The organism is Mannheimia haemolytica, assembly GCA_900638155.1.
GTDB lineage: Bacteria > Pseudomonadota > Gammaproteobacteria > Enterobacterales > Pasteurellaceae > Mannheimia > Mannheimia glucosida.
On sequence record LR134495.1, the window covers coordinates 1,903,162 to 1,960,832 of the forward strand.

Sequence of the window (57,671 nt, forward strand, 5' to 3'; positions counted from 1 at the left end):
TTAAATTTGAGGAGCGTGCTTCAAACGTTCGTCAAGAAGTAATTGCAGGTTTAACTACATTCCTCGCAATGGTGTATTCGGTTATTGTTGTGCCAGGAATGTTAAGCCAAGCCGGTTTCCCTGCCGAATCGGTGTTCATTGCCACCTGCTTAGTTTCAGGTTTAGGTTCAATCTTAATCGGCTTATGGGCAAATGCACCAATGGCTATCGGTTGTGCGATTTCCTTAACTGCTTTTACAGCCTTTAGCTTAGTGTTAGGTCAACAAGTTTCTATTCCTGTCGCACTTGGGGCGATTTTCTTAATGGGGGTGGTGTTTACCTTAATTTCTGCCACCGGTATCCGCACTTGGATTTTGCGTAACTTACCAAGCAGCATTGCTCACGGTGCAGGTATTGGGATCGGTTTATTCTTACTGATTATTGCCGCGACTAACGTTAAATTAGTCATTAACAGTGGTATGGATATTCCGGTTAAATTAGGCGACTTTACCTCATTTCCGGTATTAATGTCATTAATCGGTTTAGCCGCTATTATCGGCTTAGAAAAACTGAAAGTAAAAGGCAGCATTTTATGGGTGATTATTGCGATTACCATCGTAGGCTTAATTTTTGACCCTAACGTAAAATACGCAGGCTTTTTCAAAATGCCGAGTTTTGGTGAAAATTCGCAATTCCTAAATCTTGATATTATGGGAGCATTAAATACCGCCATTTTACCTGTCGTATTTGCGTTAGTAATGACCGCTATTTTTGATGCAACAGGTACTATCCGTGCGGTTGCAGGGCAAGCCGGTTTATTAGATAAAGACGGACAAATTATCAATGGCGATAAAGCCCTAACTTCTGACTCATTCGGCTCAATTTTATCGGGCTTATTTGGTACAGCACCAGCGGCAGTGTATATTGAATCGGCAGCAGGTACAGCCGTTGGTGGTAAAACCGGTTTAACCGCTGTAGTGGTTGGTATCGGTTTCTTATTTATGCTGCTCTTCCAACCTCTTGCATTCTTAGTGCCAAGCTATGCTACCGCACCGGCATTAATGTATGTGGGCTTATTAATGCTAAGTAATGTCTCTAAATTAGATTTCAGCGATTTTGTAGGTGCAATGGCAGGCTTAGTATGTGCGGTATTTATCGTATTAACCGCTAACATCGTAACCGGTATTATGCTAGGCTTCGCAACACTGGTGATTGGTCGCTTAATTTCAGGTGAAGCCAATAAATTAAACCTAGGCACAGTGATTATTGCGATTATGTTAGTTACCTTCTACGCTTTTGGCTTAGCGATTTAATTTGCAAAACATAAGAGAAAAAATACCGCTTGTAATGTTCAATTACAAGCGGTTATTTTTGCTCTAAAATTTGCAATCAACTTAAAATAGATAAAAACACATTCACACCTAAAATCCCCAACGCTACGCTTAAAAAGGTATTTTTCAGCCAAACATAGCTACCTAATACGCCTATTAAAGCCAGAATTTGTGCCAATATTAAGTTAAAGCCTTCCCCGTTTTTAGGAAAGTTTAGGCTCGTTAAAAGCAATAAAAGCATAATCACAAGCGGTAACATTTTGTTTAATTTTTGCAAAATGGGCGAAGATAACACCTTTTTCGGTAAAAATTCCGGCAAAAAACGACAAATTTGCGAGCCGAGCACTAATGCTGCAAACATTATCAAAATATCATTTGTGCTCATTTTCTACTCCTTTCTCTAGTTTGATTGAAGAAGATTGAGGTAATAAAGCCACAATAACAATCGCTACTAAAATTGCCACCAATAACACGCTGGTTTCGGTAATCTGACGAGCAAGTAAAAATCCGATTAACGCAATCACAATCGGTTTCCATTGTTTTTGGTTTTTGTATTGCTCATAGGCTAAAATTGCAAACAAACAAGGCAGAGCAAAATCCAAATGCGGAATATAGTTCGCCACTGAATCGCCTAACAACACACCGACAATCGTGGAAAATGTCCAATAAGCCACACATAGCACAGCGATTTTAAAGAATAATGCTTGCTTTTGCTCTTTCGGTAATGAAGATAACACCGCAAAGCCTTCATCGGTTAAACCGGCAATAGCAACCAGACTTTTCGCTTTGGATATCGGCTTATGCTCCATCATATTTAAGGTATAAAAACTAAAACGTAGGCTCATTAACAGCGTACTCAAAAAAACCGACACTGCCCCAACACCGGAGACAAAAAACGGAATCGCTGCATATTGTGCCGTCCCCGATACCACGGTAAAACTCATTACAATCGTAAACCACGCAGGCATTCCGGCATTAGTGGCAAGCATTCCGTAAGCTACACCTGCGGCAAAATAGCCCATAAAAATCGGCATGGTTAATTTAAGAGCATATTTCCAACTATTTTCCATAACTAAAATTTAACATTAGACTAAAGGCATTTATTATTCTGAATTTTGACAAAATAGCAAGAGCTACTACAAGCGGTTATTTTTTGCTAAAACTTGCAAATAGTTGGTAAATATTAAAGTAATAGGCACAATTGCCCTACTTCATTGCAATTAACTATTTTCAACCAGCGCTTTGAAATGCTAGACTTCACTACCTTTTATTTTATGTTTTCAGGAAAGTGATGAACGTACTCAAATTAATCTCATTAAAATCGATCTTAATCGCCTCTGGCATTTTCTTATCGGCTCAAACAGCACAAGCAGAAGGCCGTTTAACTGTTTATTGCTCGGTACAAAATAATGTTTGTGAAGAAATGACCAAGCAATTTTCACACAAATATAATGTCGAAACTAAATTCATTCACGGCGGAACCGGTACAATTTTCGGAAAAGTAAAAGCGGAAGCATCGAACCCTCAGGCAGATATTTGGTATGGCGGCACGATTGAACCTCACTTTCAAGCAGGCGAATTAGGCTTACTGGAAGCCTACCGTTCACCAAAACAAGCTGAAATTCTGCCACAATTTAAATTCTTAGTTGAAAGTGAACAAGGTAAATTTACCTCTATCGTTTATATGCTTGTATTAGGGTTAGGCGTGAATACCGAAAAACTCGCCAAACTAGGCATTGAGGCACCGAAAAAATGGGAAGATTTATTAGATCCTCGCTTAAAAGGTGAAGTACAACTACCTGACCCTCGTAGCTCCGGCACGACTTATACGTTTATGACCACTCTTTCAACCTTATGGGGCGAAGAGAAAACCTTTGATTATCTGAAAAAACTCAACAATAACGTCTCACAATATGTGAAAAGCACCCTAGTCACCAGCAATCTTGCCCGTGGTGAAAGCGCAGTTACAGTAGGCTTTGTACATAGTTATGCCACTGAAAAAGAAAAAGGTGCGCCTATTGAAGCCATTATTCCGGAAGGTAAAGTGGGCTATGCGTTAGGCGGTGTCAGCATTATCAAAAATGCCCGTAATTTAGATAACGCCAAACTCTTTATGGATTGGGTGCTTTCAAAAGAAGCACAGGAAATTCCTTGGAAAAAACACGGTGTTTACCAAACCCCAACAAACATCAATGCCGAAGTTGCTCCACAATCAACCAAAGCCGATGCGTTAGACTTTGTGGAAATTGATTACCAAAAAGCAGGTTCCAGCGAAGAGGGCAAACGCTTAATTGATAAATGGTTGGCGGAAATTAAATTAGCAAACTAGGCGTGAGTATTTGCAAAAATAGGCAAGAAAATAACCGCTTGTTATTTTGCCATAAAAAATCCGCATCATTTGATGCGGATTTTTGTTTAATGTAGTTTCATTGTTGGTCTCAAGAAACGGTTAATTTGCCCTACCAACACAATCAAGCCGGTTTTGACACAGCCGTGTAATGCCACTTGGTGCATTCGATAAAGCGAGAGGTAAGCCAAGCGGGCAATTTTACCTTCAATAAACATATCACCGCTCACTAAATTCCCCATTAGGCTGCCCACCGTGCCGAATTTTGAGAAGGAAAGCAGTGAGCCTTTATCGTTAAATCGAAACGGCTTCATCTCTTTTCCTTCTATCAATGCCACAATATTTTTACCACATCGGGTTGCCATTTGGTGGGCTGCTTGTGCTCTGGGTGGAATTGGCTTGCCATCTTGAATTAATGATGCACAATCGCCAATGACAAACACCGACTCATCAACGGTCGTTTGTAGCGTGTCTTTAATCTCAATTTGGTTCAAGCGGTTAGTTTCAAAACCAAATTCACGGGTAATTTCAGGGGCTTTCACGCCAGCCGCCCAAACCATAATATCCGCCTCAATTTTCTCACCTAAACGGGTCATTAGCCCATCTGGACGAGCTTCGGTAATCATCGTACCTAAACGCACCGAAACACCGGCTTTTTTCAATTCGTGGAAAGCAGAAACCGACACTTTCTCCGGTAATGCCGGAATTAAACGAGGGCCAGCCTCAATTAAAGTCACTTTCAAGCTGGCTCGATTTAATTTACCAAAACCGTAAGAATTTAAATTCTTCACAACGTGGTAAAGCTCGGCTGAAAGCTCAATACCTGTTGCTCCACCGCCCACAATCGCAATTTTTACATCTTTATTTTCACTATGTGAAAAACGTAAAAACAGCTCCATCATGCGTTTTTGGAAATCTTTTGCCTGCTCTGAGCCATCTAAGAAAATGCAATTCTCTGCAACCCCTTTAGTGCCAAAATCGTTAGATTTACTGCCGATCGCGATCACTAATTTGTCATAACTGATATGGCGTTCTTTAACGAGAAGTTGGTTTTGATCATTATAAATCGGAGCGAGTGAAACCGTTTTCTTCTCTCTATCTACCGCCACCAGCGTACCTTGCTGAAATTCAAAACTATGATTTTTAGCGTGAGCCCGATAGCTTAACGCATCAGTTCCCTCATCAATAGTACCAGTTGCCACCTCGTGCAACAGTGGTTTCCATAAATGCGTTGCATTGCGGTCAATCAGCACCACTTTTGCCTTTTGCTTACGCCCTAATTTGTTGCCCAGATAGGTTGCAAGCTCCAAACCGCCTGCACCGCCACCTACAATTACAATTGTTTCCATAAATACTCCGGAAATAAAATTAAAAATAAAAACTACGGCAAATTGTAGGCGTTTAAATGGGAATGTCTAGCTAAATCATAACATTCTCTTAACTTTTATCCACCTTAACTGTTCTCTACAAAGTGGAGCGGGGTTTTACATAAGCGGCAAATATAGCTTTTTTTATCTCGCATCACGGCATTATGTCGGCGAATGGAAAGCTGGTGAGTCTGGCAGGCACATTGGTAACTAAATTGCTGCTGCACACTTTGGGTATCAAAACAATGGTAAATTTCCGCCGGTACACCCAGTACAGTTTCCATCATCATTTTCCACTCTTTACCGTGAGATTGTACCCGCCCAAAGTGTTGATAAACCAAGATATGAGCCAATTCGTGCGGCACAACTTGGCGGATAAATGCCTGTTCATTCTCTTGCAATAACACAGGGTTAAACCGCACTTCGTTGCGTTCAAGATAAGCAACACCGGCTTTTACACCACGCATCGCATAGCTAATGGTTGGTGGCGTAAAAGTGGTATTAAAATAGTGATTTGCACGTTCAAGATCACGCTTTAATTGGCGTTGAACCTGCATTTTCAGTTGGCGAAGATCTGCCATTAACGTGGGCAGTCCATCGGTTGAAATGCCTTATCATAGCAAATATACAGCTCATCTTTGCCGCCACCTAAATAGATGTTTTGCAAATGAGGGTTATTCGCTCGCATCCAGTTAAAAAGTGCTAATTTAGACATTTCGGTATCCGGTAATTTGAGCTGATTAAATAGCTCTTTTTGTTTGGCGAAGTAATCATTCGCTTGGTTAAAGGCACAAGCACCGTGTTTTTCCCATTCGCCTTGCAACAAAGTTGCCCCCGGCGATTCAGCTAAATATTGCTTAATCGTCTGCTCTGCCACCATCGGCAAATCGCCTTGGCAATAACGAGGGTGTTCATCAACACTTCTTGCCTTGCCACTTTGCGGCCATAAGCCATGAATAACCCAACCAAAATCTGCTGAGCCACCACATTGATATTCCAAATGAGACGGAATTTTACCGTGATTATTTCGCTTTTGTTTTTGGCAAAACGCAGGCGACCACGACAACGCTAAGGTGTAATAATCGGTATCTACAATATGCTGTTTCAAACGGTCGTTTTTCATCTGCACATCATAGTTACCCAATGATGAAGTTGAAACTTGATGAGTCTGGCTACTTCGGGTAGATTTTTCCTGTGCTTTTGAAGGCTCTTTTTTATCAAAAAAGCTAAAAATTTGAGAAATGATTGCCAACACAACAATGACAATCAAAGAAACTAATTTTTTCTGGTTCATAAATATAAAATCTTAAAGTATAGAAATATTAGGTCAAACGCCCCTAACAAGCGGGCATATTTTAGCGTTTTTTTGCAAAATTTTCCGGTATTATGTAGCAGTTGCACAAAACCCGAGATTTAATCTTAACCGCAGTAAAGTTTCTGATGTCCTTAGCTCCCAAAATAGAGTTAAGGGCATTTCTTTTATCTCATTTTAGCTGATTTCTCCACGTATTACATAAAATTTCCTTACCGCAGACGAAGCCAATCCGCTCAACCTTATCAAAGGTAAGCTGATTTCCCTGCACTTAACTTTCAGTTAGTTTTGCAGTTAAAAAACTAAGCAGCCAACAGTTCTTGCTCGTATCTCATTCGTTCGTTGAGGTTTTTAAAGTAAGCTTGGGAAATTTCTTCGGGACTGAAAGCTGTCATTCCAATTAGCTCTTGCGAGCGATGATTACCTTGCCAATAGCCCACCCATTCCCTTAATGGCAATACCCATAAGCAACGTTTGAGAATGTCACTGAATAGGTCGCCATTAGATTTTTGGCGGTTATCTGACATGAACGCTGCTTGATTGGCGTAATGTAAGGCATACTTGTTATCGCATTTGTGATGTACACCACGATGTAAATCACGGAAACGAGCGTTAAAGGACTCTGCTAAATTGTTGTTGATGCCTTTTGCACTGTAACATTCTTTATGATTCACACTCCAGCGAGTGTAATGGAAATCCAAACCTTCATAGGCTGCATTTTCATCACACATAATATCGCTGCCTTGTTTCACGAATTGATGATTTAACGCCAAAACGGTCTTGGCATTTTCAGTGTAGTCCATTGCCACGATGGTTCTATTTGAACCCCATAGATTTTCATCATTAGAAGCACGTTGATTTAAGCTAATGATACAACGTTTAGTCGGTCTGAATTTTGGAAATTTCCGTCCTTTTTTATCGGCTTTTTGTTTCTGTTTATGGGCGTTTTTAGCGAAGTTAGTTGGACGTAATTTGAAATTAATCCACGCACCGTCTTCGTGAATTTCCCCTTGCAATGGCGTTAAATCACGAGTTTTGAATAGGGCTTCACGCAGTTTATGACAAAGTACGAAAGCAGTTTTATAGTTGATGTTTAAATGTCTGCTAAGGCTGATAGCTGAAATGCCTTTGACTTCATTCGCAAAGAGTAGAATTGCCGCTAGAATATCAACAAACGGTAATTTATGAAAAGCAAATGCTGTATTAGTCGTAATATAGAAGTGGCGTTGGCAATGTTTGCAACACCAACGTTTGCGAGATTGAAGAAAATAAGCATTGTGGCGGATTCCGCAATGTGGACATACTACGTCCGTAATATCGTTAGAATTTCCCCAGCGGTTGGTTTTTAAAAGTTGAAAGGCTTCGTCTTCGCTTAAACGAAAGATTTGTTTGAGATTTAAATTTTTAGATTTGCTTGAAAGCAGATAATGCTGCGCCATAAGTATTCCTTGTGTGTACAAGGTACTCAAAGCTAAACACTAGACATAAAAAATTGCCCACCTGAATTTCAGGTCGGCTCAAAGCGTTTTTTTAATTGCTTCGAATACCGTACTACACGCCACAGGAATGGCGCTATTAATAACCTTAATAATCAATATCAGGCACAGTGTGACTTTAATAAGCCACTATGCTGTGTAATTACAGCAAATATGCTACTTAAAGGAGCATACAGATAAACAAATGGTGTTCTAGCAAATTATTTATCTTCAAGATAAAAGAAGATTTGGTAATCGTAGAATAAATTGGGTGCAAGAAAAAAGCAACCTATTTAGGTTGCCTTTGTGAGGACAAGTTATTTCTAATTTATTTAATCAATACTAACCTGATTTCCTCTAATACTAACAATGTAGTTATGAGTAATATATTCGGCATTACCTGAGAATTTATTACCAACAGAATTTGCCATAACTCTACATTGTTTTATACCATTTTGATCGGAAATTTCTTTTGATTCAAAAGATGAAAATGCGATGAAGTTACTTCCTCTAGTGGTTTCTTCTGCGACCTCACCTAATCCTTCAAGCCCTCTCATAAGACCGTCCCAAAGAGGATTTGAACGGTCAATACCATTTGAAGCACGGTCAAGTAAGTTCTGAGCTAAATAATTAACCTGAACATTTTTCCTTCTTACGCCATCATTGATAAATCGGCGAACAGTTTCCTCTACAAGATAATCATCACATTCAATACTTTTTTGAAAAGTTGGAATGGTTTGTAAAGGAGAAATGGACGGGACTAATACATCAATACTAAACGCTGTTGCGATAACAGGGAAAATATATTTTCCAAATCGATGAAAAGCCATCATTATTCTCCTTGCTGTTCAGTTTTTTCAGGTTCTTTTTTTCTTGCATTAGACCACGAGCTAAATAATTCTTTAGGATAAATCAATGCTATTTTTATATATGTTTTTAGGAACTCACCTGAGTTTGCATCAAGATGTTCTGTTCTACGGTGAGCAATATAGCAGCCGACGATAAGATAGAAATAGATAAACTCTTTCATTTTATTCCTTACTTAATAAGTATTTAATTTATGCGGTTTCAATTTAATTTGGATAGAGTTAAAAATTCATAGAGTCAAGAATTTTACAAGGTGATTTTCTTGTAATAATGATTGGGTTAGGAACATTACCTGTCCCTAAATGCCCTGAATTCACAATATGTAGTTTTTTCCCATTGAGTACGAATTCATAGGTTGAAACAACAAGAAGCCCATTATTGTGCGTCGAGGATTCACATTTTTTATATTCTTGATTTTGTTTGAGTTTTATATTGTGAGCTTTTAGTTCTTTTTCTAAGATTTCCATTGAGCCATCATGGGTGATTTCATTAGATTGTATTAACGCATTAGCGCTAAGTGTCTTAAAGGTCATTTCATTAGAAGTGTTTAGCTTAATAGGAGAGTTAGTATTTTTCCCTTGAGATAAATTCACTAAACTGTCATAGAAAGATGAGCCTGTCGCATGGTTATTATTTCCAATTCTATTCTTAAGAAAAACACCTTGTGAAATATCTCTAAGCCCATTCGCAACTTCAGCACAAGAGGTTAAACTTAATCCAAGCATGACCGTTGTCAGTAATTTTTTCATTTAAATCGTCCTCATTTACATTGCACATTGAGCAATGGATTGTTTAAAGCTATAACCATTTTCCGTGATGAAATCGGAAACTAAACATTGGTTATCCTTGCATTCAAATGAATATTTGAGCGTTACCTTTGTGCTTTTATCATTTTTCATTCGGAATGCTGCCATCTGTACTTTATCAGCAGCGACTTTAAATTTAGGTTGGCTAGGATTCCAATCTTGTCCTGCGCCATAAATCGTATATCCTCCTAAGCACAGTGAATCAAAATCCTCTTCTGATTTATCATGCTTTTTAGCCTTTGCAATAACCTTTTTGAAATCTGGTGTAACGTATTTTTCTAAATGACCGTAAGGGTTATTGATACCACTCTTATGATAAATTTTAGTAAGAGTATCAAGTTTGGCTTGATCCAAATTAGATTCAGCAAGCACGTTTGTTGCAATCGTCATTGCCACTAAGGGAAATAATAGCTTTTTCATCACGCTCAAATCCTTTAATTACATTAAAATTCAGAACTAGGGAAACGTATTCCTAATTTAGGGAAATTTACCTTCAATTTAGGGAAAATTTCTGCTGATATAGGGAAAATTTGTATGCACTTATGGTATAGTATGTGGGAAAATTGATGTAGTAACTAACAATGTGCATCAATCTACACTAGTTGTGGGTATGCTAATCAATGAGTGGGTAAACAATGAATATCAATGAAAAAATTCGGAAGATACGTGAAACTAAAGCGTGGTCACAAGAGCAAATGGCAGAAAAGTTGAATATGTCATTAAATGGCTATGCCAAGATTGAACGTGGCGAAACAAAGTTATACTTGGATAAACTAGAACAGATCGCACAGATTTTAGATATTGATATTGTTGAGTTAATTCAATCAGGTGAGAAAAATATCTGCTTTCAGATTGAATCACCATTAGGTTCTGTGTATCAAGGTGTAGGAGAATCTTCGCTATTGATCGAGATTGAGCGATTGAAGTTGGCTCTTTCCCATGCTAATGAGAAAGAGAAACTATTGAATAAGCTTTTTGAACAGAAGGATAATGAAATTAAGGCATTGAAAGATTTAATACATTCCTTAAAAAAGTAAGTTAATAACTTATTTTATAGGAATAAATATTATTCATATTAAAAAACAACTAATTATATTTAAAGGAATTAAAACATGACAGTTAGAACTTGGGATAGTGATTATCCACAAGATTTGGAGTTACCACCGCAAGATGCTATAGAGTTCAACAAAGAAGCCTATCGAATGGTAAGTAAAGAAACCCCAGATATGAGTGATTTTTTAGCAAGTTTTAAAGACTCAAAACAGAAAAACTATACGCATTGCAAAGGAAGACCTGAATTTTATGCTACTTCTTTTTTTAATTCTCTTGATAAAGCTAAAGAGATGTTAGTTTTAAGACCCAATGCTTTTAGAGGAAAATTTATTGCTGTCGGAACTATTAGACCTGAGCATGGAAAAGGAATTGAGAATCATATGAGTGGGCATATTTCTATGTGGTTTTATCAGGGGGTTTATCCTGAAGGATTTGTAAGAGCATGAAAAAAATATTATTTTTAGAAACAGACTTCGGTAAGTTATTTTACCATAATGTATATGCATTTTATGGTGAACCTGTTGTTTTTACAGCATTTAATGAATATAGACAGTTTTTCTTTTGTTATAGTCTGGGTTTAGATGATGAACAAGAAAATGATCTATGGCTAATCATGCCTATATCCGAAGATAAAAAGAATCGTTTAGAACAAAAAGATATACCAGTTATCGCAATGATGAAAGGGGATGGGTGTGAACATATTAAATTAATTAAATTAAATTTGGAAACAGGAATAAAAGAAGAAAGTTGGATTTCAACTAGAAATTATCCTTATTTAATGCCTAGTGATAATGTTTATATTACTGAAAATATTAACTGGGATGATACTCGCCCTTATACTCATAAGATAAGAATTGATGCTAGAAACCTTACAAGCAATAAACTTAATGAAATAACAATGCTTTTTAGCAATGTTATTAAGTCTATTTTTTCTAAGAATAATGTAAGAGTTAATCTTTTCCCACAAGATGCAATTCACGGTTCTTTTGTTTTTAGAGTAAAAACAAAATATGAAGGAAACGCAAGACAAGAAGACAGAGATAATTCCTATTCTGATTTATTAGATTTTAATGATATTAATAGATTTGAGGAAATTCTAGATAATAAATCTCTTGATATAAAGTCAACTTGGAAATTATTACACCTGATTAAATCTTATAATGGAGTAATTCAATTTATTGATGAAAATACTACAAAAAAATTATTAGATATAAACTCTGAACTTGCAGGGAATCTATTAAATTTAGTTGATTCAAAATTAGATAGTTATCTTGATAGTACAATGGTTCCACAAGCTAATGATCTTGATAGAATTAAAAAATATTTAGACATACTGAAATCGGATAATGTTGTAACTGAAGATAGACTAGGCGTTTCTGAAAGACAAATTAATTATTATCGTGATGCTTGTTACTTATTAGGGTTAATTAATGAAAAATATAATTATTTAACTCCAATAGGTAATAGAATAACAGAGATAACAGATCAGAATGAATACTTAAAGATATTAAAAAGACAGTTCGAAAATTCAGAATGTGGTTACTTATGGATGAAGAATCAGCAAGTTGCGACTATCTTAGACATAGATCCCGATTCCGCTGAGCAGTTTTTATTAGATAATGCAAGTGGATTAAGTAATACCACTTCTAGAAGAAGAGCATCAACTTTAAAAATCTGGGTTACTAAGTTTAAAACTATTCAATAAAATAAATAGCATAGTAAATATATTTTTACTATGCTATTTACTAAGCTTGTAAATTGTTTATTCTGTCTATAGCTAATTTTACTGCTTCTAAAGAAATATCATTTCCCTTGAATTTTCTATTTAAATACGTTGCTGCAATACCAACAAACCCAGAACCACAAAATGGATCTATGACTATATCATTTTCTATTGTACTTTGTTCAATGAGAATCTTTGCTAAATTAACAGGCTTTTCAGTCGGATATCCTTTAACTATTCTTTTTTCAACTAGAATATCTGGAATAGATAAATTGTTTAACTTTCTTTTTCCTTTTTCAAAAAATAAGATAAATTCATATCTAGCTCTATAATGGTAACCCATGCCTATAGCAACTTTATCCCATATAATAGGTTTCCAAAATTTAAAGCCAACTTTTTCAGCTATAGGTTTTATTATAAACATAGTTTCCTGATCACAAAATAGATAAAAATGGCTATTCTTTTTCAAAACTCGATATATTTCAGTAAATAATTCTTCGAACCGTTGATTGGGGAAAATCTCAAACCATTGGTTACTTGAGGATTTACTTTGCTTTAAACGAGTAGTTGTCCCTACTTTTCTATGTTTTTCTAGTGATTCATAAGGTGGATCTGTAATAACTAGATCGATAGACGATGCATCCAGAGTTTTTAACCAATCTATAGCATCTTGGTTATTAATTTCATTGTTATATTTCATTGTTACTTAATTCGCTCAAAATAATTTTTGAAGTTTTCTTCAAAATACGTTTTCCTAATTCATTTACAGAACGATAGTGATCAAGTAATTCCGATTCATCTTCATCCAAATCAATTTTATTTTCTTCTAAATACATTTTACCTTTACTTAATAATAACCAATTTAAATTGATGTTAAATTTATCAGCAATTTTTGATAGAAATTCTGAACTTGGTTCACGCTCACCACTAAGATAGTTATGTAGAGTTCTTAAAGGTATATCTACTAGTTCTGCAAATGCTTTAATTGAAATGCCTTGTATCTCAATCACAATCCGTAATCGTTCTCTAATGCTCATTTTGGCACTCCTTATTGACAAAAAATGCAATTTATGGCATCATCAAAATATAAAAATGCCCAATATGGCATTATAACTATTTTTCAAGCAAACTGTAAATCTGTTATGACCCAGCACTTCCTTTTAACCAGCAAAGCTCGAACGCTTTCGCCTATCAAGATAGCTTGTCTATCTGATGCGGAAGCGTTTTCAATGCTATGCGATATTCGTTGGGGAAGTGAAAAGCATGTCGTATGCCCTAAATGCGGTGTACGACATCAAGCCTACTTTATCTCTACTCGCAAGCAGTGGCGATGCAAACATTGTAAGCATACCTTTAGTATTACCTCAGGGACGATTTTTGCGAATCATAAGCTGCCGCTTCAAACCTATCTATTTGCTATCGCCTTATTTGTAAATGCGGTAAAAGGGATTTCCGCTTGCCAGCTCTCTCGTGATTTGAATGTACAGTACAAGACAGCATTTACGCTGGCTCATAAGATTCGTGAAAGCCTGATTGTACAACGAGAGCTATTCCCCCTAGTAGGCGAGGTACATATTGATGGAACGTATGTTCATTCCGCCCCTCGCCCAAAGAATAAAAAGGCGGAACGTGTGGATAGACGATTAAAAGAAAATACCAATCCAAACAAGCGTGCGGTATTAGTGATGCGTGAGCGTTATTCAGAACAGGAAACATCTTCTAATCCGCAATTAGTGGGTGCAAAGAAAACCATCACTTTCCCTATTCTCTCAGAGAACACAGAAGCGGTGAAGAAGTTAGCTCAAGCGTACATTGAGCCAAACAGCCGTATTTATGCGGACGAAAACGCAGCCTACGATGAATTGATGGTGAATTACGACCTACAACGAGTAAACCATCAACGTGAATATCGTAGTGATGAAGGCGTTACTAATAACCTTGCGGAAAGTTACTTTGCACGTTTCAAACGTATGTACTATGGACAAGTTCACAAAATGAGTAACGTTTATCTTGATAATTATGCCAATGAAGTTGCCTATCGTGAAGATACTCGTAAACTAGATAATTTAACCATTTTCAATGATATCACCAGTAAATGCCTCAGTACGTCATCAGATAATGCTTGGAAAGGCTATTGGCAAGGCAATCATAGACAAGTAGAAAGGCTGGTAATGTAATGGCAAAGAAAATCTATTTAAGTCAAATTCAAGCAAAAATTGACCGCTTGCAGCGTGAGCGAAAACAAGTGCTAGAACACCTTACGTTAGTGGAAGATAAACTCAATAAGCTACAAGCTGCTATTGAGATTATGCAAGAAGAAGCGCTAACTGATGAATACAATACGGAGCTTTATACTTATCAAACTCATAAACGCCATTTCAAAGGCAAGTTACGCCAAATGGTACTGGCAGAGATGAAGGCTCAACCAAACCATGATTTTACCGTTAATGAATTGATTAAGCTCATTCTTATTCGAGATGGACAAGAACCAATCATTCAACCGCAGCATACTGTTTCTGTTCGTGGTGCATTGAAACACTGGCTTAATAAAGGTGTCGTCGAACGATTAGCATTAAAAGCAAATAATGTACGGTGGAGATTGAAAGCGTAACTGTTAATTAGTTTTCAAGGTTTTTAACCGCCAATGAAACCCTGCACGCTCAATTAATCCTTTTTTCTCCAACCGCAACAACATTCTTTTGACTGCTTTATAATGGTTATCGCCAACATCGACAAATTGTAGCTACCCCACTAATCGTAATGCCTGTTCTGCTATATCTCCACATACCAACCACGTCCCCTGATTTTCCTTTAATACTTGTGCGATTAAACGAGTAGTAATCACAGACTGACTTTTCGGTGTTTTTGGCATAAATGGAACTGCCAACTCGCTAATCTCTTGCGTTAAAAGTTGCATTTGCACCGTTAATAAATCTTGTTTTTCTTTCAGTTGAAGCAACCGTTCGACTAACTCGTGTTTGAGTAACTTTTGTGTCATAATAAAAAATCCCTATTGAGTGAAAATTTCAATAGGGATGTTAATGTTTTCAAGCGGTTAAATCTTTGTGCAACTGCTACATAATACCGAAATTTTCGCTAAATTACACCGCTTGTAAGCCTAGCCGAATCCATTTGACCAGTTCATCGGCTTCTTCAATCGCTAATTCCGGAATGCTCCAGTAGTGCATTTTTTGCACTTTTCCTTTAGCAAAATAGTGAAATTGTTCGGCATTTTCAGCTAAGAATAACGGCAAGGTTTGCGGATTAGCTTTGACAAAAATGCGATAATCTTTGCTGATAATAGCGACAATTTTATTATCAAAAAACAAGCAATATTCACCAAACATTTTTTTCGAACGCAAACCGGAAATCGGGCTTAGTTGATCTAACAGGAAATCCATAAATTCTGTATCAGCCATTGTGATTTCTCCTCGCAAGATAATTCGGGTTATAATACACAAATTACAGGGAGAATGATATGAAAGTTGGATTAGTGCTGGAAGGCGGTGGTTTACGTGGTATTTTTACCGCCGGTGTGTTAGATGTGTTTTTAGATGAAAATATTCATATAGACGGGGCAATCGGCGTTTCCGCCGGGGCGTTATTTGGCGTGAACCTGCCTTCAAAACAAAAAGGCAGAGCGTTGCGATATAACAAAAAATACGCTAAAGATAAGCGTTATATGGGGTTACACAGTTTGCTCACCACCGGCAATATCGTTAATCGAGATTTTGCCTACTATGAACTTCCTTCTAGGCTCGATCCGTTTGACCAACAGGCATTTGAGGCTTCCGGTATGGACTTTTGGGTCACCGTGACGAATGTCGAAACAGGCAAACCCGAATATATCAAAATTGACAATGTGTTCGAGCAAATGGAAGCCTTTCGAGCCACGTCATCAATGCCGATTGTATCCAAAATAGTGGAAATTGAGGGTAAAAAATATTTAGACGGTGGGGTGTCAGACAGTATTCCGGTGCAGAAATTTATTGAAATGGGATATGACAAAATTATCGTGGTGCTTACTCGCCCACTTGAATACCGTAAGAAACCAAGCTCGATGTGGCTGTTTAAACGTTTTTATAAAAAATATCCGAAATTAGTGCAACGCTGGGAAAACCGCTATGCGGAATATAATCAAGCTGTTGAGCAGATTATTCAACTCAATGAAAAACAACAGATTTTTGTGATTCGTCCAAGCAGAACAGTCAAAATCAGCCGTTTGGAAAAAGATGTAGACAAAATCCAAGGAATGTACGATTTAGGGGTAGAAGATGCCCGAAATGCGTTGGCTGGCTTGAGAGCATATTTAGCCAAATAAGCAAATTCTATTTGCCTAAAACGTTCAAAAAATATATTATAGACGTCTAGACGGAAACACTTCCAAACAGAATTCATACAAGCGGTGCATATTTGTAAAATATTTGCAAAAAATGACCGCTTGTTATTATTTAAATCTAATATTTAAGATAGAGAGGAATACAAATGGCAATTAATTTATTCACTTCTGAATCGGTTTCAGAAGGGCATCCGGATAAAATCGCAGACCAAATTTCAGATGCAGTATTAGATGAAATTTTAAAACAAGACCCTAAAGCACGCGTTGCCTGTGAAACTTACGTGAAAACCGGTATGGCATTAGTAGGGGGAGAAATTACTACCTCTGCTTGGGTGGATATTGAAAACTTAACCCGCCAAGTGATTTGTGACATCGGCTATACTCACTCTGATATGGGCTTTGATGCTCACTCTTGTGCGGTATTAAATGCGATTGGTAAACAATCTCCAGACATCAATCAAGGTGTTGACCGTGCCGATCCGTTAGAACAAGGTGCAGGCGACCAAGGCATTATGTTTGGCTACGCCACCAATGAAACTGAGGTGTTAATGCCTGCATCAATTACTTACGCACACCGCTTAATGGAACAACAAGCGAAAGTGCGTAAATCGGGCAAGCTCGACTGGTTACGCCCTGATGCGAAAAGCCAATTAACCTTTGCTTATGAGAACAATAAAATCATCGGCATTGATGCCGTGGTGCTTTCCACACAACACGCAGAGCATATTTCGCAAAAAGAGTTAATTGAAGGGGTGATGGAAGAGATCATCAAACCGGTACTACCAAGCGAATGGCTCAGCCAAAATACCAAATACTTCATCAACCCAACCGGTCGTTTTGTGATTGGCGGCCCAATGGGTGACTGTGGTTTAACCGGGCGTAAAATCATTGTAGATACCTACGGTGGTGCGGCTCGCCACGGTGGTGGTGCATTCTCTGGTAAAGACCCGTCAAAAGTGGATCGCTCTGCCGCTTATGCTGCTCGTTATGTCGCAAAAAATATCGTTGCCGCAGGCTTAGCCGATCGCTGTGAGATCCAACTTTCTTATGCTATCGGGGTGGCTGACCCAACATCAATTATGGTCGAAACCTTCGGCACAGGTAAAGTGAGCAACGAAATACTTGTGAAATTAATCTACCAAAACTTTGACTTACGCCCGTATGGCTTAATCAAAATGTTAGATTTAATCAAACCAATCTACCGTGAAACCGCTGCCTACGGACACTTCGGTCGTGAACATTTCCCTTGGGAAAAAACTGACAAAGCCGAAGCATTAAGAGCCGGAGCAGGTCTGTAACCTAAAAAGTAAGGCATAGAAATCTATGCCTTATTTATCTTCAATTACCAGCCTTTTATCATCGCCCCTTTAAACTCTTCATTCGCTTTGTTATACACCTCTTCTGTTTGGTAGGCTTTCACCAAATCTTTTACGGCTTCAGAATGTTGGTTATTTTCACGGGCAACAATTAAATTCACATAAGGCGAATCCTTGTCTTCAACGAATATTCCATCTTTGGTTGGTGTTAAACCGCTTTGCCCTGCGTAGGTAGTATTAATAATCGAAAAGGCAACATCATCCAATGTTCGAGGTAATAATGGAGCTTCAATTTCTTGGATCACCAATTTACGAGGGTTTTCAATAATATCCACACCGGTTGCTTTTAAGCCTGCATCTGCTCGCAGCTTAATTAAACCTTGTTTTTCCAATAAAATTAAGGCTCGTGCTAAGTTAGTCGGATCATTGGGAACAGCAATAGTATCGCCATCTTTCAATTCTGCCAGCGATTTAATTTTCTTTGAATAAGCTGCAATCGGATAAACAAAGGTATTACCGACTGGCACTAATTTATAGCCTTTTTCCTGAATTTGGTTATCTAAATAAGGTTTGTGCTGAAAAGCATTTAAATCCAGATCGCCCTTATCTAAAGCAGCATTTGGCGTAGCATAATCGGTAAATACGACTAATTCAACATTACGGTTATATTTTTCCTTTGCAATTTTCGCCGCTACTTCCATTACCTTATGTTCAGGGCCGGAAATCACCCCCACTTTCAGCGTCTCGGCTTTATCATTACAAGCGGTCAAAAAAAGCGAAAAAATTGCAACTGCACCGGCTAATTTCATTATTTTCATTATCTGTTTCTCCTTTTAAGAAAAGGACGGCAGAATATGCCGTCCAACTGATTACCAACCTTTCACTACGCCACCGTTAAATAATTTTAACGCTTCTTGGAATACTTCTTCGGTTTGGAATGACTTCACGAAAGTTTGTAAGCGTGGATCATCTTTGTTATCTTCACGGCTTACCACTAAATTCACATACGGTGAATCTTTAGATTCCACAATAATACCGTCTTTATCCGGACTTAACCCAGCTTGACCTGCGTAAGTGTTGTTGATTACCGCAAGTTCTACATCATCTAACATACGGGTTAAAAGTGAGGTATCCGCCTGTACGATTTTGATATTTTTCGGGTTTTCGATAATATCGTTTTCGGTAGCAAACACATTTTTCGGATCTTTTAATTTCAATAAACCGTGAGCTTGAAGCAATAATAACGCACGAGCAGTATTACTTGCATTGTTTGGAATCGCAACAGTCGCTCCGTCTTTTAACTCGGAAATGTTTTTAATTTTTTTAGAATAAGCCGCGATTGGCCATACTAGCGTATTGCCGATAATCGCTAATTTATAACCACGATCTTTCACTTCTTGCTCTAAGTAAGGCACCGTTTGGAACGCGTTAGCATCTAAATCTTTAGAATGAAGTGCGGCATTTGGTTGAGTGTATTCCGTAAACTGTACTAACTCTACATCTAAGCCATATTTCTCTTTGGCGATTTTTACCGCCACTTCGGTCATTTGGGCTTCAGGACCGGTCATCACACCCACTTTTAATGGGACTTGTTTTTCAACTTTAGCCGGTGATACAGACTGTGCTTTTTCATCTTTACATGCAGTAAGCGCTAATGCAGAGACTAACGCCACGCCTAATAATTTTTTAAAGTTCATTGTTTGCTCCTTCCTATATTTTAAAGATGAAAATGGCGATTAACCTAGCGCTTAATCGCCATTTAAGTAAAAATCAGCTAAATTACCAACCTTTTACTACACCATCTTTAAAGTGTTTTTGTGCTTCTTGGTACACTTCTTCGGTTTGGTAAGATTTAATAAAGTTTTGTACATTAGCTGCATCTTTATTGTCTTGGCGAGCCACAATAATATTCACATACGGTGAATCTTTAGACTCAACAAATACACCGTGATCTTGGGTATTTAAGCCTACCTGCCCGGCATAAGTGTTATTTACCACCGCTAAATCTACGTCATCTAACGCTTTTGCGGCAATTGAAGTATCCACTTCTTTAATTTTTAAGTTTTTCGGATTTTCGATAATATCCACTGAAGTTGAGAATAAATTGGTATTATCTTTTAATTTAATTAACCCCTGTTTTTCTAATAAAATCAAAGCACGAGCTAAGTTTGAAGGATCATTTGGTACTGCAATTACCGCACCTTCTGCTAACTCAGACACATTTTTCACTTTTTTAGAGTAGCCCGCTAACGGATAAACAAAGGTGTTACCCACAATCACTAAGTTGTTTAAACCTTTTGATTGGCTGTCTTTATCTAAATATGGTTTGTGTTGGAATGCGTTTGCATCTAAATCACCTTTACTTACTGCAGTATTCGGTAAAGCGTAGTCGTTAAATAAAACGAACTCAACTTCTAAACCATATTTTTCTTTTGCAATCTGTGCTGCACGTTCTGCAACGGTATGCTCAGGGCCTGACATTACCCCTACTTTGATTTTAGCCGGAGCTTGAGCTGCCGGAGCAGCGGTAGATTCTGCCTTTTTCTCTTCTTTACAAGCAGTTAATGCTAATGCAGAAACCAATGCAACACCTAAAATTTTCTTGAAACTCATAGAAACCTCTTTTAAATAAAATTAACGATGATCGTAACGTTTTGCTAAATAATCACCCAATTTTTGGCTGATCATCACAATTGCAACAATAATAATGGTAGCAATCCATTTCACATACACCATATTACGGTGTTCTCCATAGCTGATGGCTAAATTGCCTAAACCGCCGCCACCAACAGCCCCCGCCATTGCTGAGTAGCCAATTAAAGCAACCAGCGTTAGCGTAATGCCATTAATCAAAATCGGTAATGACTCCGGTAAATAAAATTTCGTTACTACCTGCCAATTTGTTGCTCCCATTGATTTTGCCGCTTCTGTTAAACCGGACGGAATTTCAAGCAACGCATTAGAAGTTAAACGGGCAAAAAACGGAATGGCAGACACGCTTAAAGGAACAATAGCCGCCGTTGTGCCTAATGTTGTGCCTACAATTAAACGTGTAAACGGCAACAAAATAATCAATAAAATAATGAACGGAATCGAACGCCCGATGTTAATAACGACATCTAACACTTGATGTAATCTCGGATTTTCTAAAATTTCACCTTTACCGGTTAAAAAAGCCAAGAAACCAATCGGTAAACCGATGACTACCGCCAATGCCGTTGCCACAAAGCCCATATAAACGGTTTCAAAAGTAGATTCCCATACTAAGCCCCACATCTGTGGCGTCATCTCACGTAAAAAATCAGCCCACATAGCCTAACACCTCTACTTTTACATTGTTATCAATTAAATAAAATTTTGCTTCTGCAATAGAATCCGGATTACCACTTACTTCTGCGATCACAAACCCAAATTTTACCCCACCAGCATAATCGATTTGTGACATCAAAATACTAAAATCAATGCCGAATTTTTTCGATGCCATTGAAAGCAAAGGAGCATCAACCGAACGTCCGGTAAACTCAAACTTTATAATCGGCTTACTATGCTCAGTCGGCGAACTTAAAAGCTGCTCGGTATATTCTTGCGGCAATTCAAAATGGAAAGTCGATTGAATAAATTTCTGAGCCAACTCGGTTTTCGGATTAGAGAAAATTTCACTTACCGAGCCAGATTCAATCAACTGCCCCTTATCAATCACAGCCACTCGGTCACAAATGCGTTTTACCACTTCCATTTCGTGAGTGATTAATAAAATCGTCAAACCAAGACGTTTATTAATATCTTTTAATAACTGCAAAATGGATTGTGTAGTCGCCGGATCTAACGCACTGGTCGCTTCATCACACAATAAAACGTGCGGATCGCTGGCTAACGCACGAGCAATCGCCACACGCTGTTTTTGTCCCCCTGAAAGATTTGCCGGGTAAACGTCTTTACGATCTGTTAAGCCCACTAAATCCAACAGTTCATTAACTTTCTTCTCAACTTGCTCTTTTGGCGTATTACTTAAACGCAACGATAACGCCACGTTTTCAAACACAGTTTGTGATGAAAGCAAATTAAAATGTTGGAAAATCATTGCAATATTACGGCGAGCATGAATCAACTCTTTATCCGACATTGCCGTTAAATCTTGCCCATCAACAATCACTTGCCCCATTGTCGGGCGTTCTAATAAATTTACACAGCGAATTAAGGTACTTTTTCCTGCCCCTGATGCTCCAATGACACCATAAATAGTGCCTCTTGGTACTTCTAGGTTTACATTATCCAGAGCGGTAATTTTTTTGCCCTTTACCTCAAATTGTTTGCTGATATTTTTCAGCTGAATCATTTTCTATTTATCCACATTCAATTAACTATTATTTTTGGTTATTTTAGACGTCTAGAATGCTATGTCAATCAACTAACCCGATTTTTTTATTCCAAATAAGCATAACGCATAAAATAATAGCTTGCACTTGAAATAAATTAGGGTTTTGTATGATTGGTTTTCATCACAAGCAAACAAGCGGTCAAAATTGGCAATTTTTTGTCAAATTTAACCGCTTGTATTCTATACTTTGTTTATCAATGCCAGCACATCTGCAAATAATTGTTTAAATAAAGTTGGAATTGAATGTTCTCCTCGATTACGCATCTCATTAGATAACGCAATGGCTAAATCAGGTTTTGAGTTTTTTTGAATAGCGCGTTTAATAATGTAAGAAACTGGAAATTTCTCTTGTGAGCGCCAATTTGCCAAACGCACAAACACATTTCGCAAGCCAGCTTTATAAAAAAAATGCTCTATATCTTTTTGTGGTAATGTCGTCAACCTTTGCTCAAAATGCACATCCATACTTTTTACCGTATCGGCATAGCGCTTTCCTGCATCATCACCATCGGTTAATACATACCACTCAATCCCCATTGCTTTTGCATATTTAATCAATGGACGTAGACCACATTGAGCAAATTCCACAATTTTGATTCCTTCCATCTCTAAATTAATCTCAAGTAACTTAGCCAATTCCATCAACAACCATACTTCAGTTTCACCTTCAACCAAAATCCACGCTTTAGCAAATAGAGCCAAGCCCCGATTGTGGTGAATATGAAAGGTTAATTTCCGCAAATCTTCCTTGCCTAAACTGTGGCGTTCAAGCCAATAGGCTTGAGTGTGATCGTTATAACGCACCAAACGGCAGATTTCCCGCAGCGGCACTTGCGATAATAATTCAATAGAATTAGTAGTGGTGATCCGTTGGCTGGGTAAAAAACCGAGCAGTTCCCAAAAAATCGCAATCATTCGAGGGTGTAGTTGAGCATTCAGATCTTCAAATAAAATAATCGGCTTTTCTATTACTGTAGATTTAGGATTAAACAAAAATAGAGCAGAAATATGCTGCTGAACAGATTCGACCAATTCCGGCTGCTGTTTTAGGCGTAAACAGAGGGATTTTACTTTTTCCCACCACAGAGTCGTATCTTGCATACTAGTTTTGATCAAATAGCGACTTTGGCTGGTTAGAAAATAGTATTTAAGCAGCGAAGAGAGGGCATTTAATTCACGCTGAAAATCATCTTCAAGTTGAGACGATCCTTTAAGTAATAAGTCATTATGCACCCTGTTATTGAGTCTTGCATCACGCAAGCGATAAACAGGGTGATGATAAATAAACTGCCGAATGGCGTTTTCAGCCTGTTCTATGTGAATAGGCTTTAGGGCTTGATCGACAAATTGATAGTCGGTGCTAATCTGCTCCGCTTGTAATTTTCCGGTTACGGCAAGCGAAACATAGCGGTGGTTATCCATATAAAAAGCGGCTTTTTCTAAATAAGGGGGAAATTGCACCACTAAATCGTGCTGTTCTTCACAAAAGGTAAACACCAATTTGATGTCCCGCACTTGGTTAGGTGTATCGATATATTGAATATGGAAATCTTTAAACCGAAATTGGTACAACGCCTGTTCAAGGTTAAAAATCAGGCTTAATGCATCAATCAGACTGGATTTACCCCACGCATTTTCGCCAATCAAGACCATATTCGGTCGCAGTTGGAGCGATAAATGGTTAATGCCACGAAAGCCGCTTATTTCAATCTGTTTTAGATACATACCTTCCCCCTTGTTGCATTACCTTTTTACAATTTCATAGCAAGGTTGGTACGCCTCTCCGGTTGGAATTTTCATACGGTGTTGAACCACAAAACGTTCCAGTAGTTTATCCATATGATCCATTAATTTACGATTGCCGTGTAATTTAAACACGCCATATTTCTCAATTAAATCCGAGGTTCCCGGCTTAATATTACCTGCAACAATCCCTGAAAATGCCCGTCTTAAATTCGCAGCCAACTGCTCTTTTGGCTGTGCTAAACTTAAATTCAGATTCGCCATATTTTCGTGGGTTGGAATAAATGGCGTAATAAAATCTTCCTCAATTTTTAACGACCAGTTGAAATTATAAGCATCACCACTTTCATAACGGCTGCTTTTTACCTCTGTCATAGATTGCTTCACTTTACGAGCCACCAACACCGGGTCATCAATAATAATTTCATACAAACTGCGTGCTTCTTCGCCTAAGGTTTCGCCAATAAATTGATCGATAGCATAGAAATAGTCTGCCGATTCTTTCGGAGCGGTTAAAATCAGCGGTAATTTTTGTGCATTGTTAGCAGGGTTTAATTTAATGCCGATAATATACAGCAACTCTTCCAGCGTTCCCGGTCCGCCGGGGAAAACCACAATGGCGTGACCTAAACGCACAAAGGCTTCCAACCGTTTTTCAATATCCGGCATAATGATTAGCTCATTTACAATCGGATTCGGTGGCTCGGAAGCAATAATAGACGGCTCGGTAATGCCAATAAAACGCCCGTTCTTATAACGCTGATTGGCGTGTCCGATAGCCGCTCCTTTCATCGGGGCTTCCATCACACCGGCTCCACAGCCGGTCACAATATTCAGCTCACGCAAACCAAACTCTTGTCCGACTGCACGGCAATATTGGTATTCGGTGTCATTGATCGAATGCCCGCCCCAACACACCACTAAATTCGGATCGGTATTCATTTCAATCGCTTTCGCATTACGCAAAATCGAAAATACGGTATTCGTGGTTAAGGTTTCTAAAGAACTCTCTTCAAACGGTCGAATCGCATTTTTTAACGCATTCACAAACACAATATCCCGTAGCACGGCAAAAAGATGATATTGAATATTCAAAATCATCTTGCCGTCAACAAACGCAGTTGCCGGCGGATGATGCAATTCAAGTGAAACACCCTTTTCACGGGTTAATAATCGGATTTCAAAATCAGGATATTGGCTTAACAATGCACGGCTGTCATCGGTATGCACGCCGGAATTTAGCACCGCCAAGGAGCAATTACGATAAAGTTGATACAAATTCCCCTGTGTATTCTTTGCCAGCAATTCCATTTCCAAATGGGAAAGCTGCTCCATACTCCCTTTCGGGTTGACTCGATGTATTGCCATTGCTTACTCCTTGATTTGCAAAAAATTCATTAAATATGACCGCTTGTTACCTCAATAGTTTATCAATCACCCGACTTACCGCAAAAAAGCCGAAGGTTGCCGTCACCATAGTCACCGCCCCGAAACCGTTGGCACAGTTCATCGTTGCCGACACCTCACAACCCTCGCCCATTTGCGGGAAAATCAGTTGCTGAGTCGAAGAGACGCACTCCACGCCGAATTTGCTTTTATTGCTGAAACCGTACTCTTTACGCAACAAGGTGCGAACCCTTGCCGCCAGTGGATCTTGCACCGTTTTGCTTAAATCGGTAATTTGAATTTTGGTCGGATCGGTCTGCCCACCAGCCCCACCGGTGGTGATAATTTTGATCTTATTGCGTTTACAAAACGCAATCATCGCCGCTTTTACTCGCACACTGTCAATCGCATCGATCACATAGTCATAGCCCCGATTGAGGTAGTCTGCGAGATTATCCTGCGTTAAGAAATCATCGATAATCTCCACCGCACATTCAGGATTAATCCGCTCAATCCGCTCTTTCATCGCTTCGGTTTTCAGTTGAGCCACCGTGCCGCTCATTGCGTGAATTTGGCGGTTGATATTGGTCACGCAAATATCGTCCATATCAATCATCGTGATCTTGCCGATACCTGAGCGAGCCAATGCCTCTACCGCCCACGAGCCAACCCCTCCAATCCCAATCACACAAATATGCGAACGGCGTAGTTTCTCCAATCCTTCCGGCGTATAAAGACGACCAATACCGCCAAAACGTTGTTCGTAGTTATCAATTCGTTCCATTTTGCAAAATTTTCCGTAAAAATGACCGCTTACACATTCCCATTTTTAATATTTTCCAACGCTTCCCACCGCTCAAAAGCTTGTTCTAATGCAGCTTCGGTGTCAGCAAGTTTTTGTAGCTGGGCGTTGGTGTAGCTTGGATCTTTGGCGAAGAACTCGGCACTATTTACTTCGGCTTGCAGAGCTTCAATCTCGGCTTCGAGCTGTTCCATTTTTGCCGGTAACTCGTCCAGTTCACGCTGTTCTTTGTAGGAAAGTTTGGTTTTCCGATTTCCCTCCTCCTGCTTGCGGGGGGAGGTGTCCGCAGGACGGAGGTGGGGAATTTCTTCCACTTTTTGCAAATTTTTACTCGAATTTAACCGCTTGTCGGCAGTGGCGGCGAAGTAATTTTCCTGCTGTTGTTTAGCATCGAAATAGCCGCCGACATATTTATTCACCACGCCTTCGCCCTCGAAGAAGTAGCATTCGGTTACGGTGTTATCCACAAATTGACGGTCGTGGCTCACAATAATCAAGGTGCCTTGATAGTCGGTAAGCATCTCTTCCAGCAGTTCGAGGGTTTCCACGTCTAAATCGTTGGTCGGTTCGTCCAAAATCAACAAGTTGTTTGGTTTGAGTAACAGTTTTGCCAACAACAAGCGGTTGCGTTCACCACCCGAAAGGGCTTTCACCGGTGTCATTGCCCGTTTTGGTGGGAACAGGAAGTCTTGCAGATAGCCGAGAACGTGGCGTTTCACCCCATTTACTTCCACATCTTGCTTGCCGTCTGCTACGTTGTCCATCACGGTTTTTTCAGGGTCAAGATCGGCTCGGTATTGGTCGAAGTACGCCACTTCCAATTTGGTGCCACAACGCACCGAACCTGATGTCGGCTGAATTTCGCCAAGTAACAGCTTAATCAGCGTGGTTTTGCCGATCCCATTCGCCCCAATCAGGGCAATTTTATCGCCACGCAAAATGGTGGTGCTGAAATTTTTCAGCAGGGTTCTGCCGCCAATTTCATAGCCGGCATTTTCCACTTCAAACACAATTTTGCCGCTGCGTGCGGTGTTGTCGATCTGAATTTTCGCTGTGCCTTGCACCTCTCGGCGGTTTCTACGCTCTTCACGCAACGCTTTCAACGCCCGCACTCGCCCTTCGTTTCGAGTGCGTCTTGCCTTAATCCCCTGACGGATCCAGACCTCTTCTTGAGCGAGTTTTTTGTCAAACAGCTCATTTTGCAACGCTTCCACCCGCAGATCCTCGGCTTTTTCTTCCAAGTATTTATCGTAATTGCTTGGGTAGGAAACCAATTTGCCTCGATCCAAGTCCACAATCCGAGTCGCCATTTTGCGGATAAAGGCACGGTCGTGCGAGATAAAAATAATGCTGCCTTTGAAATCCAACAACAGATTTTCCAGCCACGCAATCGCCTCAATGTCGAGGTGGTTGGTCGGTTCGTCCAACAGCAATACATCGGGATCGGCAACCAACGCCCGAGCCAATGCCGCACGGCGTACCCAACCGCCCGAGAGTTCGCACAGGCGTTTATCGGGGTCGAGTTCCAACAGTTTCAAAGTATCTTGAATACGGTTTTCAAACTGCCAACCGTTATCGTGTTCTAATTGCGACTGCACCGCTGAAAGTTTGGCGAGCAGTTCATCGCTGTAATCGGTCTGCATTTGCAGGGAAATGTGGTGATATTGCTTCAATAAGTCGGCAAGGTGGGCAATTCCCTCCGCCACATAATCGAACACCGTTTCTTCAATATGGCGGGGCGGATCTTGCTCAAGGCGTGTGACGACAATGTCTTTTTCAAATACCAACTTGCCGTCATCAAGCTGAACTTCGCCCGCCAGAATTTTCATCAGGGTCGATTTACCCGCCCCGTTACGCCCCACCAAACAAACCCGCTCGCCGGGTTCGATGTGCAATTCGGTATGATCTAATAAAGGATGATCGCCAAAGCCTAAGTAGGCGTTGGAAAGATTGATAAGTGCCATAGTTTTTATTATCTACTGTATGATCCAAAAACGGTCGAATTTCCTTCTATTTTTGCAAAAAATTGTGAAAATTCGACCGCTTGTTTAGTTAAGATTATTCTTCAGTTGATGTTTCTGCTGTTTCGGCATTTTCTAATGCGTCTAGGCTTTCATTTTCATCGTCTTCAGGCTCGCAGACTCGTTCAAGGCTGACGACTTGTTCGTCTTCTGCGGTGCGAATAATGCGAACGCCTTGGGTGTTTCGTCCAACGAGGCTGACTTCTGCCACTCGGGTGCGAACCAACGTGCCGGCATCGGTAATCAACATAATCTGGTCGGTTTCCTCTACTTGAACTGCCGCAACCACTTTGCCGTTTCGTTCGTTCACTTTAATTGAAACCACCCCTTTGGTTGCTCGGGATTTCACCGGATATTCGCTAATCACCGTGCGTTTACCGTAGCCGTTTTGGGTGACGGTTAAAATATCGCCTTCAGTACGAGGAATCACTAAGGAAACCACACGGTCTTTATCAAGGCTTACGCTCGAGGAATCTTCCGCCTCTTCATTTTCAATTTCAATGATTTCAACTTCTTCTATCTCATCATTTGAAATTTCGGTGGTAGCAAGTTTAATGCCTCGCACACCGGTTGCAGTACGTCCCATCGCACGCACCGCGGTTTCAGCAAAGCGAACCACACGACCTTGTGCCGAGAACAGCATAATTTCGCTCTCACCATCGGTAATATCCACCCCGATTAGTTCATCGCCTTCGCGAAGTTTTAACGCAATCAAACCGCTTGCACGCACGTTGCTAAAGGCATCAAGGGAAACTTTTTTCACTACACCGCTAGCTGTTGCCATAAAGATAAACTTATCGGCACTAAATTCACCGTTTGGAATCGGTAGAATCGCGGTAATACGTTCGTTTTCTTCTTTCACTAACGGCAGAATATTCACAATCGGCGTGCCTCTTGCCCCACGGCTTGCTTGCGGTAATTGATACACTTTTAATTGATATAAACGCCCACGGCTTGAGAAGCAAAGAATGGTGTCGTGGGTGTTTGCCACCAAGAGTTTTTCGATGAAATCATCTTCTTTCATCTTGGTTGCCGACTTACCTTTACCGCCACGGCGTTGTGCCTCGTAGTCGGATAGCGGTTGATATTTCACATAACCGGCGTGAGAAAGCGTAACCACCACATCTTCTTGTGCGATTAAGTCTTCAATGTTGATGTCGCCAGAGGCTGCGGTAATTTCAGTGCGGCGTTCATCGTTAAAATCAGTTTTCACACGTTCTAACTCTTCACGGATCACTTCCATTAAGCGTTCCGGGCTGGTTAAAATGTGGATTAATTCACCAATTTCAGTTAAAAGTTCTTTGTATTCTTCAACGATTTTTTCGTGTTCTAAACCGGTTAAACGGTGTAAGCGTAGCTCTAAAATCGCTCTGGCTTGTGCCTCTGATAAATAGTATTCACCATCACGCACGCCTAAGTGCTCAGGTAAATCTTCCGGTCGAGAAGCCCCAACACCAGCCGCCTCTAACATTGGTGCAACATTGCCTAATGCCCAAGGGCGAGCCAATAAGCCTTCACGGGCTTCTTCTGCGGTTTTTGAGGCTCGAATTAATTCAATTACCGGGTCGATATTCGCTAACGCAATCGCCAAACCTTCTAAAATATGGGCACGTTCACGGGCTTTACGCAATTCAAAAATCGTACGGCGTGTAACCACTTCACGACGGTGTTTTACAAAGGCTTCGATGATCTGGCGTAAGTTCAGCACTTTTGGCTGACCGTTATCTAACGCCACCATATTGATACCAAACGTGACCTGCATTTGGGTTAAAGAATAAAGGTGGTTTAACACCACTTCACCCACTGCATCACGCTTGACTTCAATGACAATCGAAATCCCTTTTTTATCGGAATAGTCATCAATTTTACTAATGCCTTCAATTTTCTTCTCTTTAACCAGCTCGGCAATTTTTTCAATTAATTTTGCCTTATTCACTTGGTATGGCAATTCGGTTACGACAATTTGCTCACGCCCTTTTTCGGTGGTTTCCACACTGGCTTTCGCTCGCACATACACCTTGCCACGACCGGTGCGGTAAGCCTCTTCAATCCCTTTACGACCGTTGATAATCGCCCCGGTCGGGAAATCCGGCCCCGGAATATAACGCATTAGCTCTTCAACACTAATCTCTTCATTTTCAATGTAGGCCAAACAACCATCTAATACTTCGCCTAAATTATGCGGTGGAATATTGGTTGCCATACCGACCGCAATCCCTGAAGAACCATTGACTAACAGAGCCGGAATTTTGGTTGGCAATACATCAGGAATCATCTCTTTGCCGTCATAGTTCGGTGAGAAATCCACGGTTTCTTTATCGAGATCGGTTAATAATTCCTGCGTAATTTTCTGCATACGCACTTCGGTATAACGCATTGCTGCCGGTGCATCGCCATCAATAGAACCGAAGTTACCTTGCCCGTCCACTAACATATAACGTAGTGAGAACGGCTGAGCCATACGCACAATGGTGTCATACACCGCAGAGTCACCGTGTGGGTGATATTTACCGATCACATCACCGACCACACGGGCAGATTTAACGTGCGGCTTATTATAGGTGTTGCTGTTTTGATCCATTGAAAAAAGCACTCGGCGGTGTACCGGCTTTAAACCGTCTCGTACATCAGGCAAGGCACGCCCAACAATCACCGACATCGCATAGTCAAGGTAAGAGGTTTTTAATTCGTCCTCAATACTTACGGGAATAATATCTTTGGCTAATTCGCTCATTGAAATTTCCTAATTTTATTAGTAAAAGAGCCTTAAATAAGGCGAAAAAATTGGCGAGATTATAGCATAAAAAGCAACAAAAAGGCGTACAAGCGGTCATTTTCTTTCGCTAAAACGTGGATTTGCCGGCATTCTTAATGCAATTCGCTCCCGATTCGCCGCCAGAGCGGTTTCAGTCGGTTGGTAATCCAGCCAGAGAGCGGGCTCTTGCGGTAAATATTCCGCCCAGAAATATTGCACCTTAAACCCTCTTGCTAAACATTCCTCGTGTAACGCATCGTAACGCTTTTTCAAAAACGTGAGTTTATTGAAGAAAAACCGAACGTGCCCTTCGCCCAGTTTGTAATCTTCCGGCTGTCCTTTTAAACTAAATTTGCCTTTCGCCACCGCATTCGGAATCCGAGTAAGTTCACGGTGTTCAGCAAGCAGGTGTTGATCGCATAATTCCGTTGGCGGAACAAGGTTAATTCGGGTCATTCTGATTTTCCTTTTAGATTAAATACGGTATAGTAACGGCTAAATTTACCATAGGAAACTCTTATGCAAAATGTCGATCAACAAGAAATCAAAAAATTTGAAAATATGGCTAAAACCTGGTGGGATCCAAACGGCAGTTTCAAGCCGATTCATCTGCTTAATCCGCTGCGTTTAGCCTATATTTTAGAAAAATCGAACGGTTTATTTGGCAAAAAGGTGTTAGATGTCGGCTGTGGCGGCGGTATTTTAAGCGAAGCGATGGCGAAACAAGGGGCGATTGTTACCGGCATTGATATGACCTCCGAGCCACTTGAGATCGCTAAACAACACGCCAAAGAAAACGGCTTAAACATTGATTATCAGCAAACCACGATTGAAAATTTTTTAGCAAAAATGACCGCTTGTCAGCACGAAAAATTTGATGTGATAACCTGTATGGAAATGCTGGAACACGTTCCCGATCCGCTTTCTATCGTTCAAAGCTGTAAAGCCTTGCTCAAACCTGACGGCGTGCTGTTTTTCTCTACCATTAACCGTACTTTTAAAGCCTATATGTTGGTAATTATCGGGGCGGAATATGTGCTGAAAATGTTGCCAAAAGGTACGCACGAATTTGAAAAATTCATCAAGCCTGCCGAATTGTTAGCTTGGTGCGATCAGGCTGATTTACGTTGCCAAGAGATGAAAGGCTACCATTTCAACCCATTAACCGAAAAATTTTGGCTGAATAATGATGTGAGTTGTAACTATATCGCTACGCTGAAGCCAAATAATTAACTTGCAAAATAGAACGAAATCTTTACTATACACCGCTAATTTCTAAGCCTAGTACAACTATTATGACAGACGATACTCAAAAATCTGATAAAAAAATCACTTATAATTTCAACAAGTTACAAAAACGTTTACGCCGCAATGTCGGCAATGCTATTGCCGATTTTGGTATGATTGAAGAGGGCGACCGTGTAATGGTGTGCCTTTCCGGCGGTAAAGACAGCTATACGCTGTTAGATATTTTGCTCAATTTACAGCAAAGTGCACCGGTGAATTTTAGTGTGGTGGCGGTCAATTTAGACCAAAAACAACCGGGCTTTCCGGAAGAGGTATTGCCTCGCTATTTAGACAGCATTGGTGTGGAATACAAAATTGTGGAAGAAAACACCTACGGCATCGTAAAAGAGAAAATTCCGGAGGGCAAAACCACCTGTTCACTTTGCTCACGCCTTCGCCGTGGGATTTTATACCGCACCGCCACCGAATTGGGTGCAACCAAAATTGCATTAGGGCATCATCGTGACGATATGCTGGCGACTTTATTCTTAAATATGTTCTACGGCGGCAAAATGAAAAGTATGCCACCAAAACTGATTTCTGATGACGGCAAACAAATTGTGATTCGCCCACTCGCCTATTGTAAAGAAAAAGACATTATCAAATATGCCGAAGCCAAGCAGTTCCCGATTATTCCGTGTAATCTGTGTGGTTCTCAGCCTAATTTACAACGCCAAGTGGTGAAAGAAATGCTGAATACTTGGGATCGCCAATACCCGGGGCGTTTAGAAACGATGTTCAGTGCTTTGCAAGATATCGTGCCGTCCCACTTATGCGATCCGAAATTGTTTGATTTTAAAGGGATTAAACACGGTCAAACCATTGATGGCATTGAAGGCGACACCGCTTTTGATGATGTCAAAATTGAAACCAAAACTTTCTTAGACGAAGATGACGATAACAATTTTGCCGAAGCGGGAATGATTCAGTTTAAAGAAGTAAATTAATACGGCAAAAGTCGAAACTAAAGGTAGCAGAGCAATTTCCGCTACCTTTAATATTGTAACTCCCCGATCATCTGCACCAGCCCCGCCAAACTCTCCGCTTGCATTTTTTCCATCACATTGGCTCGATGTACTTCCACCGTACGCACTGAAATCGCTAATTTATCTGCGATCTGTTTATTGGTGAAACCTTGCATAATCAGTGGCACAAGGTTACGCTCTTTTTCCGTCAATTTGGCGTAATTTTGCGAAATTTCACGAATTTTCACCGCTTTTTCACTTACTTTTTCCGCCTGTGCAATCGCCTGTTTTAGCTGTTCAAAACTTGCCGGCTTTTGCAGAAAATCCACTGCGCCTTTTTTCAATTCAGCGACTGCCATCGGCACATCACCGTGGGCGGTCATAATCACCACCGCCAGGGTCGATTGTGCCTCTCGCAGTTGTTGATGAACCTGTTGCCCGTCTGGCAGCGGCATTCGAATATCTAGTAACAGTACGCCTTGCCGGTGTAAATCCGCCTGCGCCAAAAAATCTAGGCTGGATTGCCACGTTTGGATTTCCATCCCGAGCGGGGCAAGCAGGAAAGACATGGCGTCTAAAATGCTTTCTTCGTCATCAAGAATGTGAATAATCATTTTTTCTTTTTTCCGTAGGGGCGGGTCCTGTGCCCGCCCTGAATTTGATAGGATTTACGGGCAGGCACAGGACCTGCCCCTACATTTATATTTGAGGGAGTAAAAGCACTACCTTCGCCCCTTTCTCCCCGTTCGCCAATACAATCTGTCCGTTGAGCGATTGCATCAGCCGTTGACATAGCACCAAGCCTAGCCCTAAACCGTGCGGTTTGTCGGTGCGAAACGGCACAAACGGAAATTCAAGCTGGGCAGGGGAAAAACCGCCGCCGTTGTCTTCAATGGCAATTTCCAGCCCGTTTTCGACCGCTTGTAACCGCACCGTAATCTCGCTTGCACCGGCTTGCAGGGCGTTGAGCAGGCAGTTTGTCAGCACTTGTTCCAATACCGTGGCGTGTAAATTAAGCCGAAAAGTGCGGTCGGCAATCAGCGAGATTTGTGCATTTTGGCGATTTTCCACCGCCACAAACTCGATCACATTGGCAATCAATTGGTTCAAAATGACCGCTTGCGGTTCACCGCTCGGGCGGTTTTGCACCCAGTCCCGAATGCTCTGCATCGTTTTCACCGCCCGATCTACCTGCGCAATCAGCTTATCCAAAATCCGCTGTTGATAGAGATCGCTGTTTTGGCTTTTCAGCCCCTCAGCGTACATTCGCACCGCCGACAACGGCTGTTTCAGTTCGTGGGCAAAACCGGTGGTCATCTCGCCCAGCAGGGCAAGGCGGTCGGCTCGGGTCAGCTCCTGCTGATACTGCTGCATTTTGCGGTGTGCCTGCTGTAACGCCTTGCTTTTGCGATAAACCTGATAACGCAGGGCAACAAGGTTGAGCAAAATGAACAACGCCACCGCCAGCAGCCCGAATTTATTGAGCCTAACCCAATCCAGCACCGTTGCCCACAGGCTTTTTTGTTGCGGGTGACGATAAAGTTCACGCAGAATGTGATCGGCTTGGGCGGAAGAAAACGGCAACGTCCAGCGGGGCAGGTCGGGATTTTGGCTGTTTAGCAAGCGTGTGGCAAGCTGAACCGCCAGCTCGTTCGGTACATTTTCCATCGCCGCCAGCGACCAGTTCGGCAACAACGGCGTGCTGGCAAGGCAACCCTGTGCCTGTGGGTTTTGCAAAATTAAGCGAAAATCCGACCGCTTGAACTTGCCCTCTTTCTCCAACTCTTCCAGCAAACAGACCGGCACAATCGCCGCTTCCACCTGTTTTTCCGCCAGCAAAGCCAAGGCATTTTCCACCGGAAAACCGCTAAACTGCACCGAAAAATCCCGATTTTGCCGCATTCCTGCCTGATGAAACTGATACAACCCAAGCAAAAAACCGCCGAAGGCATCGTTATCCACCGCACTGATGGTCTGATTTTTCAGATCGCTTAACTGCCGATAATGGCTGTCGGCACGCACCCAAATGCTACTGCCCACCGCCCCTTGCTCACCATTTGCTGAAAACGGGCTATTAAGCGTAGCAAGCCACCGCACATTTTGGTTACTCAAATAGAAAAACTGGGCTTGATTAGTCAGCAGAAAATCCAACTCCGTACGGCGACTCGCCTCGTTAATCCCCAATGGAACAAGTTCAAACCGCTCATTGGGAAACTGCAAATTTAACCAATCCACCCAAGGCTGCCAATGCGTGCGGGTGTAGGCTTCCCCTCGTTGAGCGAGAATGCCGATTTGGTAGGTTTCTGCCAAAAGCAAGCTGGGGAGAAATAGAAGAAAAAGGAACAGTTTTTTCATTTTAATATCGTAGGTTGGGTTGAGCTTGCGAAAACCTAACATTTATTGGTTAAACTTACGGAAACCCAAGATTCATTATTTAAATAACAAGCAGTAAATTTCAACATCAACTACCCCAATCATTAGGTAATATTCCCATTTTGACATAACGATGAAATGAGGAATATTTCCAATCAGCGACTTTCTCAACCAATCCATGTTTTAACGGATTAATATGGATATAATTAATGTGATGTTCTAAATCTTTCTCATCACGAATACAATGTTCCCAAAATCGTCTTTGCCATATTCCCCTCTCACCCTTATTTTGACGACTTATCGACACTTGCTCACTTTTGGGAATCCGCATAGAAAATTGCGTTTTTATTAAGCGAATACGTTTGGAATAATCACAATCTTCACCAAAGGTGCAAAGCATATATAAATGATCAGGTAGAATGACAATCGCATCAATTTCAAATGGGTAGCGATTTTTGACAATTTTAATCGCCATACGTAATTCATTAATATATTTTATTAATAAATCGCTTTTCCTATCTGCCAGATTAAGGGTAAAAAAGTAAGTAGCATTTGGTTTATAAAGACGGCGATATTGCATATTTTTAAGATAGATATAGAGCATATTTTAAGTAACAATTCTAAATCAATCGATTGGGTTACGCTATCGCTAACCCAACCTACATATCTATGCACTTGACCTCCCCCTTGATCTCAATCAACTTTCCCCTTGATATGTGGAAAACCACAATACCTTGCCGTTCCCTCTCCGCCTTAGAATACCCTCGTTATTTTTAAATTTGTGGGGGAAATATGGATTTAAGCAAACGTTCCTTTTTGAAAGAGCTTTCCGCCTTGACGGTGGGGGCGAGTTTTGTGCCGTTGCAATCGGCTCAGGCGTTTATGCCGGCTCGGCGTGAGGGCGATGAGAACAAACGCTATGCGATGCTGATTGATTTGCGCAAATGTATCGGCTGTCAGGCGTGTACCGTGAGTTGCTCGGTGGAGAACGCCACGCCGTTGCACAGCTTCCGCACCACGGTGCGTCAATATGAAATTACCAACGGCACGCAGGTGGCGAACAATGTGGTGTTGCCTCGTTTGTGTAACCATTGCGATCAACCGCCGTGTGTGCCGGTCTGCCCGGTGCAGGCAACCTTCCAACGCAAAGACGGTGTGGTGGTAATTAACAATGAGCAGTGCATCGGCTGCGGTTACTGCGTGCAAGCCTGCCCGTACGATGCCCGTTTTATCAATGAAGAGACCAAAACTGCCGATAAATGCACCTTCTGCACTCACCGTTTGGAGGCAGGTCTGTTGCCGGCGTGCGTGGAAAGTTGCGTGGGCGGGGCGAGGGTAATTGGCGATTTGAACGATCCGAAAAGCCAAATTTCCCAGCTTTATCTAGCCCATAAAGATGACCTGAAAGTGCTAAAACCGGAGGCAGGCACCGTGCCACACGTTTTCTATGTGGGGCTGGACGATGCCTTTGTGAGCAAAATTGACGGGCAACCAATGCTCTGGACGGGGGAGGCGTAAAATGATTCGTGAAGTATTAGTGGAACCGCAACATATCGTCTGGTTGCCGTGGATTGTGCATTATTTCTTCTTCGTGGGCGTGGCGGCAACGGCAGTGTTTACCGCCGTGCTGTTTGCAAAAAAGCAGGGACAAAACGCTTGCGTTTTGAACGTTGGCTCCGCCAACGGCCCCGAAGGGGCGAGTGAACAATGTTCACGAGTAAAACCGACCGCTTGGGAGCTGGCGGCAGTGACGGTAGCCTTGATTGGCTCCATTGTCGCGCCGGTGGCACTGACTGCCGATCTGCACCAGCCGAGCCGTATTCTGCATTTCTACACCGATTTTGCGTGGTGGTCGCCAATGGCGTGGGGTGCGATTATCCTGCCCCTGTTCAGCGTGGCGGTAGCAGGTTATTTTGTGCTGGCATTGGCTCATCACACCCAGCCGAACTTGCCGAAATGGTTAGCGTGGCTACACTTGCCAATACTGAAAAATCAAGGCTTGCTTTGGGCATTCCGCTTGTTTGCTGCACTCACCGCTGTCGGCATTATCGGCTACACCGTGCTTGAAACCTATCAAACCGGCACAAGAGCCTTGTGGCACAGTGCGTGGCTATTACCGATTATGCTCTTTTCGGCGTGGGCGGTGGCATTTGGGCTTACCCAAGCGGTCTGCAAAATGCTGTTCCACCCCCAAACCAACACGGGGCTATGGACAAAACTCTGCCTGATTTTAACCGCACTTTCTCTCATTGGTCTTGCTTTCAGCAGTGAAACCGCTCAACGTGATTTTGCTCTGCTCTTTAATGGCTCAATCACCGCCTACCTTGTCGGCATTTTCTGGCTGATTGCCCTCATTTGCAATTTTTCCGCCAAAAACTACCGCTTGCAATGCCTCAGAGTGCTTGCCCTCATCGCCTTCGGCTGGCTACTCCGCTGGGTGCTGGTGATCCAAGTCCAAACCATCGCCAAAACCAATGCCTTGCAAAATCCGTATCATTTTGATTGGACTGCCGTCGATGGTGGATTGGGGATTGTCTCGATTTTTGGGCTAACGGTGCTGGTGACGGTGGGTGTGGGGCAAATCATCAGCCTCACGACTCAGCAAGAGAAGTGATTTTTTCCTAATACGATAAAAGTTTATAAGCGGTCAATCTAGCCAAAAACTTTACACTATTTTAGGTTATAACCATAAAAATACAACATAATTCAATATTATTTATGGTTATAACCATAAAAACTTGTTAAAATAATAATGCTTTTAGGCTTATACCCATAAAAAAAATGATTAACCGACCAAACTATCTTCAACAACTCAAACCGTTTATTAATACACCGTTAATTAAAGTAATGACCGGCATTCGCCGTTCGGGTAAATCGACCGTGATGAAACTGCTTCGGGAAGAGCTGATTTCTCAAGGCATTGCCGAACAGCAGATTATTCATATTAACTTTGAAAGTTTTGCATTTAGCGACTTTAAAACCGCCAACAAGCTTTATATGTTGGTGAAAGAAAAAATCCTGACTACCGATAAATACTATCTTCTGCTTGATGAAATTCAAGAAGTGAGCGAGTGGGAAAAAGCGGTGAATGCGTTTATGGTGGATTTTAATCTTGACCTCTATATCACCGGCTCCAACTCGCACTTACTCTCTTCCGAGCTTTCCACTTATCTTGCCGGTCGTTATGTGGAAATCCCGATTTTTACCCTCTCTTTTCAGGAATTTTTGGATTTCAAGACGGCATATTCACCCGAAACTTCATCAAATCCAACCGCACTTTTTCATGAATATTTACGAAAAGGCGGTTTCCCAATGGTACATACCGCGAATTATGAAGCTGAGACGGTCTATAAAATCGTGCAGGATATATACGCCTCCGTTATTTTACGGGATACTGTTCAACGCCATAAAATTCGTGATGTCGAGTTACTGGAGCGCATTGTAAAATATGCCTTTGATAATATTGGCAATACGTTTTCGGGTAAAAATGTTGCCGATTATTTTAAAAGTCAGCAACGCAAAATCGATTTAAATACGGTTTATAACTATTTAAAAGCCTTAGAATCCGCTTTTATTTTGCACCGTGTCGAACGCTTTGATATTAAGGGCAAAGAGATTTTAAAAACCCAAGAAAAATTCTACTTGGGTGATGTTTCTCTGCTGTATGCCACAATGGGATTCCGTACCAGTTTAATTTCAGGCATTTTAGAAAATTTGGTCTATTTAGAGCTAAAACGCCGAGGCTATCAGGTTTATATCGGAAAATTGGATAAACAAGAAATCGATTTTATCGCCCAAAAACAGAATGAAAAAATCTATATTCAAGTTGCCTACAAATTAGAAAGTGAAGATACCGTAAAACGAGAGTTTTCTCCTTTGCAAGAGATCGCAGATAACTACCCGAAATATGTAATTACAATGGATGAGTTATGGCAGGATAATTTGGGGGGAGTAGCGCATTTGAATGTTGTAGATTTTTTAATGGAGGATAGATTATGAATATTTATATTCATCGAACATTACATGACTCAGAGAATAAAGAGGTTAACGAATCTGAGTTGCTATCATTAACTCAGAAAGTTGTTGTCGTCTTAGCTGAGCCAGGGGCAGGAAAAAGCTATCTTCTGGATAATATTGTAAGAGAACTAGAAATTAAAAAATACACAGCAAATATATTTATTCATTTACCTCCAGAAAAAACCAATATACTTATCATTGATGCATTTGATGAGTTAGTAAGAATAGATTCTTCTTCTGTAACCAAAGCATTAGTTCTTGCAGAAAATAGATCTGCTGAAAAAATTATACTATCTAGTCGATCTAGTGAATGGTCTGAAAGTTATACACGAACTTGTAAGGAACTTTTTGGAGAAGATCCTCTATTACTGTATTTAAAGCCATTTAATCAACAAGAACAGAAAGAAATTTTCAATTCATATTATCCAGAAGAAAACGCTGAAACTTTCTTGCAAGAAGCTGGTAAAATCGAATTAGCACCTTTATTATCTAATCCTTTATTTTTAATACTGTTTTCTAAATCCTATATCGAAAACAATAAAATTTTTGAAAATAGATATTCTGCATTTAAAATTGCAATTGAAGGGCTAGCTAGAGAAAACAATCCTTCCCATTCATCTTCATTACCTGCAAATAAAAAAGTTGAATTAGTCGAGGATATTTTTTGTAAATTAATATTATCAGGTTCAGAGGGCATTAGCACTAGCGACTTCTCTTCTCAGCATCTTTTTCCTAATATAAAAAACCTCAATTCTGATACTAATATATTTCAAATACTATCGACACAGTTTTTTACTCCTGGTGAAAATCCAGAACAACATCGTCCAATTCATAAAATTGTTGTGGAATATTGTGCAGGCCGTTACCTTGCAAACAAACTTACATCATCAGTAAACCCATTATCTCTAAATAAAATATTATCTATCATTGCACCTAATAATATTGTTAGAGATGAATTGCGCGGTTTATTTTCGTGGATAGCTGTATTATCAGAGAATCAACAAATCCAAGAGAAACTAATAAATTTAGATCCTTATGCTATTTTAGCAAATGGAGATCCATCTTTACTTCTTCCAAGATCAAAAAGAATACTACTATCAAGATTAAAAGACTTAAATCAAGAGGATCCGTATTTTACTCGTCATGATATGTGGAGAAACTTTAGTATTTCTGATTTTTTTTCTGATGATATGATTGATGAATTAAAAGAATTGCTATCGGAAAAATATAGAAGCGGGAATTTACAACGGGTATTATTAAAACTATTACTTGAATCGCCTTTAGTTTCTAAAGTAGTTGATGTGTTAAGAACAATCATTTTGGATACTAATCCAAAATATAAAGAATTATCTATTCGTAGACTAGCAGGAGAATGTCTGCTTAAAGTGAAAGATTATCCAATTAAAGATGTTTGGGTACAGCTAGTCTCTGAAAAAGATAGTGTTTCACTATCTATTGCTAGTGAAATAATGAATTTATCTAATATAAGTCATTTTGATCTAAACGATTACATTAATTTTCTTAACATATGTTCTGAACTATACCCAACCAATTATGAAATAGAACGAGTTTTTGGAAAACGTTATTTTATTAGATTCTTTATTCAAGAACTAGATCTAGATTTAACAATAAAATTACTAGATTCACTATCTAATAATCTAGCTTGCACTTGCCAAAAAAAATATGATTGTAAGTGCCGAGTAGGTATTAGTAAGATTATTGGCATGCTATTAGATCGTTATTTTGAATTATCATCAACATTTAGTATACCTAAGATTTGGGAATGGATTAAAGATTTATACTTTCAGAATAGCACATCAAAAGAACAAAGTTTATCTGTAAAAATTTTATCAGAGAATGATGAATTAAGACAGGGCATAATTAGGTTAGCATTTGGAAATCTATATGCTAGAGAAGAAATTCATAATATGAAATGCTATCACTTTGAATGGCATTCTCACTCAGGATTAAATTTCCAATATCAAGACCTAAGATTTATTATAGATCTCGCTTTCGAAACTAATAATATTGAACTATGGAAATATTTCATAGCTCGTCATGATTTTTACAGCAAAGAGAAAAAGCCCAATTTACTGAGAAGGTATATGCGAAATCAGGCTTTACAAAAAACAGCTTTCTTAATGGCTTGGTATAGAGAAAATCAAGAAAGCAAGGAATTCTATCAGAGAAATACACTTAAATATAACCGTAAAAAGAGTATTAGAAATATCAATAGAAAAAAGCGTAAATCTCTTGCAAGAAATATTCAATATATTCAACAAAATAGAGAATTAATAGAAAGTGGTAGTCATTGGGATAGTTTATTAAGCTTTTCTTATACTTTTCTACAAGAGCCAGAAAAAATAGCAGAGAAATTTGGTGATGAACAATTAGTTAGAAATGCATTATATAACTGTATTAACTACATTCAGTCAGATATACCCAATTTAACTGATTTGGCTAAACTGCATTCTGACTCTTCAGCTTTAAATATTGAAATTATTCTTTATGCTTCTTGTATAGAAATTTTTACAAGAGACAGATCATTAAAAGCATTACAACAGAATGTTCTAGAAGCATTATACACTCATTTATCTGTTCATTGGACAGGAATAGATGATTGTATTAGGAAGCAATTAAAAGATGAGGTAGAAAGCCTATTGTTTAATAATGTAGAAACAATAGAAAAATTTATAAATGACTATATAGAACCTCAGCTTTCCAATACCAATTACAAGAATCATCCTGTTTACTGGTTAGAAAAATATTTATTCAAAAAATTTCAGAAAAAGTACGCTCTAGAGTGGTTAATAAAATACCCTCACTTAAAGCTAGCAGAGATAAAAAAATTAATGTCTATGGCTATTCAATCTGGTAATAGAGAGAGTTTAAAGTTATTAGTTAAAAAACGTTGTGGAGAATTAGTATCAGATGAAAACCATCAACAAAATGGAGAACAAAAAACACAAAGAGACTTTTGGTATATTCATGCTTTCTATTTGTTAGATCAAGATTATGAATCCTATTGGAATGAACTGACTAAAGATCGAAATTCTATATTTATTTTAGAAAAGGATTTAGGAGTATTTGGTGATTATAAGGATTGGTTAGCACTATCTCCTGAAAAAATTGAACTAGTTTTAAACACATTTTGGCAAGAATATCCTGAAGTTGAGCTATCAGATATTTATGGTTCTGAAAGTCCTGATGATGAAAAAGCTTATCGTTTTTTAACGAATGTGATTTTTTTCTTAGGAAAAAATGAATCAGATAATACAATTACTGTCATTGATAGATTGCTAAATACCCCAGAATTTATAAACCTTCATTCAGATTTAAAAAGTATTAGATATAATTATTTAAAGAAAACGGTAATGCAAAGTTTTCAAGCTCCCAAACCGGAGCAAATAGTAAAATTAATTGAACGAGATGAAATTATTAGTGTAGAAAATTTACGTGCAGTTATTATTGAAGAGCTTCAGTCTTACCAAGATGATTTAAATGGGCATGACATAACTACTAAATCTATCTTTTATAATGGTAATATGGAACTTACCAATCGCGTAGATGAAAATACAGCTACACAATATATTGCTGAGAGGCTGAGAAGACTAGAGAATAGACAAATTATAGTTTCACGTGAACATTATATGAAGGATGATAAACGATGTGATATTGTTCTATCTAAACTTATTGAAGGTAATAGAAAAATTGTTCCTATCGAAGTTAAAGGTCAATGGCATTCTGAGGTTTACTCAGCATTTGAGAATCAATTAAATAGGTTATATTCCATTCATCCTGATTCTGATGGGCAAGGTATTTATTTAGTATTATGGTTTGGTTCAGATGAAAAAATTGCTGGTGTTAAACGCCATGGCATCAATAGTGCTCAGGAATTATATTGGAAAGTATATGAAAAGATATCTGAAGAGTTAAGAAATAGAATAGATCTATTTGTGCTTGATTTGTCTAGCTAAACTTAGAGGGCACATACAAGCGGTCAAATCCCCCCAAAAACTTTGCAAATCCCCACCGCACTTTGACCGCTTGATCTCAATCAACTTTCCCCTTGATATGTGGAAAACCACAATACCTTATTGCCCTGCCGAAAATCTACAATAGTCTCGTTAAATTTTACGCATTTGTGGGGGAAGAAAAGATGAACAATAAACGCAGAAATCTGTTGAAAGGCGGGCTGGCGATTGGTGGGGCGGCGGCGTTTGGGGCGGGGTATGCACCGAAGGTGTCGGAGATTGCCAAAGGGGGGATGCACGGCACATCGGGCGAGAAAACCCGTGATCCGATTCACGGTAATTCGCTCACGCCGGAGTATCAGGTGAAAGACGGCAAACTGCTCAGCAATCCTGAGCAAATTGTGTGCAATACACAGTGTATGGGCTGTTGGACGCAGTGTGGCATTCGGGCGAGGGTGGATTTGAACACCAACCAAGTCATTCGTATTTCGGGCAATCCGTATCACCCGCTTTCCTCCGATAAAACCCTGCCGTTCGGTATGCCGATTGCCAAGGCGGAACTGTTGCTGGCAGGCGAAAGTGGCATTGAAAACCGTTCCACCGCCTGTGCCAGAGGGGCGGCGTTCTTGGAGGGCGTGAACAGCCCGTATCGGATTACCCGGCCGTTAAAACGGGTTGGCAAACGGGGCGAAGGCAAGTGGCAGACCATCAGCTTTGAGCAATTGGTAGAGGAAATCGTCAATGGCGGCAACCTATTTGGTGAAGGCGAAGTGGAGGGCTTGAAAGCGATCCGCAATCTGGTCGATCCCATTAACCCGAAGCAGCCTGATTTGGGAATGAAAGCCAACCAGCTTTTAGTTACTTTTGCCGGCCCCGAAGGTCGTCAGCCGATTTTGCAACGCTTTGCCCAAAAGAGCTTCGGCACGATCAACTTTTCCCAGCACGGGGCGTATTGCGGAGCCTCTTACCGCAACGGTTCCGGGGCATTTATGAAAGATTTTGATAACAACCAGCACGCCAAGCCGGACTGGGATCACGCTGAATTTATCCTGTTTATCGGCACGTCTCCGGCACAGTCGGGCAATCCGTTCAAGCGTCAGGCTCGCCAGCTTGCCAAACGCCGCCCTGATGACAATTTCAGCTATGTGGTGGTTTCCCCTCGCTTGGAGATGACCTCCTCCCTTGCTACTCAAAATAACCACTGGGTGCCGATTAAGCCCGAGGGCGATTTGGCGTTGGTGATGGGAATGCTGCGTTGGATTATCGAAAACGAGCGTTTCAATGCCGACTACCTCTCCCGCCCAAGTCTGGCGGCGATGGAAAACGCCGGTCACGTCAGCTATGCCAATGCGTCACATCTGATTATTTGCGAGCCGAACCACCCGAAATTCGGGCAGGCGTTGCGGATTAGCGATCTGCAAGATGTGCAACTCGACCCCGAAGAGAAAGTGGAAGAAAACCTGATTGTGGTCAAAGATCAGGCAAGCGGCGAACTCATTTCAGCAAAAGATTGCTTACAAGCGGTCATTTTTGTCGAACAAATTACAAAACTGCTTGATGGCTCGGAAGTGTTGGTGAAATCCTCAATGCAGTTGTTGAAAGAGGCGACACAAGAGAAAACCCTTGCCGAATATAGCGACATTTGCGGCGTGCCGGTGCAAACCATTGAAAACTTAGCGAAAAAATTCACTTCGCACGGTCACAAAGCCAATGCCATCACCCACGGCGGCACGATGCACAGCACCGGTTTTTATACCAGTTGGGCGATTTTGTTGCTGAATGCAATGGTCGGCAACCTCAACAAAAAAGGCGGAATGGCTGTGGCTGCAGGAAAATTCAAAGACTTCGGGGACGGCCCTCGCTACAATTTAGCGAACTTCCCGAATGAAGTGAAACCGAAAGGCACGAACCTTGCCCGCAGTAAAAAGGCGTACCAAAATTCAAGCGAATTTAAGCAGAAAGTGGCGAAGGGCGAAAATCCGTATCCGGCACAAGGGGCGTGGTATCCGTTCACCGGCGGGCAAACCACCGAGATGTTCACCTCAATGGTGCAGGGCTATCCATACTTTGCGAAAGCGTGGATCAACCATATGGCGAACCCCGTTTACGGCTTAACCGCGATGAACCCGATTGCGTTGGAGAAGCTAAAAGATCCGAAAATTCTACCGCTCTTTATCTCAATTGATGCCTTTATGAACGAAACCACTGCACTGGCGGACTACATCGTGCCGGACACTCACAACTTTGAGAGCTGGGGCTTTTCAACGGCGTGGGGCGGTGTGCCTCAACGCACCAGTACCGCACGCCACCCGATTGTGCCGTCCAAAAACGCCAAAACTGCCGAAGGCGACACCATCTGTATGGAGAATTTCGTGATTGCGGTGGCGAAAAAAATGGGCTTGCCGGGCTTTGGCGAAAATGCGATTGCGGATTTAGAAGGCAACAGTTATCCACTCAACCGTACCGAAGATTACTTCCTGCGGGCGGCAGCGAACATTGCCTTTGTCGGTGAGAAACCTGCACCGGATGCCAGCGAGCAAGATCTGCTGCTCACCGGCGTGCAACGGATTATGCCGAAAATTGAGCAAACGCTAAAAGCCGAAGAGCGGTTAAAAGTAGCCAATGTTTATTGTAAAGGCGGACGTTTTGCCCCTTTTGATTCTGCGTGGAAAGAAGAAAATATGGCGTTCCAGTGGAAAAACTGCCTGCAAATTTGGAACGAAAACGTGTATAAAGCCCAGCACCACAGCAACGGCGAACACTATTGGGGCTGCCCTCGTTATATGTCGCCACGTTTTGCGGACGGCTCCACGCTAGAACAGCACTATCCGCAGTCGGAATGGGGCTTTAAACTGATTTCCTTTAAATCGAACATTATGAGCAGTATTACCGCCCCACTGTTGCGTTTGCTCTCGATCAAGCCGGAAGGCTTAGTGGCGATGAACCGCTTAGATGCAGAAGAGAAAGGCATTAAACACGGCGATGTGGTGAAACTCAGCACCCCAACCGCCAGCCTGACAGTGCAGATTGTGGTGCTGGACGGCATCGCCCGAGGCACAATCGGTATCGAACACGGCTACGGTCATAAACAACTCGGGGCAAGTTCCTACACCATTGACGGCGTGGAAATTCCAGCCAACCCGATGATCGCCAAAGGGATTAACCTCAACGACCTCGGCATCATCGACCACACCAAAGCAGTCAAATCCCCGTGGGTGGATTGGGTCTGTGGCTCAGCGGTGAGAAACGGTATTCCGGCGAAGGTAGAGAAATTAGCCTAGCCGAACAAGCGGTTGGTTTTGCAGAAAAATGTGCAAAATCGACCGCTTTTATTGATGTAAGGGACACTGTTCCTTATGCAAACCAGCATTGCAGAGCGTAAAAAATCATACTCTACATTTTAATTTATTTTGGAGAACCTATGACTTTTGTCAAAAAAACAGCACTGAGCCTGATCGCAACGGCACTTTTCGCTACATCAAGTTTTGCCGCTGAGCAGAGCCAATACCAACATATTCGTAATGCAACGGCGAAAATTGAATATGCCGGCAAGACGTTTTTGGTCGATCCGTATTTAGCGGAGAAAGATCGCTACTTACCGCCGAATGCGAAAAAACGTAATCCGACCGTGGATATGACTGTGAGCATTGATGAAGTGTTAAATGGCGTGGATGCGGTGATCGTGACTCATACTCACGCAGACCACTGGGACGAAGTAGCGCAACAACGTGTGCCGAAAAATCTGCCGATTTTTGTGCAGAATGCCGGTGATGCCCGTTTAATCCGTTCACAAGGCTTTACCGATGTGCGTGTGGTCGGCAAAGATACCCCGTTTGAAGGCGTAACCTTAACCCGCACCCGAGGCCAGCACGGCACCGATGCGATGTATGCGAACCCGAAAATTGCCGAAATGGTCGGCGATGCGATGGGTGTAGTGATGAAAGCGGAAGGCAAACCGACCGTTTATTTGGTGGGGGATACCATTTGGAACCACGAAATCGAACATTCGTTCAACACTTACAAACCGGACTTTGTGGTGCTGAATGCCGGCTGTGCCAAACTACCAAACTTTGAAGGCAGCCCGATTATGTGTACCGAAGATGTTTCCAAAGCACACAAAATCGCTCCACAAGCGAAAATCTTAACCGTGCATATGGACGCCCTGCCACAAACCTCTATCAGTAGTGATCAGATGCGTGACTATGTGCAAAAAGAGGGATTAGATCGAGTGACTGTGCCGAAAAACGGTGATGTGATTAAGTTCTAGTAGCTAAACTAACATTACCAAAATGGTTTAAGTAGCAATAAATAGCGAAGCAGGTTAAGCCATCAAGCCTTAACCCGCTTTTACCAGCCATAGTATATAGTTTTAGATATAATTATCTTCTGTATTTACCTGCCATTGCTTGGTAAACCGCATTCTCGTTGGTCAAAATCGCATATTTTGCATTTAAAATCGCCAACTGAGAATTAAGCTCGGTATTCAGTGCGGTAATCCACTCACGGAACTCCGACACCCCTTGTTCATAACGGTTTTTATAGTATGAACTGATACGTTTATTTTTCGCATTAGTATCTTGAAGGATTTTTAACGAGCTTCTCGACTGCGTATAACTGTAATAATAACGGTCAATTTCATTTAAGGCTGAGGTAATTTTTTGCTCATAGTTTAAACGGGCAGTCACATAATCCGTTTCAGAAATTTTTACGTTATTTTTAACTCGATTCCAATCTAAGAATGGTAAATCCAGTTTAATTAAGCCGTTACCCACAGGGTTATCTGCCACATTGCCAATATTACTTGCACTACCGGTAATAGAACCACCGATAGTTAAAGTTGGGAACCAGCTTTTCTCGGTTGCGGTTAAGGTTTTAAACGCACTTTGTAAGCGTTGTAACGAGCCTACTACATCAGGGCGATTAGCAATGGCTGACACCGGCACATTTAAATCTACCCCTTGCAATTTCACGCTCATAATATTCGGGTAACGAATGTTAAGCGGAGTATTTGGCTGAACATTTAACAAATTGCGTAATGTTTGCTCGGCAATTTTTTGGTTGGTTTTCAGATCAATTACACTATTTCTGGCGTTTAAGACCGCTTGTTGAGCCTGATCAACCGCTAAACTATCAATCGCACCGGCATTCATTTTGTTAGTTAAAATACGGCTGATTTGCTCATAATTGCGAATGCTCTCTTCGGTAATACGAATCGCATCACGATAGTAAGCTAACTGGTAGTAAGTAGTCACAACCGCATTAATAATAGATAAACGGGTAGCTTTTAAGTCTTCAATGGTGGCTTTATGCGTCCATTCTGCCGCACTGGCGGTATCGGCTAAACGTCGCCATAAATCCACAGTATAACTTAAATTAAATGCAGCTTGAGCCGCTGTTGTTGAAACACCGGTCGAAACATTATTTGAAGAAGCCGAACCTAAACCTTTAGCCGCAGAAACAGAACCTGAACCACTAAAGGTTGGCACTAAATTTGCCCCTACTAAATTAGCGTTATACAAGGCTTTATTGACTGCAATTCCGCTTTTGGCTAAATCAAGGTTATTTTTGATGGCTAAATCGACCACACGGTTTAATTCCGCATCCGTATAGCCTTGCCACCATTGCTCGTTAATTTGATATTGTTTGGTAATTTCATCATAGCTTTGATAGGTTTGCTGTGCTTGTTGCAAAGTCCCGTCATTGCTCATATTCCCTGTGGTACAGGCTGTTACGGTTAGAGCCAGCACCACAGAAAATGCTAATTTTGAAAGTTTCATTACATTTCCTTTTGAAAATAAAGAGGGGAAAACGGGCGTATTCTACCCAAAAACAGATTGCCTTTCCAGTTAAATGAACGACTGTTCATTTAATTATTTAACAAATCAGTAATTAAATGCTGATGACGAATTTGTTGCGAGCCTAAGCTCAAACGCTCGGCAAGTAAAATCACTTTTAACTCTTTCAATGCCTGTTGGAAATCATCATTAATAATCACATAATCGAACTCATTGTAATGACTCATTTCCGACACCGCCTCTGCCATACGTTTGGCAATGGTTTCAGCGGAATCTTGCCCACGCCCGATTAAGCGTTTTTCCAATTCTGCTTTTGACGGCGGCAGAATAAAAATGGTTTTCACATTCGGCACTTTTTCCCGAATTTGTCTAGCCCCTTGCCAGTCAATATCCAAAAAGACATCAATGCCCTGCTCTAGGCTACGTTCAATCATCGGCAATGATGTGCCGTAATAATTGCCAAACACCTCCGCCCATTCTAAAAAATGCCCTTGCTCAATCAGCTGCTTAAACTCATCGTGCGAAGTGAAATAATAATGCACGCCGTCCTGTTCTGCCGGACGAGGCTGACGGGTAGTGTGTGAAATCGAAAGCTGTACTTCCGAATGGGGTAAATCCGCCAACAAGGCGTTAATCAAGGAAGATTTTCCTGCACCACTTGGGGCAGAAATAATATAAAGATTGCCTAAACTCATTGTGTATAGCTATTTGTTTTTTGGAATAGGGCGAATGATGATTCGCCCCTACATTTCATAGGAATAAATAAAAATAATGGACAACTTTCATTGTCCATTACACAAAATTATCTACGAGCCAAAGGCTGAACGAAGGTAATGCCTAAATCCCAAGGTTGTTCAATCCAAGTTTCTTGCGGAATATCAATCACATAATCATCAACCAACGGAGCACCTTGCGGTTTTGCAAACACGGTTACAAAGCGAGCTTTAGGGTACATTCTGCGAATTTCTTTTGCCGTGTTGCCGGTATCCACTAAATCATCAACCACAATAAAGCCTTCGCCATCGGTATCGGCTGCGTGTAACACATTTAATTCACCTTGGCTATCGTGATCGTAGCTGGCAATGCACACTGTTTCTACGTGGCGAATACCCAACTCACGTGCTAAAACGGCTGCCGGAAACAAGCCGCCACGGCTCACCGCAATAATCCCTTTCCACTGTGTGGCAGGTAATAAATTTTCTGCCAACTTGCGAGCGTGCATATGGAACATATCCCACGTCACGACATATTTTTCATTTGTGTATTTTTCACTCATAGAAACAACCTAATATAAAATTGGGGGCTACCCCGATATAAAAAATTGCACTAGGATAACCCGAAAATGGTTTTTTCGCTATCATTTCATTTATTTTTTTATGCCGCTGGCTACGCAATCGTATGCTTAGCACAAAAAACCAACACTAAAATAGCTTTTCTAAGGTAAAAAAGACTTCCTTGTTTTGGCGAGAGTAAAAATCGGCAATATTGCTGTCAATTTTCTGATAACGGAAATTCAGCTTCGGCACAATGCCCTGCCAATGCCAAGTGCGGTTCCAAACCACTAAATTGGCTTGATATTCCGTGTCTAACCGCTTATAGCCAAACAAATAGTGCTTGTCTGCAAAATATCGTTTTCCAAAGCCGATACTTGCCTGCGTTGCCCAACGCTCGCCTTGATAAATTACTCCAACCCTCGCGAACCACTTATTTGAACTTTGTGCTTTTTCTCGGGCAATTTCACGCACGCCATCTAAATTTGCAAAAAATCGCCCATTTTTAACAGCTTGCCACTGCATACCGCCACTGAGCTGGTGCTGATAGCTGTTATAACGGTTTGCGGTTAGCTCCTCAAAATAACGTTTTTGCAAATGGGTAAAACTCCCCGACACCAACCATTGCGAATTAAGGTAACGCAAGCCGTTGAGCGTTGCCCCAAATTGAACATTATAACGGCTACTTCCCAGCCAGTTTTGCTCAATAAAAGGCGAAAAAGTTAGCCGATAAGTGGCGGTGCGGTAGCTATAATTCGGCGAAACAGACACCGATTGCTCACGGTAATCTCGGTTATCCCAATAGTAAATCCCACTATAATTGAGCGTTAAACCGGTAAAATGATTGCCTTTCACGTTGTGCAATTTACTCAACCCTAAGCCATAACGCACGCCTTTTGCCGATTGTGGCAAACTGTCTGCATTTTTGCGGAAGATCCGCCCATTTACATTCACAATTGGCGAAGATGAGGCATTATTCACGTTATCTGTTTGGGTATATTGCAGATAAAAATCGGGCTGCCACGCCTCATTTTCAGCAATTTGGACTTGTGTATTGCGGGCAATTTTAGCGAGTTCCGGCGGTAAATGGGCTTGAAGTTGCTGAAATTCCCGTTCTGCCGCACGAAATTGCTGATCTTCTGCCAAAATCAACGCTAAATCAAAACGTGGATAAACTAAATTAGGATTTCTTGCGAGTAACTGGCGATAGTGAAAAATGGCTGAATGATGATCTTTTTTCGCATAGGCAAGTGCCGCTTGGGCGTAATGCCAAAGTAACGGATCAATATTGGGCATTTGCTGATAACGGCTTAAAAGCGGTGCTAAATTTTCCCAATCTTGGCTGAGAATCGCTTGGTTAATTTGCTGTTCAACATTCTGATTGAATGCATATTCATGTTGGTAAACGGTCGTTTTTTCCGACTTTTTTGCAAAATTTTGCTCAAATTTGACCGCTTGTGAATGGCGTTCAAACGAAACTGGGTCGGTGTTGTGCTCAATTACCGTTTCTGCCCATAAAAAAGGGCTGAAAAGCGAAAATAAAAGGGGATATTTTTTCATAAAGATAAAGAACATTGGTAGAAACGGACCTATATGTTCGCCTCTACGGGATTGATCACTCTCTCCCACGAGGGTAGAGGGTTGTTCGAAGCTGTTAAATTGAAATCTAAACTATTGTGTCTTATGGTATCTACAAGTAATATCAAGACAAATGCCGTTTAATTTTTCGTTAAACGGCATTAAACATTAGAAAAGATTATTGTTGGATATCGCCACGAGTGCCAGAGAGACCGAAACTTTCTCGTCTTCCATTAGGATCTATATCGGTCTGAATTTTTCCAGAAATTTCTTCCGCATTTGGACCAAAAAATTCAATCTGATATTTCCCATCAACATAATGAGAATTACCATAATACTGATGTGTTGTAGAAGAAATACTATTTTTCTCTATACTTCCTTTATCTAATAGAATATACATTCCCCAATCACCCTCTACTCTTCCTGAACCAGTGCGATTAGTAAAATCAACATTATAGGTTAAGAAACCTCCACTATGCCCTGTATCTCCATGATAATTAAAGGCTTTTCCTTCATAAGTTGCTTTACCCTCAGTAGGTAATTTTTCTGTTTTTAATCCTTTAACCGTAATCGTTTTATCTGATTTATCAATATATTTTCCATTTTCCCAACCTTTTCTTTCAACCTCTTGTGCCGTTACTACCGAATAAGGCTGGTTATATAAATAACTCTGTGTTCTAACTTTAATTTTACCTTCTGCTGTTTCTTTAAAATCATTAAATCTGATACCGTAATTTTCATCATCAATGCCTTTTGCTTTTATTATCGCTGCTTTCTCTGCTGCTAAACGCTCCGCTTCTACTTTCTCTTTCTCCGCTTTTTCTGCCGCTAAACGCTCCGCTTCCGCTTTCTCCTTTGCCGCTTTTTCCGCCGCTAAACGTTCCGCTTCCGCTTTCTCTTTCGCTGCTTTTTCTGCCGCTAAACGCTCTGCTTCTGCTTTCTCTTTCGCCGCTTTTTCCACTGCTAAACGTTCCGCTTCTGCTTTCTCTTTCGCTGCTTTTTCTGCTGCTAAACGCTTTGCTTCCGCTTTCTCTTTAGCCGCTTTTTCCGCCGCTAAACGTTCTGCTTCGGCTTTCTCTTTAGCTGCTTTTTCTGCTGCTAAACGTTCCGCTTCTGCTTTCTCTTTTGCCGCTTTTTCCACTGCTAAACGTTCCGCTTCCGCTTTCTCTTTCGCTGCCTTGTCTTTTGCTGCTTTTTCTGCTGCCGCTTTATCGGTTTGTTGCTGAGTAGTTTGCGGTTTAGTATTCGGTTTTGCCACATTGTTTGAGCTACCGCCCGAACCACCACTACTACACGCCGTTAACCCCAATAAAATCAAACTTGCTAAAGTTACTTTTTTGATAGACATAAAATGTTCCTTTTGTAAGATAAACAAAAATAGATGTGTATAAAACACACGCCGATTGTACAAAAAAAAAACAACTCGTCATCAAGTACTTTTTTAAGATTTTTTTGTTAAATTTCCCATAAATATTCTACAATGTCAGAGGTCTATATCAGCTTGAATACAAGCGGTCACTTTTTGGGAAAATTTTACAACAGGAGCTTATTATGTCTGAAATATCAACGCTCGCACCGCAACTGCTTTGGCGGTGGTTTGATAACGTCTGTGCCATTCCGCACCCGTCTTACCACGAAAATGAACTGGCTGAATTTATTGTGAATTGGGCAAAATCAAAAAATTTCTTTGTTGAACGTGATGAAGCCGGCAATGTGTTAATCCGCAAACCAGCAACTAAAGGCATGGAAAACCGCCAAACCATCGCACTGCAAGCCCATCTTGATATGGTCCCACAAGCCAATGCCGGCACGGTTCACGATTTCACTAAAGATCCGATCCAGCCTTATATTGACGGCGAATGGGTAAAAGCCAAAGGCACAACATTGGGGGCAGATAATGGCATTGGCTTGGCTTCGTGCTTGGCAGTGTTGGATAGCGATGATTTAACCCACCCAACCGTTGAAGTGTTGCTCACAATGACCGAAGAAGCCGGTATGGAAGGGGCTATTGGTTTACGCCCGAACTGGCTAACCGCCGATATTATGATTAACACCGACACCGAAGAAAACGGGGAAATTTACATCGGCTGTGCAGGTGGCGAAAATGTGAATGTAACGCTTCCCGTTTTCTTAGTGCCTCATCAGCAAGATAGTGCAGTAACCGTTACGCTTAAAGGCTTAAACGGCGGGCATTCGGGCTGTGATATTCACACCACCCGAGCGAATGCGATTAAAGTGTTCGCCCGCATTTTGGAACAAACCCACAGCGAAGTGGAATTCCAAATTGCAGACATTCAAGGCGGTTCGGTGCGGAATGCCATTCCACGAGAAGCCCACGCAACCTTGGTTTTCTCTGCAAAAAATCAGCAAAAATTAACCGCTTGTTTAAGCCAAACCGCCAAACAAGTAAAAGCAGAACTCAAAATTGCCGAGCCAAACTTCCAATTTTTAATTGAAGAAGCTCAACTGCCTGAGCAAGCCTTTGACCTTGCCAGCACTGCTCGAGTAATCCATTTCTTAAATGTGCTGCCAAATGGTGTGGTGCGTAATAGCGATGTGGTGGAAAATGTGGTGGAAACCTCACTCAGTATTGGTGTGCTTAACACCGAAGCGAGTGAGGTGAAAGCGACCATTCTTGCCCGCTCATTAATTGAGGGCGGAAAAGAGGAAATTCGCAGTAAAATCCGCTCGTTAACCGCACTAGTGGGGGCAGAAGTGGAATTTTCGGGCAACTACCCGGGCTGGGAGCCAAACCCAAATTCCAAAATCACGCCATTAACCAAAGCGATTTATGATGAAATTTTAGGCTATGAATCCCAAATTAAAGTGATTCACGCAGGGCTGGAATGTGGCTTAATCAACAAAATCTACCCGAATATGGATTTTGTCTCGATTGGACCAACTATTCTCAACGCTCATTCTCCGGACGAAAAAGTGCATATTCCGGCGGTGGAGGTTTATTGGAAACTCCTAACCAAACTGCTTGAACAAGCACCTGAGAAATAAATTTAATCAAAAAAAATTATATAATCTTGCCCCGTAATTAATTGAATAAAACCTCAATTAATTACGGGGTAGCTCTTATTTTCTCTGTTTTAAAAAATGTACCGTGAAAGCAGCAATTAATAAGACGACTGCTGCACCTAAATAAAGCTCGTTCTTTTTCCAGCCGGCGTCTAATAAAATACCTGCAAGAGTTGGGGAAACAATTGAGCCTAAACGCCCTACACCGATAGCGGTGCCTACGCCCGTGCTGCGGAAATCCGGTGCGTATAGGGTTGGGTTAATGGTATAAAGCCCAGTAATGCAGCCGTTAATTAATCCGCCAACTAAAATGGCTAATGCAATGGCGAGTCCTAAACTGCCGGCAAACACAAAGGCAACCACAGCAGATGCAGCGAGAATACTGAATGCCTGCAAAATATGTTTTGCTGCCCAGCGGCTGACTAAGAAACCGAAAATTAACGAACCGATTGTGCCACCGACTGAAATTGCCATTCCTACCGTTTGGCTTTGGGTTTTCGGCATTCCGGCTTCTTCTAACAATGCCGGAGTCCAAGAGCTGATAAAGTAAAATGAGGCTGAAATTGCAATAAAAGCAAGCCAAATCAACAATGTATTTCGGCGATATTCAGGCTCAAATAAACGGGTAACTGCCACTTTGCTTTTAGCTTTTGCCTCAATTTCAGGGAGTTCCCAGTCGTTTCCTAAGCCTAATTTCACGGCAATTTGATTTAAACGAGCTTTAGCATTCACCGGGCGTTTTGAAATTAAAAATTCCACCGATTCAGGCAATATAAAGAATAATAAAACGAATACCGCACCGGTTAAAATCGACCCAACTAGGAAAACCGCACGCCAGCCATACTCTCCTTGTAATAACACCGCAGACATACCGCCCAGCATTGCCCCAATACCAAAGCCCGAGGCATAAATTGCAATTGCTAAGCCACGCCATTTTTGGCTGGAGTATTCACTCACCAATACGTTTGTACCGGTTAAAATGGCGGCTACGCCTAAACCGGTTAAAACACGCCATACCCCAATTTCAAACGCAGAAGTAGCGAAATAAGTTAGGAGCATTCCTAACGTGGCTAAGCCTGTGCCGATTAAAAGCAACGGGCGGCGACCAAATTTATCCGCAAGCGGTGAAAGAAAGAGTGAGCCTATCGCCATACCGAATAAACCGGCACTCATTAAGCTGCCGATGGCTGCACCGTCTAACTGCAATTCTTCTCGGATGCTTTTGGCGGTAAAGGCGAGTGCCATTAAATCAAAGCCGTCCAGCATATTAAGTAACACCGTAAGCCCAACCACTAACCATTGGAATGAAGTCATTTTGTTATGAGCAATTTTTTGACGAATATCCATAAGCTCCCTCTGCATCAAAATTGATAAAATTTTATTTAGAGTGAACTATAGAAAGTTGATTAAATATAATCAAACTCAAAATTTACATAAAATTTATGAAAGATTTTCATATTTAATCAAAGGAGGGAATTTATAGCAGGAATGGCGAGGGAGAAAATAGATAGGGCGAATAATTATTCACCCCTAGATTGAATAGGAGAAAGCTATTTCTTCTCCGCTTGCTCAGCCGCTCTTTTGCGTCTGATTTCTTTCGGATCAGCAATTAACGGGCGATAGATCTCAATTCTGTCGCCTTCTTCCACCGTTTCATTCAGTTTTGCCGGGCGGCTAAAAATACCGACTTTGTTTTCACGCAAGTCAATTTCGGTATATTTTTCCAACACGCCGGAGAGCAAAATAATAGTTTGAATGGTCGCGTTTTGCGGTACTTGCAGTTTTTTCAGAAAATATTTATCAGGGTAAGCATAAAGCACCTCAACATTAATTTTCTGTTCTTCACTTTTTTGTTCTTCTGGATTTTGACGTTGTTCAGACACCATACACCTCTTTTGCACGTTGTTTGAAAGCATTTACCATTTTTAAAGTTAATTCGTTGAACACCTTGCCGAACACCATTGCTACAATTGGGCTGGAAAATTCAAAATTTAATTGCAGGGCAATTTTGCAACTTTGCTCATCAAAGGGGGTGAATGTCCAAGCTCCGTGTAAATGGCGGAAAGGCCCTTCAATTAATGCCATCTCGATTTTATAGGGCGGCGTCATTTTATTGTGGGTACTGAAAGTTTGGCTAATGCCTAATTTCTGAATGTGTAACTCTGCCTTTAATTCATTTTCGCCGGTGCTAAGGGTTTTGGTACTCACGCAGCCGGATAAAAATTCGGGGTATTTTTCATACTGATTAACAAGTTGATACATTTGCTCGGCACTATAAGGCACGAGGGCAGATTGATTAACGATTGGCATAATGTCTCTTTTGGGAATTAACAAGCGGTCATATTTTAGCGTAAATTTGCAAGCCTATAAAGAAACGCTTTTGATTT

At 41.0% G+C, this 57,671-nt stretch carries 54 protein-coding genes and 1 pseudogene (2 of these 55 only partly in view); 18 read left to right on the forward strand and 37 right to left on the reverse strand.

Annotated elements, in window-relative coordinates:
• On the forward strand, positions 1 to 1,292 hold the 3' portion of the coding sequence (locus EL242_RS09345) for an NCS2 family permease (RefSeq protein WP_126302368.1). 10 nt of this gene lie to the left of the window's left edge; only the last 1,292 of its 1,302 coding nucleotides appear in the window; the start codon falls outside the window, past its left edge; it ends in the stop codon at positions 1,290 to 1,292.
• A gap of 76 nt (positions 1,293 to 1,368) precedes the next feature.
• Here the strand turns inward: EL242_RS09345 and EL242_RS09350 are convergent, their stop codons facing one another.
• Together EL242_RS09350 and EL242_RS09355 are read right to left on the reverse strand one after the other, a co-directional pair.
• Positions 1,369 to 1,695: an AzlD domain-containing protein gene (locus EL242_RS09350; RefSeq protein ID WP_172595358.1), complete on the reverse strand. Its 327-nt coding sequence runs from the start codon at positions 1,693 to 1,695 to the stop codon at positions 1,369 to 1,371.
• Positions 1,682 to 2,380: an AzlC family ABC transporter permease gene (locus EL242_RS09355; RefSeq protein WP_126302369.1), complete on the reverse strand. Its 699-nt coding sequence runs from the start codon at positions 2,378 to 2,380 to the stop codon at positions 1,682 to 1,684. The genes EL242_RS09350 and EL242_RS09355 overlap by 14 nt, the downstream gene beginning before the upstream one ends.
• A gap of 221 nt (positions 2,381 to 2,601) precedes the next feature.
• On the opposite strand from EL242_RS09355, the gene EL242_RS09360 reads away from it, so the two are divergent.
• The gene (locus EL242_RS09360; RefSeq protein ID WP_126302370.1) at positions 2,602 to 3,639 is read left to right on the forward strand and encodes an ABC transporter substrate-binding protein; all 1,038 of its coding nucleotides are present in this window, start codon (positions 2,602 to 2,604) and stop codon (positions 3,637 to 3,639) included.
• Positions 3,640 to 3,725: 86 nt separating this feature from the next.
• On the opposite strand, the gene EL242_RS09365 is transcribed toward EL242_RS09360, so the two are convergent.
• The 8 genes from EL242_RS09365 to EL242_RS09400 all read right to left on the reverse strand — a co-directional run bounded on the left by EL242_RS09365 (position 3,726) and on the right by EL242_RS09400 (position 9,904).
• A complete protein-coding gene (locus EL242_RS09365) occupies positions 3,726 to 5,006 on the reverse strand; it encodes an NAD(P)/FAD-dependent oxidoreductase (RefSeq protein WP_126302371.1) in 1,281 nt (426 codons plus the stop codon).
• A 104-nt stretch (positions 5,007 to 5,110) separates the two neighbouring features.
• Positions 5,111 to 5,605, reverse strand: a complete 495-nt coding sequence (locus tag EL242_RS09370; protein WP_126302372.1) for a SprT family zinc-dependent metalloprotease — start codon at positions 5,603 to 5,605, stop codon at positions 5,111 to 5,113.
• Positions 5,605 to 6,318, reverse strand: a complete 714-nt coding sequence (locus EL242_RS09375) for a ribonuclease T2 family protein (RefSeq protein ID WP_126302373.1) — start codon at positions 6,316 to 6,318, stop codon at positions 5,605 to 5,607. Before EL242_RS09375 ends, EL242_RS09370 begins: the two co-directional genes overlap by 1 nt.
• A 320-nt stretch (positions 6,319 to 6,638) precedes the next feature.
• Entirely contained in the window at positions 6,639 to 7,775 is a 1,137-nt protein-coding gene (locus EL242_RS09380; RefSeq protein ID WP_126302374.1) for an IS1595 family transposase, read from the reverse strand.
• Positions 7,776 to 8,143: 368 nt separating this feature from the next.
• On the reverse strand, positions 8,144 to 8,644 hold the full coding sequence (locus EL242_RS09385; protein WP_232019669.1) for a hypothetical protein: 501 nt from the start codon (positions 8,642 to 8,644) through the stop codon (positions 8,144 to 8,146).
• A complete protein-coding gene (locus tag EL242_RS09390; protein WP_126302375.1) occupies positions 8,644 to 8,841 on the reverse strand; it encodes a hypothetical protein in 198 nt (65 codons plus the stop codon). The genes EL242_RS09385 and EL242_RS09390 overlap by 1 nt, the downstream gene beginning before the upstream one ends.
• 58 nt (positions 8,842 to 8,899) lie before the next feature.
• Positions 8,900 to 9,427, reverse strand: coding sequence for a hypothetical protein (locus EL242_RS09395; RefSeq protein WP_126302376.1), 528 nt, complete (start codon positions 9,425 to 9,427; stop codon positions 8,900 to 8,902).
• Between the two features lie 15 nt (positions 9,428 to 9,442).
• The gene (locus EL242_RS09400) at positions 9,443 to 9,904 is read right to left on the reverse strand and encodes a hypothetical protein (protein ID WP_126302377.1); all 462 of its coding nucleotides are present in this window, start codon (positions 9,902 to 9,904) and stop codon (positions 9,443 to 9,445) included.
• A gap of 215 nt (positions 9,905 to 10,119) precedes the next feature.
• Between EL242_RS09400 and EL242_RS09405 the strand changes: the two genes are divergently transcribed.
• The 3 genes from EL242_RS09405 to EL242_RS09415 all read left to right on the forward strand — a co-directional run bounded on the left by EL242_RS09405 (position 10,120) and on the right by EL242_RS09415 (position 12,242).
• Positions 10,120 to 10,521 (forward strand): helix-turn-helix domain-containing protein, encoded by a 402-nt coding sequence (locus EL242_RS09405; protein ID WP_126302378.1) that lies wholly within the window; start codon positions 10,120 to 10,122, stop codon positions 10,519 to 10,521.
• Between the two features lie 75 nt (positions 10,522 to 10,596).
• Positions 10,597 to 10,983, forward strand: a complete 387-nt coding sequence (locus EL242_RS09410) for a hypothetical protein (RefSeq protein WP_197720729.1) — start codon at positions 10,597 to 10,599, stop codon at positions 10,981 to 10,983.
• Positions 10,980 to 12,242 (forward strand): DUF6575 domain-containing protein, encoded by a 1,263-nt coding sequence (locus EL242_RS09415; protein ID WP_021117063.1) that lies wholly within the window; start codon positions 10,980 to 10,982, stop codon positions 12,240 to 12,242. Before EL242_RS09410 ends, EL242_RS09415 begins: the two co-directional genes overlap by 4 nt.
• Before the next feature lie 40 nt (positions 12,243 to 12,282).
• Here EL242_RS09415 and EL242_RS09420 read toward each other — a convergent pair whose 3' ends face one another.
• Positions 12,283 to 12,960 carry a DNA-methyltransferase gene (locus tag EL242_RS09420; protein WP_021117062.1) on the reverse strand — a complete coding sequence of 226 codons (678 nt, stop codon included), beginning with the start codon at positions 12,958 to 12,960 and terminating at the stop codon, positions 12,283 to 12,285.
• A complete protein-coding gene (locus EL242_RS09425) occupies positions 12,950 to 13,297 on the reverse strand; it encodes a helix-turn-helix domain-containing protein (protein ID WP_021117061.1) in 348 nt (115 codons plus the stop codon). The genes EL242_RS09420 and EL242_RS09425 overlap by 11 nt, the downstream gene beginning before the upstream one ends.
• Positions 13,298 to 13,402: 105 nt before the next feature.
• Between EL242_RS09425 and EL242_RS09430 the strand changes: the two genes are divergently transcribed.
• Together EL242_RS09430 and EL242_RS09435 are read left to right on the forward strand one after the other, a co-directional pair.
• A complete protein-coding gene (locus tag EL242_RS09430; protein ID WP_126302747.1) occupies positions 13,403 to 14,437 on the forward strand; it encodes an IS1595 family transposase in 1,035 nt (344 codons plus the stop codon).
• Entirely contained in the window at positions 14,437 to 14,871 is a 435-nt protein-coding gene (locus EL242_RS09435) for a DNA repair protein (RefSeq protein WP_126302379.1), read from the forward strand. Before EL242_RS09430 ends, EL242_RS09435 begins: the two co-directional genes overlap by 1 nt.
• Before the next feature lie 3 nt (positions 14,872 to 14,874).
• On the opposite strand, the pseudogene EL242_RS09440 reads toward EL242_RS09435, so the two are convergent.
• Positions 14,875 to 15,258: pseudogene (locus EL242_RS09440) on the reverse strand (hypothetical protein).
• 103 nt (positions 15,259 to 15,361) lie between these two features.
• The gene (locus tag EL242_RS09445; protein WP_126302380.1) at positions 15,362 to 15,679 is read right to left on the reverse strand and encodes a TfoX/Sxy family protein; all 318 of its coding nucleotides are present in this window, start codon (positions 15,677 to 15,679) and stop codon (positions 15,362 to 15,364) included.
• Positions 15,680 to 15,738: 59 nt separating this feature from the next.
• On the opposite strand from EL242_RS09445, the gene EL242_RS09450 reads away from it, so the two are divergent.
• Together EL242_RS09450 and metK are read left to right on the forward strand one after the other, a co-directional pair.
• Positions 15,739 to 16,581 (forward strand): patatin family protein, encoded by an 843-nt coding sequence (locus EL242_RS09450; protein ID WP_126302381.1) that lies wholly within the window; start codon positions 15,739 to 15,741, stop codon positions 16,579 to 16,581.
• 164 nt (positions 16,582 to 16,745) lie between these two features.
• Positions 16,746 to 17,897 carry a methionine adenosyltransferase gene (gene metK / locus EL242_RS09455; RefSeq protein ID WP_126302382.1) on the forward strand — a complete coding sequence of 384 codons (1,152 nt, stop codon included), beginning with the start codon at positions 16,746 to 16,748 and terminating at the stop codon, positions 17,895 to 17,897.
• A 44-nt stretch (positions 17,898 to 17,941) separates the two neighbouring features.
• Here metK and metQ read toward each other — a convergent pair whose 3' ends face one another.
• From metQ to EL242_RS09510, 11 genes are all read right to left on the reverse strand, one after another.
• The gene (gene metQ, locus EL242_RS09460) at positions 17,942 to 18,733 is read right to left on the reverse strand and encodes a methionine ABC transporter substrate-binding lipoprotein MetQ (RefSeq protein WP_126302383.1); all 792 of its coding nucleotides are present in this window, start codon (positions 18,731 to 18,733) and stop codon (positions 17,942 to 17,944) included.
• Positions 18,734 to 18,784: 51 nt separating this feature from the next.
• Positions 18,785 to 19,612 carry a MetQ/NlpA family ABC transporter substrate-binding protein gene (locus EL242_RS09465; RefSeq protein WP_126302384.1) on the reverse strand — a complete coding sequence of 276 codons (828 nt, stop codon included), beginning with the start codon at positions 19,610 to 19,612 and terminating at the stop codon, positions 18,785 to 18,787.
• An 82-nt stretch (positions 19,613 to 19,694) separates the two neighbouring features.
• A complete protein-coding gene (locus tag EL242_RS09470) occupies positions 19,695 to 20,528 on the reverse strand; it encodes a MetQ/NlpA family lipoprotein (protein WP_006249127.1) in 834 nt (277 codons plus the stop codon).
• A gap of 21 nt (positions 20,529 to 20,549) precedes the next feature.
• Entirely contained in the window at positions 20,550 to 21,227 is a 678-nt protein-coding gene (locus EL242_RS09475; protein ID WP_021279529.1) for a methionine ABC transporter permease, read from the reverse strand.
• A complete protein-coding gene (gene metN / locus EL242_RS09480) occupies positions 21,217 to 22,251 on the reverse strand; it encodes a methionine ABC transporter ATP-binding protein MetN (RefSeq protein ID WP_126302385.1) in 1,035 nt (344 codons plus the stop codon). The genes EL242_RS09475 and metN overlap by 11 nt, the downstream gene beginning before the upstream one ends.
• 222 nt (positions 22,252 to 22,473) lie before the next feature.
• Entirely contained in the window at positions 22,474 to 24,018 is a 1,545-nt protein-coding gene (locus tag EL242_RS09485; protein WP_126302386.1) for a DUF2813 domain-containing protein, read from the reverse strand.
• An 18-nt stretch (positions 24,019 to 24,036) separates the two neighbouring features.
• A complete protein-coding gene (ppnN, locus tag EL242_RS09490; RefSeq protein ID WP_126302387.1) occupies positions 24,037 to 25,404 on the reverse strand; it encodes a nucleotide 5'-monophosphate nucleosidase PpnN in 1,368 nt (455 codons plus the stop codon).
• A gap of 46 nt (positions 25,405 to 25,450) precedes the next feature.
• Positions 25,451 to 26,206, reverse strand: a complete 756-nt coding sequence (gene tcdA / locus EL242_RS09495) for a tRNA cyclic N6-threonylcarbamoyladenosine(37) synthase TcdA (protein WP_126302388.1) — start codon at positions 26,204 to 26,206, stop codon at positions 25,451 to 25,453.
• A gap of 29 nt (positions 26,207 to 26,235) precedes the next feature.
• Positions 26,236 to 28,188, reverse strand: a complete 1,953-nt coding sequence (locus EL242_RS09500; protein ID WP_126302389.1) for an ABC transporter ATP-binding protein — start codon at positions 28,186 to 28,188, stop codon at positions 26,236 to 26,238.
• A 94-nt stretch (positions 28,189 to 28,282) separates the two neighbouring features.
• Entirely contained in the window at positions 28,283 to 30,979 is a 2,697-nt protein-coding gene (gene gyrA, locus EL242_RS09505; RefSeq protein WP_126302390.1) for a DNA topoisomerase (ATP-hydrolyzing) subunit A, read from the reverse strand.
• 96 nt (positions 30,980 to 31,075) lie between these two features.
• Complete coding sequence (locus EL242_RS09510) at positions 31,076 to 31,456, reverse strand: pyrimidine dimer DNA glycosylase/endonuclease V (protein WP_126302391.1); 381 nt, start codon at positions 31,454 to 31,456, stop codon at positions 31,076 to 31,078.
• Between the two features lie 63 nt (positions 31,457 to 31,519).
• Here EL242_RS09510 and ubiG point away from each other — a divergent pair, with 63 nt between their 5' ends.
• The gene (gene ubiG, locus EL242_RS09515; RefSeq protein WP_126302392.1) at positions 31,520 to 32,233 is read left to right on the forward strand and encodes a bifunctional 2-polyprenyl-6-hydroxyphenol methylase/3-demethylubiquinol 3-O-methyltransferase UbiG; all 714 of its coding nucleotides are present in this window, start codon (positions 31,520 to 31,522) and stop codon (positions 32,231 to 32,233) included.
• Between the two features lie 62 nt (positions 32,234 to 32,295).
• Entirely contained in the window at positions 32,296 to 33,234 is a 939-nt protein-coding gene (gene ttcA, locus EL242_RS09520; RefSeq protein WP_126302393.1) for a tRNA 2-thiocytidine(32) synthetase TtcA, read from the forward strand.
• 47 nt (positions 33,235 to 33,281) lie between these two features.
• On the opposite strand, the gene EL242_RS09525 is transcribed toward ttcA, so the two are convergent.
• From EL242_RS09525 to EL242_RS09535, 3 genes are all read right to left on the reverse strand, one after another.
• Positions 33,282 to 33,866 (reverse strand): response regulator, encoded by a 585-nt coding sequence (locus EL242_RS09525; RefSeq protein WP_126302394.1) that lies wholly within the window; start codon positions 33,864 to 33,866, stop codon positions 33,282 to 33,284.
• 85 nt (positions 33,867 to 33,951) lie between these two features.
• The gene (locus EL242_RS09530) at positions 33,952 to 35,607 is read right to left on the reverse strand and encodes a PhnD/SsuA/transferrin family substrate-binding protein (protein WP_126302395.1); all 1,656 of its coding nucleotides are present in this window, start codon (positions 35,605 to 35,607) and stop codon (positions 33,952 to 33,954) included.
• A gap of 106 nt (positions 35,608 to 35,713) precedes the next feature.
• Positions 35,714 to 36,229, reverse strand: a complete 516-nt coding sequence (locus EL242_RS09535) for an REP-associated tyrosine transposase (protein ID WP_413463073.1) — start codon at positions 36,227 to 36,229, stop codon at positions 35,714 to 35,716.
• 188 nt (positions 36,230 to 36,417) lie between these two features.
• Here EL242_RS09535 and ttrB point away from each other — a divergent pair, with 188 nt between their 5' ends.
• From ttrB to EL242_RS09565, 6 genes are all read left to right on the forward strand, one after another.
• The gene (gene ttrB, locus EL242_RS09540; RefSeq protein ID WP_126302396.1) at positions 36,418 to 37,143 is read left to right on the forward strand and encodes a tetrathionate reductase subunit TtrB; all 726 of its coding nucleotides are present in this window, start codon (positions 36,418 to 36,420) and stop codon (positions 37,141 to 37,143) included.
• A 1-nt stretch (position 37,144) separates the two neighbouring features.
• Positions 37,145 to 38,239 carry an NrfD/PsrC family molybdoenzyme membrane anchor subunit gene (gene nrfD, locus EL242_RS09545; RefSeq protein ID WP_126302397.1) on the forward strand — a complete coding sequence of 365 codons (1,095 nt, stop codon included), beginning with the start codon at positions 37,145 to 37,147 and terminating at the stop codon, positions 38,237 to 38,239.
• Between the two features lie 167 nt (positions 38,240 to 38,406).
• Positions 38,407 to 39,624 (forward strand): ATP-binding protein, encoded by a 1,218-nt coding sequence (locus EL242_RS09550; RefSeq protein WP_126302398.1) that lies wholly within the window; start codon positions 38,407 to 38,409, stop codon positions 39,622 to 39,624.
• On the forward strand, positions 39,621 to 43,619 hold the full coding sequence (locus EL242_RS09555) for an NACHT domain-containing protein (RefSeq protein WP_126302399.1): 3,999 nt from the start codon (positions 39,621 to 39,623) through the stop codon (positions 43,617 to 43,619). Before EL242_RS09550 ends, EL242_RS09555 begins: the two co-directional genes overlap by 4 nt.
• A 182-nt stretch (positions 43,620 to 43,801) precedes the next feature.
• Positions 43,802 to 46,897, forward strand: a complete 3,096-nt coding sequence (locus EL242_RS09560; protein ID WP_126302400.1) for a tetrathionate reductase subunit A — start codon at positions 43,802 to 43,804, stop codon at positions 46,895 to 46,897.
• 140 nt (positions 46,898 to 47,037) lie between these two features.
• Positions 47,038 to 47,883, forward strand: coding sequence for an MBL fold metallo-hydrolase (locus tag EL242_RS09565; protein ID WP_126302401.1), 846 nt, complete (start codon positions 47,038 to 47,040; stop codon positions 47,881 to 47,883).
• Positions 47,884 to 47,995: 112 nt separating this feature from the next.
• Here EL242_RS09565 and tdeA read toward each other — a convergent pair whose 3' ends face one another.
• From tdeA to EL242_RS09590, 5 genes are all read right to left on the reverse strand, one after another.
• Entirely contained in the window at positions 47,996 to 49,393 is a 1,398-nt protein-coding gene (tdeA, locus tag EL242_RS09570; protein WP_126302402.1) for a toxin/drug exporter TdeA, read from the reverse strand.
• 89 nt (positions 49,394 to 49,482) lie between these two features.
• The gene (gene gmk, locus EL242_RS09575; RefSeq protein WP_126302403.1) at positions 49,483 to 50,106 is read right to left on the reverse strand and encodes a guanylate kinase; all 624 of its coding nucleotides are present in this window, start codon (positions 50,104 to 50,106) and stop codon (positions 49,483 to 49,485) included.
• Positions 50,107 to 50,213: 107 nt separating this feature from the next.
• Positions 50,214 to 50,687 carry a xanthine phosphoribosyltransferase gene (gpt, locus tag EL242_RS09580; protein WP_126302404.1) on the reverse strand — a complete coding sequence of 158 codons (474 nt, stop codon included), beginning with the start codon at positions 50,685 to 50,687 and terminating at the stop codon, positions 50,214 to 50,216.
• A gap of 145 nt (positions 50,688 to 50,832) precedes the next feature.
• The gene (locus tag EL242_RS09585; protein ID WP_126302405.1) at positions 50,833 to 52,242 is read right to left on the reverse strand and encodes a surface lipoprotein assembly modifier; all 1,410 of its coding nucleotides are present in this window, start codon (positions 52,240 to 52,242) and stop codon (positions 50,833 to 50,835) included.
• Positions 52,243 to 52,438: 196 nt separating this feature from the next.
• Positions 52,439 to 53,608 (reverse strand): factor H binding protein domain-containing protein, encoded by a 1,170-nt coding sequence (locus EL242_RS09590; protein WP_126302406.1) that lies wholly within the window; start codon positions 53,606 to 53,608, stop codon positions 52,439 to 52,441.
• A 203-nt stretch (positions 53,609 to 53,811) separates the two neighbouring features.
• Here EL242_RS09590 and EL242_RS09595 point away from each other — a divergent pair, with 203 nt between their 5' ends.
• Positions 53,812 to 55,266, forward strand: coding sequence for an aminoacyl-histidine dipeptidase (locus EL242_RS09595; RefSeq protein ID WP_126302407.1), 1,455 nt, complete (start codon positions 53,812 to 53,814; stop codon positions 55,264 to 55,266).
• 75 nt (positions 55,267 to 55,341) lie between these two features.
• Here EL242_RS09595 and EL242_RS09600 read toward each other — a convergent pair whose 3' ends face one another.
• The 4 genes from EL242_RS09600 to modC all read right to left on the reverse strand — a co-directional run.
• A complete protein-coding gene (locus tag EL242_RS09600) occupies positions 55,342 to 56,631 on the reverse strand; it encodes an MFS transporter (protein WP_126302408.1) in 1,290 nt (429 codons plus the stop codon).
• 203 nt (positions 56,632 to 56,834) lie between these two features.
• Positions 56,835 to 57,170, reverse strand: a complete 336-nt coding sequence (locus EL242_RS09605; protein ID WP_006249096.1) for an RnfH family protein — start codon at positions 57,168 to 57,170, stop codon at positions 56,835 to 56,837.
• Positions 57,160 to 57,594 (reverse strand): type II toxin-antitoxin system RatA family toxin, encoded by a 435-nt coding sequence (locus tag EL242_RS09610; protein WP_006249095.1) that lies wholly within the window; start codon positions 57,592 to 57,594, stop codon positions 57,160 to 57,162. Before EL242_RS09610 ends, EL242_RS09605 begins: the two co-directional genes overlap by 11 nt.
• Positions 57,595 to 57,648: 54 nt before the next feature.
• On the reverse strand, positions 57,649 to 57,671 hold the final stretch of the coding sequence (modC, locus tag EL242_RS09615; protein WP_006249094.1) for a molybdenum ABC transporter ATP-binding protein ModC. 1,033 nt of this gene lie beyond the right edge of the window; the window shows 23 of its 1,056 coding nt (coding positions 1,034-1,056); the start codon falls outside the window, past its right edge; its stop codon occupies positions 57,649 to 57,651.

Excerpts from the sequence above, each read along its gene's own strand:
- metN (WP_126302385.1), bottom strand. The coding sequence starts at position 22,251 with ATGATTCAGCTGAAAAATATCAGCAAACAATTTGAGGTAAAGGGCAAA.
- gyrA (WP_126302390.1), bottom strand. The coding sequence starts at position 30,979 with ATGAGCGAATTAGCCAAAGATATTATTCCCGTAAGTATTGAGGACGAA.
- EL242_RS09405 (WP_126302378.1), top strand. The coding sequence starts at position 10,120 with ATGAATATCAATGAAAAAATTCGGAAGATACGTGAAACTAAAGCGTGG.
- EL242_RS09525 (WP_126302394.1), bottom strand. The coding sequence starts at position 33,866 with ATGATTATTCACATTCTTGATGACGAAGAAAGCATTTTAGACGCCATG.
- EL242_RS09435 (WP_126302379.1), top strand. The coding sequence starts at position 14,437 with ATGGCAAAGAAAATCTATTTAAGTCAAATTCAAGCAAAAATTGACCGC.
- EL242_RS09465 (WP_126302384.1), bottom strand. The coding sequence starts at position 19,612 with ATGAACTTTAAAAAATTATTAGGCGTGGCGTTAGTCTCTGCATTAGCG.
- EL242_RS09375 (WP_126302373.1), bottom strand. The coding sequence starts at position 6,318 with ATGAACCAGAAAAAATTAGTTTCTTTGATTGTCATTGTTGTGTTGGCA.
- EL242_RS09420 (WP_021117062.1), bottom strand. The coding sequence starts at position 12,960 with ATGAAATATAACAATGAAATTAATAACCAAGATGCTATAGATTGGTTA.
- EL242_RS09395 (WP_126302376.1), bottom strand. The coding sequence starts at position 9,427 with ATGAAAAAATTACTGACAACGGTCATGCTTGGATTAAGTTTAACCTCT.
- EL242_RS09510 (WP_126302391.1), bottom strand. The coding sequence starts at position 31,456 with ATGACCCGAATTAACCTTGTTCCGCCAACGGAATTATGCGATCAACAC.
- EL242_RS09365 (WP_126302371.1), bottom strand. The coding sequence starts at position 5,006 with ATGGAAACAATTGTAATTGTAGGTGGCGGTGCAGGCGGTTTGGAGCTT.
- ttcA (WP_126302393.1), top strand. The coding sequence starts at position 32,296 with ATGACAGACGATACTCAAAAATCTGATAAAAAAATCACTTATAATTTC.
- EL242_RS09400 (WP_126302377.1), bottom strand. The coding sequence starts at position 9,904 with ATGAAAAAGCTATTATTTCCCTTAGTGGCAATGACGATTGCAACAAAC.
- tcdA (WP_126302388.1), bottom strand. The coding sequence starts at position 26,206 with ATGGAACGAATTGATAACTACGAACAACGTTTTGGCGGTATTGGTCGT.
- EL242_RS09500 (WP_126302389.1), bottom strand. The coding sequence starts at position 28,188 with ATGGCACTTATCAATCTTTCCAACGCCTACTTAGGCTTTGGCGATCAT.
- ppnN (WP_126302387.1), bottom strand. The coding sequence starts at position 25,404 with ATGGCAATACATCGAGTCAACCCGAAAGGGAGTATGGAGCAGCTTTCC.
- EL242_RS09535 (WP_413463073.1), bottom strand. The coding sequence starts at position 36,229 with ATGCTCTATATCTATCTTAAAAATATGCAATATCGCCGTCTTTATAAA.
- EL242_RS09470 (WP_006249127.1), bottom strand. The coding sequence starts at position 20,528 with ATGAGTTTCAAGAAAATTTTAGGTGTTGCATTGGTTTCTGCATTAGCA.
- EL242_RS09415 (WP_021117063.1), top strand. The coding sequence starts at position 10,980 with ATGAAAAAAATATTATTTTTAGAAACAGACTTCGGTAAGTTATTTTAC.
- nrfD (WP_126302397.1), top strand. The coding sequence starts at position 37,145 with ATGATTCGTGAAGTATTAGTGGAACCGCAACATATCGTCTGGTTGCCG.
- EL242_RS09430 (WP_126302747.1), top strand. The coding sequence starts at position 13,403 with ATGACCCAGCACTTCCTTTTAACCAGCAAAGCTCGAACGCTTTCGCCT.
- EL242_RS09380 (WP_126302374.1), bottom strand. The coding sequence starts at position 7,775 with ATGGCGCAGCATTATCTGCTTTCAAGCAAATCTAAAAATTTAAATCTC.
- EL242_RS09485 (WP_126302386.1), bottom strand. The coding sequence starts at position 24,018 with ATGTATCTAAAACAGATTGAAATAAGCGGCTTTCGTGGCATTAACCAT.
- gpt (WP_126302404.1), bottom strand. The coding sequence starts at position 50,687 with ATGAGTGAAAAATACACAAATGAAAAATATGTCGTGACGTGGGATATG.
- gmk (WP_126302403.1), bottom strand. The coding sequence starts at position 50,106 with ATGAGTTTAGGCAATCTTTATATTATTTCTGCCCCAAGTGGTGCAGGA.
- tdeA (WP_126302402.1), bottom strand. The coding sequence starts at position 49,393 with ATGAAACTTTCAAAATTAGCATTTTCTGTGGTGCTGGCTCTAACCGTA.
- EL242_RS09600 (WP_126302408.1), bottom strand. The coding sequence starts at position 56,631 with ATGGATATTCGTCAAAAAATTGCTCATAACAAAATGACTTCATTCCAA.
- EL242_RS09355 (WP_126302369.1), bottom strand. The coding sequence starts at position 2,380 with ATGGAAAATAGTTGGAAATATGCTCTTAAATTAACCATGCCGATTTTT.
- EL242_RS09565 (WP_126302401.1), top strand. The coding sequence starts at position 47,038 with ATGACTTTTGTCAAAAAAACAGCACTGAGCCTGATCGCAACGGCACTT.
- EL242_RS09595 (WP_126302407.1), top strand. The coding sequence starts at position 53,812 with ATGTCTGAAATATCAACGCTCGCACCGCAACTGCTTTGGCGGTGGTTT.
- metK (WP_126302382.1), top strand. The coding sequence starts at position 16,746 with ATGGCAATTAATTTATTCACTTCTGAATCGGTTTCAGAAGGGCATCCG.
- EL242_RS09610 (WP_006249095.1), bottom strand. The coding sequence starts at position 57,594 with ATGCCAATCGTTAATCAATCTGCCCTCGTGCCTTATAGTGCCGAGCAA.
- metQ (WP_126302383.1), bottom strand. The coding sequence starts at position 18,733 with ATGAAAATAATGAAATTAGCCGGTGCAGTTGCAATTTTTTCGCTTTTT.
- EL242_RS09385 (WP_232019669.1), bottom strand. The coding sequence starts at position 8,644 with ATGATGGCTTTTCATCGATTTGGAAAATATATTTTCCCTGTTATCGCA.
- EL242_RS09585 (WP_126302405.1), bottom strand. The coding sequence starts at position 52,242 with ATGAAAAAATATCCCCTTTTATTTTCGCTTTTCAGCCCTTTTTTATGG.
- EL242_RS09560 (WP_126302400.1), top strand. The coding sequence starts at position 43,802 with ATGAACAATAAACGCAGAAATCTGTTGAAAGGCGGGCTGGCGATTGGT.
- EL242_RS09530 (WP_126302395.1), bottom strand. The coding sequence starts at position 35,607 with ATGAAAAAACTGTTCCTTTTTCTTCTATTTCTCCCCAGCTTGCTTTTG.
- EL242_RS09450 (WP_126302381.1), top strand. The coding sequence starts at position 15,739 with ATGAAAGTTGGATTAGTGCTGGAAGGCGGTGGTTTACGTGGTATTTTT.
- EL242_RS09475 (WP_021279529.1), bottom strand. The coding sequence starts at position 21,227 with ATGTGGGCTGATTTTTTACGTGAGATGACGCCACAGATGTGGGGCTTA.
- EL242_RS09605 (WP_006249096.1), bottom strand. The coding sequence starts at position 57,170 with ATGGTGTCTGAACAACGTCAAAATCCAGAAGAACAAAAAAGTGAAGAA.
- EL242_RS09410 (WP_197720729.1), top strand. The coding sequence starts at position 10,597 with ATGACAGTTAGAACTTGGGATAGTGATTATCCACAAGATTTGGAGTTA.
- ttrB (WP_126302396.1), top strand. The coding sequence starts at position 36,418 with ATGGATTTAAGCAAACGTTCCTTTTTGAAAGAGCTTTCCGCCTTGACG.
- EL242_RS09350 (WP_172595358.1), bottom strand. The coding sequence starts at position 1,695 with ATGAGCACAAATGATATTTTGATAATGTTTGCAGCATTAGTGCTCGGC.
- EL242_RS09550 (WP_126302398.1), top strand. The coding sequence starts at position 38,407 with ATGATTAACCGACCAAACTATCTTCAACAACTCAAACCGTTTATTAAT.
- ubiG (WP_126302392.1), top strand. The coding sequence starts at position 31,520 with ATGCAAAATGTCGATCAACAAGAAATCAAAAAATTTGAAAATATGGCT.
- EL242_RS09360 (WP_126302370.1), top strand. The coding sequence starts at position 2,602 with ATGAACGTACTCAAATTAATCTCATTAAAATCGATCTTAATCGCCTCT.
- EL242_RS09390 (WP_126302375.1), bottom strand. The coding sequence starts at position 8,841 with ATGAAAGAGTTTATCTATTTCTATCTTATCGTCGGCTGCTATATTGCT.
- EL242_RS09555 (WP_126302399.1), top strand. The coding sequence starts at position 39,621 with ATGAATATTTATATTCATCGAACATTACATGACTCAGAGAATAAAGAG.
- EL242_RS09425 (WP_021117061.1), bottom strand. The coding sequence starts at position 13,297 with ATGAGCATTAGAGAACGATTACGGATTGTGATTGAGATACAAGGCATT.
- EL242_RS09445 (WP_126302380.1), bottom strand. The coding sequence starts at position 15,679 with ATGGCTGATACAGAATTTATGGATTTCCTGTTAGATCAACTAAGCCCG.
- EL242_RS09370 (WP_126302372.1), bottom strand. The coding sequence starts at position 5,605 with ATGGCAGATCTTCGCCAACTGAAAATGCAGGTTCAACGCCAATTAAAG.
- EL242_RS09590 (WP_126302406.1), bottom strand. The coding sequence starts at position 53,608 with ATGTCTATCAAAAAAGTAACTTTAGCAAGTTTGATTTTATTGGGGTTA.